Origin of the sequence: Clostridium sp. DFI.1.208 (assembly GCF_024463855.1) — a bacterium.
Lineage (GTDB): Bacteria > Bacillota_I > Bacilli_A > Erysipelotrichales > Erysipelotrichaceae > Clostridium_AQ.
The window spans coordinates 1-57,671 of record NZ_JANGCA010000019.1 but is presented as its reverse complement, the minus strand read 5'-3'; the positions used below and the strand labels follow the sequence as shown (position 1 = coordinate 57,671).

The following is a 57,671-nucleotide window of genomic DNA, read 5'->3' as shown; positions in this document are numbered from 1 at the left end:
CCGGTGCCAGCCCGAACACATTCCGGGAAAGGAAATCTCCGGTCACACTCGCACACATTACGGAAATCAATACCGACACACTAAAATTTTTATGGATTTCCTCCAGTGCAAACATGACGCCGGCAAGCGGTGCATTAAATGCCGCAGACAAACCTGCCGCAGCACCGCAGGTCAAAAGCAGACGCTCTTCCATCTTTACGCGGTGAAACAGCTTTGCAATCGCTTTTCCAGCCATTGCCCCCAGCTGAATGCTCGGTCCTTCCCGCCCCAAAGACAAGCCGCCGAAGGCACACAGCGTTCCGCCAATCACCTTTGCCGGCAGCACCCGTGTCCACTGCTGATCGATAAAGGACATGATTTCTCCTTCCACCTGTGGAATCCCACTACCGGAAATCAACGGCTCCGCCTTCAAAAGCTGTGCCACCAGAAAGCCCAGCACGAGCAGAAAAGCAAACCAGAGTACAATATGTGTCCAGTCGGTACGGATAAAGGCAACCGCCGCCGCAACAAAATCCTCCGCGTAGCCCAGAACAATACGATACAGCACAGCAATCAGCCCGGCACAAAGACCGGCCGCAAGCCCTTCTGCAATCAATACATATTTAAAATTTCCTGCACTATGCAGAATATGAAGCGTACTTCCATGTTTTCTCTCTTTCACAACTCTCATCCTTCTTTCCCTAAAATTATAGCATTCGTATTTCTCTTTTACAAATGACTTCCTGCTTACACACACAATTCTTATACCGCGTGGAGCCGCTGCGTTTGTTTCCCTGTACATCCCACAGCTTTTCAAGCAGCTTGTACAAAGATGTGGCAGGTAGTGTTGAAAGCGAAGAAAAACAGGCATCGTGCCTGTTCATCCTGCAAGGGATATCCCTAAACGCTGTATCATCCAACTTTTCACCCATCAAACTGCGATCGCTTAAAAGGAAAATAACGACATTTGATTTTCGTCCTGCATTCCCTCCAGAACCCCCATGCTTTCCATCTTCTTCACCAGTGTTCCGCTCAATGCCGTACGCCGCTGCAAATCCTCCTTGGACAGGAAGGCTCCCTGTTTTCGTGCCTCCACAACCGTATCCGCAACATTCTCCCCAAGTCCGTCAATGCTGGTAAACGGCGGTATGATATAGTTCGCATTATCCGGATCGACGATAAATTCACGGGATGCCGAGCGCATGATATCAATATTGGTAAAGTAATAACCCCGCAGATTCATTTCCAGAGCAAGCTCCAGCGTATTGAAGGTATCCTTATCCTTTTTGGAAACATCCTTTTTCGTTTCATTATTTTTCAGCATATCGCTGATTTCCTGCATTCTGCGACGGATTGCCTGTTCTCCCTTGATCATCGTTTCAATATCATAGGCATCACAGCGAATCGAGAAGAACATGCAGTAATATACCTGTGGGCGATGCACCTTGAACCATGCGATACGAATCGCCATCATAACGTAAGCCGTTGCATGTGCCTTCGGGAACATATACTTGATTTTCAGACAGGAATCGATATACCAGTCCTCCACACCGTTGGCCTTCATTTCCGGAATCCATTCATCCTTTAAGCCCTTTCCCTTACGCACACTCTCCATGATGGTAAAGGCAAGCTTCGGCCGCAGCCCCTTGTGCAGCAGATACACCATGATGTCATCACGACATCCGATCACACTCTTCAAGGTACATGTGCCGTTATCGATCAAATCCTTTGCATTTCCCAGCCAGACATCGGTTCCATGGCTCAGACCGGAAATTTTCAGAAGCTCATCAAAGGTGGTCGGACGTGTCAGCTCCAGTATACCACGCACAAACGGCGTTCCAAATTCCGGTAATCCGGCGGCACCGGTTTCATCGCAGGACTTGCTGGTATCGATTTTCAATGCATCAACCTTGGAGAATACGCTCATCGTTTCCGGGTCATTCATCGGTATCGTAGTCGGATCGATGCCGCTCATACGCTCCAGCATTTTCATTGCGGTCGGATCAACATGACCCAGGATATCAAATTTCAAGACATTATCATGAATATCGTGGAATTCAAAGTGGGTTGTCTTCCACTCCGCATACGGGTTGTTGGCCGGGTACTGTACCGGTGTAAAATCATGAACATCCAGATCCAGCGGAATTACGATAATACCGCCCGGATGCTGTCCGGTTGTACGCTTCACACCCTCACAGCCCTTCGCCAGATGCAGGACCTGCGCATTTCGCATACTGCCCTCAATGCCCATTTCCTCCTCATAGCCCTTCACATATCCGAATGCTGTCTGCGTCGCAACGGTACCGATGGTTCCTGCACGATACACATGATCGTCCCCAAACACCTCTTTTGTATAGGCATGGGCATTGGGCTGATAATCACCGGAAAAGTTCAAATCAATATCGGGAACCTTGTCCCCTTCAAAGCCAAGGAAGGTTTCAAACGGAATATCGTGTCCATCCCCTCGTATGGTTTCTCCACAGTTTGGACAGATGATATCCGGCAGATCAAAGCCATCCGCAACACTTCCATCGGTATAAAACTTCACATAATGGCACTTGGGACATACATAATGCGGTGCGAGTGGATTTACCTCGGTAATCTCCGACATCGTCGCAACAAAGCTGGAGCCGACCGAGCCACGTGAACCTACCAGATATCCGTCATTCAGACTCTTTTTCACCAGCAGATGGGAAATGTAGTAAACAACGTAGAAGCCGTGTCCGATAATACTTGCTAGCTCCTTTTCCAAACGCTTTTCCACAATTTCAGGAAGCACTGGTCCGTATTTTTTATGGGCATTTTCATAACAGATATCCGTAAGCTTCTGGTCAGAGCCTTCAATATCCGGCGGATACAGGCGATCCTTGACAGGCTTCACTTCCCCGATCATATCCGCAATCTGTCTGGTATTTTTGATAACCATATCATAGGCACGCTGCTCTCCCAGCCACGCAAACTCCTTCAGCATCTCCGTCGTTGTGCGGAAGTGCTGATCCGGCGCTTTAAATTTACGCCGTTTTTCCTGATTGTATATATAGAGAGGATGGCGTACACCGCCAATCGCCTGAGAGGAGATATAAATGTCACGAATCATTTTTTCTCCGGGCTGCACATAGTGGCAGTCTCCGCTGGCAACCAGAAGCTTATCCAGCTTATCCGCTGCCTTTACGATGGAGGTCAGAATTTCCTTTAACCGGTCCATGCTGGAAATGGAATCACGTTCCACCAGATGGCGGTAATTTTCCAGCGGCTGCAGTTCGATGTAATCATAAAACTGCATAACCTCCTCCAGTGTCTGTTCGTTGCGGGTCTGTGCCATATCAAACACTTCTCCGTTTAAACAGCTGGAGCCGATCAGCAAATTGCCGTTGATACGCCGCTTTTCAATCTCACTTCGCAAAATTCTTGGCTCCGCTACGATATTGTTTGTACTTTTGCTGCTGTAGGCAAGATAGCGGGTATGCGAAAGCGTCACCAGCTCAAACAGCTCTTTCAGCCCGGCCATATTTTTCGCCAGTATCGTCACATGCTTGACACGCACCTTACGAAAGCTCTCCGCTGTCTGCATATCCTGAAGCTCCTGCAGGTTTTTGATATGCTTTAAATCATTCAGCATATTCATATAGGTCTGTGCCAGAACCTCCGCATCATAATCGGCACGGTGCGCAACATCCTCATCATATCGGATGCCATAGGAGCGGGCAATCTGTCCCAGTCGATAGCCCTTACGATCCGCCTGCATGCTGCGGGCAAGATCCAGTGTATCAATCACGGGATTCATAATTGGCGGACGTCCGATTCTTGCCAGTTCATCATTTAGAAAGTTATAGTCGAAGGTCGCATTATGTGCTACCAGAATACTGTCTCCGATAAATTCGAGAATTTCATCAATGCTGTCCGCAAACGATTTCGCATTCTTCATATGCTCTTCCGTAATACCGGTCAGCTCTGTGGTAAAGGCACTCAGCGCCACCGGAGGCTTGATAAACAGCTGCAGACTCTTTATGCAGGCACGATCCTTTACAATCTGTCCGCCAAATTCAATAATATGATCAAAACGGCTGGATAAGCCGGTTGTCTCAAGGTCAAATACACAATAGGTCCCCTTTTCCAGTTCAATGTCACGGATATTGCGGACAATCTGCAATGCAGGGTCAACCATATTCATTTCCAGACCGTAAATCATTTTAAACGGTGTTTCTCTGCCCTTATTGATGGCATCCACCTTGTGCTGTGCCTTTGGAAAGGCCTGTACGACAAGATGATCGGTAATCGCGATAGCATCCATCCCCCATGCATTTGCCTGATCGATGTATTCCTCAATATTGCAGACTCCGTCCATTTCCGAAAGCTTGGTATGCACATGCAGCTCCACACGTTTTTCCTGCGCCTCATCCAATCGCTTCACTTCCGCTACCTTTTCAATCACATCCGGCATAAAGACAAGCTCTCGTGTATAGGCATCATACTCCGCCTTACCATAAGCTACAACGCAGTCTCCGTTCTTTATTTCCGCCAGCACTTCCTTTGTGATGGCACCGCGTTCAAACCGCTTCATGATAATGGCATCGTCATCATCCCCGATCCACAGCATCTGAATATCACGTCCGTTCCGCAGCGTACGTGTTTCCGTTTCAAAGATTTTCCCATGGATACGGATACCATGGCATTCCTCTGTAATATCATGAATGGAAAACGGCACATACTGGTCCAGACCCTTTTTTCCCTTCGGCTTAAAATTATAGCTCTTCTTTTCCTCATACACCTTCACCGGCTTCGCTGCGGTCTCATTTTTCACCGTAACCGTCGGAATCGGTGCGGATTTTTTCATTTCCTCGACATGAATTTCCAGCTGAAAGCCGCATCGTCCCAGAAATTCCTGTAGCAAATGCTTATTCTGGATTGCCCGCTCACGCTCCTGTTCATCCAGAATTTGATAGACAAGATATTTCTGTTCATTGATGGTCGGCAGTGATTCATGAAATATTTTCAGCTGCATGTGCCGGGAGACAAAGCGTTCGATATAGCTGGAAACCTCCAGCAGCTCTGCTTCCGCCTTTTCAGCTGTGATATGCAAATCCACACTGCAGCGCGTCAGCTTTGTTAAACGCATACAGAAAACGTCCCATACCTGAAACGGCAGTGGCTTCGGCAGAGAGATTTCCATTTTGATAACATTGGACTTCTTCATATATACCGGCTTCATGGTAAAGGTACCCTGTTCAAAATACTCCAGATCCGGATTGTTCTGTTCCATTTTTTTCACTAAATCAATCAGTTTCAGTTCCATTGAATCCCTCTTTTCCGCTCCTTATATGATAGCATATTTCACTCCTTTGAAAAAGTAAAATTATTGCTCATTTTCCATATGCGGCTATTGCGATGCACACCCCCTCCATCAGGGTCACCTCATCGGTGAGATTTGCTCATGTCGCTTGTCCTGTGTATCAGCCTGCCCAACCTTCACACACTCCAATTCTTCTTCCCTGCACAAAGCGATTCCCCCAAGTCCTGTGAACACGATGGAGGCATGTATTTCATTTCACAAAAAAAAGATACATCCAGTCATTCCCGATGTATCCCGAAATAGAAAGGAAGAGACACAGTGCAATCCGCCGGTGTCTACGCTGCCTCCTCTTTATTTTCATTATCACCTGTTTGCAAAACCAGCTGCTTCACTGCGGCTGTTCTGCTTTTTTCAGGGCATTTTGTGCAGCCATCCGAATGGCTCTGCTGGATATGGTGGCAGAGGATACATCATCGACAGCAATGCTGTTTTGTTTCCGGATATCTTCAAGAATACGCTCAGCGGCTTTTCCCATGCCATTGTCATGCTGAAGCAGCTCAATGCGCTGTATGGCAGTATCCTGAATCTGCAGCCGCAGCCGTACCTGAACCAGTCCAACATGACATTCTCCCTCATAGCTGCCATCACGCAGACTGCCCATATCCACAGCTTCAAAAGCGAGAGCATCGCTTTGCTGCTTTGTCTGATAGAACTGATAAGCAATCACTCCTGCGCCAAGAAGTATCAGTACCGCCAGCACCTTGATCACCTTACGCTTCATGGATCAGCTGGGCAACTACACGATCAATCGTATCCCAGCGCAGGCGATCTACGACTACAGCTGCATTATCCTCATACAGCTGCTCCTGCTTATTCACCATACGTATTATAGTTCTTTCCAGAAAGCCAAGCTTATGAAAATCCAGTTTGCCGCCGATATGCACAGAAAAGGCAAGCTGTTGATAAAACGCCTCTCCCAGATTCTCTGTAATGATTTTTTCCGGTGCAGCATCGCTCATACCGCACAGCAGCATACAGACGCTTTTCCCTTGCCAACTCCTGCGTGTTTGCATGAATGCAGGCAATCAGCTGCTTTGCCAATCTGCCGGCATAGATGCTTCCCACACATACGATACGCTCATAGCCTTCCCATGACAGTGCAGAATCTGCCTCCCGTAAATCCGCGGAAAGCTTTTGCTGCACATACTGTGCAACCTCTTTTCCGGCACCGTGCTTGCTCTTATAGATAATCAGTGTTTTCATATATTCTCCATTCTCCTGCAGCATGCAGGCTGTCGCATAAACGCTGCTGTTTCCATGCATTCCTGTACCACACTTTCCTTTGCTTACTTTTCATGCGTCTGTAAGGATGCCATAATCAAATCCAGCATTTCCTCAATAACCTTATCCCGGTATGCCAAAGACGGCTGCTCGATGAGGATACGCTCCAATAGACCATATACACAGCACCAGATACTTTGTGCACGCAGCTCCACCTGCTCTACACGGAACTCTCCACAGGCGACACCTTCCTCCAGACAGGTACACAGCATAGCGATACTTTTTCGATGCTGTCGCAGATTCTCCTGCAAAATCGCTGTTTGCTTTTGTACAGCAGGAAGCTTGCTTTGCAGGATGACCTGATAAAGCAAAGGATCCTCCAGCATACCGCAAATATAACCATACAGGGTAGCACGCAGCTGGGCTGCCGGCGTTTTTTCAGAGGCCATGGTCTGCTGTATAATACGCAGGATATTGTAATAGCCCTCCTGTACAACCGCAAGCATCAGCTCCTCCTTGCTGGAAAAATAATGATAGATGATACCGGGGGTCTGCTGCAGCATCGCCGCAATCTTACGAATGCTCAAAGCCTCCAGTCCCTGTGTCTCCATAATTTCTCTCGCCGCACGCAATATAAGCGCTCTGCGTGCCGCGATCTGTTCCTCATCCTTTACGCGCATGCTTCTCCTCCTTTGCATAAAAGCAGGTATGCCGGTCTGCTTTGATTTTCTTCTGCTGCTTGTGAATCGTATGATTCATCTTCAAACACAGCAGACGGGCGACAAAGCCTGGAATCTTCATTTCCGCCTGCCTTGAAAGCAAGCTGTCAACTGCTGTTTTATGCTGTATACAGGCAATCATCTTCTGCAGGCAGTGCTCTACCTGTACCGCATTGGGAAGACGCTTCAAGGAAACTCCGTCAATGATTGCCCCTCCTCCAATCAGTAAGCCGCCCATCCAGCGCAGCTGCATAGCCCTTGCAAACAGCTCGATATTGCCGATACAGCAGTGGTGCGTATGAGCGTATGGCATACCGCCCTGTGCGATTGCATATACATATTTGTTCTTCTCCATACCTGTCTGCTGCAGCTTAACCAGTATCCTGAGCGCATCCCCCGGGATAGCGTTCACATAACAGGGAGCGATACAAATCCATGTCTCTGCCAGCCTTGCAGTTTCCAGAAAGCTATCCCATGCAGACTCAATATCTAAACAGTTCCACACCTGTGTCTGCTCACCGAGCTGCTCCTGCAACAGTCTGCCCAGCAGGGCACTGGTACCAAGCCTGCGCGGACTCAGATTCAAAATCATTGCGGACATACAACTGCCTCCCCACCGATATACTGTACACGCATACGCGTTCCGGCAGTAATACGGTGTACCTCATCCAGCCATTTCTCAAACAATGCCAGCTCTTGCGGCGTCGCTTCTCCATATAGAAGAAATTCGATTTCGCGAAGCGGGATTTTCCACCCTTTTTTGGAAAGCTCCTTGTTTTTCACTGTATACTCCGAATAGCCAAGCACCGCCATGCGATCAAGAATGCACTTGCATATCGGACTGCAGCACCCAAAGCTCTGTCGGCATATGAAAACCAGCTTTTCACATTGCGCAATCTTGGGATACAGCATTTGCATATCATCCGCTACAGCACACGCACCATATCGATTTCTGTCCCTTTCGCAGGCTCCGCAACCCATACAGCCCTGCAGCTTCAGCTCCCTGACATCCACCGTCTGTATTCCTGGTTCATCGCAAAACACATGCTCTGTATCGTTCAATCGTAATGTTCTCACTGCAATCACCTCTCTATAAATTAAACACTGTTTAATTTATATTCATCTTATCGTATCCCACTCATTCTGTCAAGGCGGTTTGAAACAAATTTACTAAGCTATTCCTCTATCACTTCTGTTTCGATATTGAAAAACTGCTATGCTGTACCATAACAGCTGCCTGCAAGGCCTGCAGTGCAGCACGATAAAAACGGCAAACAAAAGCTCATATGCAAGAGATTCGTGCTGTAAAAGCAGAAACAGAAAAAAAGGATTCGGAGCCCTAGAAAGATGAACCAAATCCTCTTCATGATATTTTTGATGACCTCCAATCAGAAAGAAGTCATTTACAGCCTTTTATTACAAAATTTATCTCAGACACCGGTTGATTCCTACCGTGTTTGCAGCCTATACCAAAAGCGATTACATAGACAGCAAAATGCTGGTGACATAAGAGCCAAGAATGGCCACACTTGCCAGCAGAACCAGAGCACGATGCTTTTTTCCATATATAACTGCCAGCGTACAAACCATGGAAAACGCACCGAAGCCCAGCAGATTCATAACCTGCGGTTCATTGACATAGATGCTTCCCTGTGTAAACAGCACGTCCGCAAAGCAGAGGATGATAAAATTGAACAGATTGCTGCCGACAATGTTCCCAAAGGATGCATTGAAATTTCCAATACGCACCAGATTGACCGAAGCACTCAGCTCCGGCAGTGAGGTAGCCACGCCCAAGAAAATTGCCCCGGCTACCGTAGCCCCCAGCTGCAGCTCCTCGGCCAGACGGTCGGTTACCGTTGTCAGCAGGATACTTACCATTACCAGTCCAACACTGTAACAGATAAAACGAATAGCAATCTGCTTCACGCTCAACGAGATATAGACTTCCTCCTCTACATCACCGCTGTCATCATTCCCCATGAACTTCACATTCACCGCATACACGACCAGAATCAGAACAGACATCAGATTGACCTTCAGAAAGCTGAATCCAACCTCCTTTGGCATCATGATTGCCACAAAAACAAGAGCATACATGACCAGCCCGAACCACAGCGTCTTGCTGTGTGACTTTGACAGCGTAGCGCTTTGATAGCGGCGGGATGTAAACAGCATCAGTCCGCCAATCACACAGAGGTTGAAGATATTGCTTCCCAACACATTTCCCTGTACCAGATCCGGCTGATCCAGAGCCAGTACAGCTGTCAGAGAAGTAAATAATTCAGGCAGAGAGGTCACAGCCGCAAGCATGACACCTCCTATAAACGCACCGGACAGATTTGTTTTCTTATCCAGACAATCAACGTAATACGACAGACGTACTGACAAAAACACCACCAGTGCCGCCAATACGATATATTCAAGATACAGCATACCATTTTCCTTTCTTTTTTCAATAGCTCCGCTTTCTTCTCATAAAGCAGTCGCTCTTTCTCTATTCATTCCCAGAAACCGCCCTGACAAAACGACGCATGCATTCCTCTATCAGAGAACGCGGTGCAGCCATATTGATACGCTCAAAGCCCTTTCCTTGCTCACCAAACAGATAGCCCTCATCCAGAATCAGAGACTGCTCGAGCATCCGCTTCTCCAGCTGCAGTTCATCGGGGCAATACGCACGCACATCCACCCACAGCAGGTAGGTTCCCTCGCAGGGGGAAATCACAGCCTGCGGCAGCTCTTTTTCCAGATAGTCACATGCATAGCGGATATTCTGATCGATATAGGAATTCACCTGATTCAGCCAGTCTTCACTTTCATTATATGCCGCCTTCGTTGCGGCTAATGCAAAGGAATTACAGCTGTTCAGGGATAACCGGTTGCCAACAAACTCCTTCCAGCGCTGCTGGTACTCCGGCTTCGTAATGATGATATTGCTGTTTTGCAGACCTGCCAGATTAAAGCTCTTGCTGGGGGCCGTGCAGACAATGATTTCATCCTTATACTCCGGCACTAGCGTATGCAGTGGGATGTGACGCTTTTCCTCCCGTATCAAATCACAGTGAATTTCATCACTGATGATCCATTTTCCATAGGTATGCGCAAGTGCTGCCACCCGCTGTAGCTCTTCGCTTGTCCATACCCTGCCTACCGGATTATGCGGGGAGCATACAATCATTCCCTTCACCTCATCCGCAGACAGCTTCTTCTCTAAATCCGCAAAATCAATGGTGTAGACACCGTTTGTATTGCGCAAAGGGCTTTCCACAACACAGCGCTTGGTAGCCAGTATCTTATTGCGAAACGGATAATATACCGGCGGCTGAATCAATATGCTGTCACCCTCCTCACTCAGAATTTCCAGAAGATAGGCAATAGCCGGAACTACACCTCCTGCATAAAAGATGGAGTCTGCCGCAATCGTCCAATGGAAACGGCGTTGAAACCATCCGGTCACACTGTTTTTATACGCAGCATCAAACCCGCAGGAGTATCCGTAAATCTGTTCCTCCACACGACGATGCAATGCCTCCTGTATTTCCCTGCTGCATGGAAAATCCATGTCTGCCACCCAGAGCGGCAGCACCGCTTGTTCATCACTGCAGGCAAAGGGTTTATCCCATTTGATACATCCGGTTCCCGTTCTTGACAGCACCGTATCGAAATCATATTTCATATGTACCTCCCAAACCAGTTTTGTTTCTATACTCTCATACTGCATTATTATATCGTGTTTAAAAGCCCTTGAACAGAGAAAATGAAGTGTATTTTCCCTCTTTTTGTAGCAGCAGCTGCATTGGACGCAGATGCATATGAAAAGAAAGGCAGAACTGATAACCAGATTTACTGTCCATCGTTCTCATCCTGCCATATACCGCAATGCAGAGCATCCTATATGTTGGGTGCAGATTCCCTCGCCTTGTGTATAGTGATTGAGCAAGTCATACACACGTACAGCCTGTATGCAATCCAGTAAAGGCATCCGCATGTACGGCGATTATATGTCAGGCATAGAAAGCTTTTGACTATGCACAAGCATCGTGTACATACATGCTGCAAAAAAAAGACTTCCATCACACTGCCATGCATGTGTGAATGGAAATCCTTTTCAATATCGTATGAAAAACAACAGCTATTTAATAACGGAATTCTTCTCGGAACAGCTCATCTATGGATTTTCCTGTTTCCTGACGAACATCCTCAACCTCTCTGTTCAATACGATCTGACCGTTTTTGATAAAGACAACCGTACTGAAGATACGTTCGATATCCGCAATCAGATGCGTTGCGATAAGAATCGTCTGATCCGGAGAATAATTTTCCAGAATCGTATCCAGAATCACTTCTCTTGCGGCCGGATCCACTCCGCCAATTGGCTCATCCAGTACGATGATTTTTGCCTTGCGGCTCATCACCAGTGCCAGCTGAAACTTTTCCTTTGTCCCCTTCGACATCGTCTTGATGCGCATTCCTTCATCAATTTGAAAACGGCGCATGATAGTCAGACACTTATCCAGATCAAAATCCGCATACATATCAACAAAAATTGCCAGTGCGTCCTTCACCTTCATCCAGTCTGAGAAATAAGGCTCATCTGGCAGAAAGGAGACCATCGCCTTTGTCTCTGCCCCGATGCTCTTTCCATCGATTTTCACGACACCGTCATAATCCTTCAACAGCCCGGTCATAATCTTTAAAAGCGTTGTCTTTCCACTTCCGTTAGGACCAAGCAGACCGATGATCTGCCCTCCCTCAAAAACCATATCCACATTATGCAGGGCCTGCTTTTTCCCATAGGCTTTGCTAAGCCCGCATATTTCAATCAGCTTTTCCATTGTGCAACCTCTCTTCCACTGTAGCGATGATGGCTTCATCATCACATCCGTACTGACGGATTTCCTCAATAAACATATCTGTTTTCTTACAGATGACATCTTCCTTTAATTTTTGAATCATTTCTGTATCATTGCAGATAAATCTGCCAGTCGTGCGTTCACTCGCCACAAGATGACTGCGCTCCAGTTCACTCAGCGCGCGCTGTACCGTATTTGGATTGACGCCAAATTCCACAGCCAGTTCACGAACAGACGGAATTTTCTGAGAAGGCTGATAGACGTCTGTAACGATCCATCGCTTTATTTCATCCATAATCTGCAGATAAATCGGCATATTAGAATCAAAATTCATGCAGGTTCACTTCCTTCCTAATACTCTCCGTTTTTCATTCGCTTCACTGTTTGCAGTACCGCTATGATAATGATTCCCAGCAGCACTGCCCCTACGATATAGATTGGCCATCCGATTCTGAAATAATCCAGCAGCAGATATCCGGTAAATACATACCAGAATGAGAACAGCAGAATGATCAGAATAATCAGTGCCCTCTCTTTCAGGTCGTTCATCATTCAATTTCCAGTTTATGATCCAGGATATATTTGCTTCCAAAGAAGAACAGGCTGAGAAGCAGTAAAGATTTTACAATCATAATGCCCACACCTGCCATGAACTGGTATTCCACCTGCAATCCCATGAACAGCCGCATAATCGTGCCGGTAAAATCATCGGAGGCAAGATGGAACGGAGCAAGTAATACCTGATCAAACACAAAGCTGATAATCCATGAAATCAGAATAAACAGCAGAATGCCAACAGCTGTACGATACCGCGGTACATAGGTTGTATGCGTTAGGTTCATAACCAGATAAATCAAAGCAACAGATTCTGCCGTAGCGACAATCATATAGAACAGATACAGCAGGGAATCTACCGCAATCACGGTACTGAAGAATTCCTGCAGTGCCTCTGCAATCGCAGCAAAATCAAAGCCTGTGACACGCAGTCCGATAATCAGCATGGACAGAAACAGGACAAATACGGAAACAAGAATCCAGAATACCGCACTTATAATTTTTGTCAGCAGCAGCTGTGTGCTTGTGACCGGTAGCGTATGTGTCAGATACGAATTCCTGGAAAACATGGAATTACTGTAATTTTTAATAACGACAACAACACACATGATAAACATAACCACACTCATAATCGTATAGATGACGGCTGCGATGTTGGTAATCATTCCCGTACTCCTCGGATTTATCAGCAGTGCCGCCACCATGACAATGGCATACAAAACAAGAAAGCTTCGGTATGAGCATTTCAGCTCATGCTTGCATAATTTCCAAAACATAAAATTCCTCCCTCGTAAATGGTTCATGTATTACTGTATTAACCATCTAATACAATAGTACATGAAGGAGAAAGCATTGTCAAGCAATTCTAAAAAATATCAATAAACTATAAAACCGTATGGTATTTTATTGGACAAAGAATGGCATAGAAGCCAGCACCTTGCGCAATGTATGTATATATTTTATATCAGGAAAAGATTCAACTCCTATAGGTATTTATATGCTGTATCCCTGCAAATATAAGAAAACAGTTTAGGCTATACAGACGCTTGTGTGTTTGGATTACCTGAAAAAAATAGAAAGGAGCAGGCACATCGCTTTATATAGGCTTTTCCTTCTGCCCTTCATCATGCAGTATTCTTCCCGTTTTGAAGCAGGAATTGCAGAAGGATACCTGTGACTTTTCTTCCTGTATAAAGATGTACAATCCGGCAAATCAAATCGCCAGCAAGCGATAAAAAAATGTCCTAGCGGACATGTTAACTGACGAATGCGAAAACACTGCCAATATTGTATAATAGAATCATATGATTGGTGGTGTTTTTTTTGGCTTCTGAAATGATGATGAAAAAGCTCGGGTTGCTTTGTGCTGATGACTTTGTTGATCTTGATAAAAATATTATCCAAAACATCTTTACAAATCATTTTCAAGAGTTACTTGAAGACCCTGAAATCATTCAAAAACCTCTTCGTTCTTGTGTCTTCTCCAATGTAGAACGTATGGTCAAATGCAGAACGCCTGAGGCTGGTTTTTCTCTTTTCGAATGTCCGCATTGCCATGACTTTAAGATCGTTCCTCATTCTTGTAAGTCTAAGTTTTGTAATTCTTGTGGTGTCAAATATGCTGCTCAACGTGCAGACACCATTAAATCAATTGTTCTAGATTGTCCGCATCGGCATGTTGTTCTCACGATTGCTGAAAAGCTTCGCCAGTTTTTTCAATACGACAGAAAGCTGCTGAATCTTTTGTTTTCTGCCGCTGCGGATACTCTCAATCATATTTTTGATTCCTTTGGTAAGAAAGATGACCATTTTAAGCCTGCCTTCATCATCACCCTCCATACATTCGGTCGTGATCTAAAATGGAATCCACATGTCCACATTCTTCTTGCAGATGGCTATGTTGACGAAGCCAATGTTTTTCATCGCTTGAAATTTATTTCTTATACTGCTCTGCGCAAACGTTGGATGACTACTCTTTTATATGCCTTAAGAGATAATATTGGGGATAAATATAAATTGATGCTAAAAAAGATTACCAATATCCTTTATAAAAAGTATGATAATGGTTTTTATGTTTATGCTCCTCCCACAAAGTATAAAAATGTTGATGATACCGTTGATTATGTTGTAAGATATGTAGGTAGACCTGTAATGGCTCAATCTCGCATAACGGATTATGATCCCGTCAATAAGACAGTATCCTATTGGTATGAGCGTCATGAGGATGGTGTAAGAGTAGATATCTGCGAATCTGTCATCGATTTTATGAAGAAGCTCATTCTTCATGTTCCTGATGATCAATTTAAAATGATTCGCTATTATGGCGTATATGCTTCGGTAAAGAAAAAAGCCAGAGCACTTGTTAAAGTTATGACGCAGCGACTTTTTCGTGCTTCTCTTTTCAAAAAAAATTGGCGAGATTTTCTTATACATACTTTTCATCATGATCCCTTATTATGTAAGTGTGGACATTACATGGAATTTTTGGAATGTTATGTTCCCTAGGAGAAAAACAATGTTGATGGAAACGGAATATATTAAAATGAAATGCAAAAGGTGTGGATATGAAGAATGGGCGGAAGAAGAAATCGCAGACGAACTGGCAACCTATAATCGCAAAACAAAAAAATACGAAATACTGCTTGAATGTCCAAAATGCCATGGTGTAATGATTTGGCATAATAAAGAAAAGAAAGTTGAACAATGGGAATCAGGATTTGATCCTGAAGATTTACCCTTTTGATCATCATTTTTTATAATGTCTTCTAAGCCAAAATGTTCTTCTTAAATAACTTTTTGGCTTTTTTCTTTAGTTTTTCTTGTGAAAGAACTTTCCTATCAAACAAGAAAAAACCACTCATTTCTGAGTGGTTACATTTCGTCAAATGGTGGTCCCGGTCGGAATCGAACCAACGACACATGGATTTTCAGTCCATTGCTCTACCGACTGAGCTACGGGACCATTTGGTTGCGGGGGAAGGATTTGAACCAACGACCTCCGGGTTATGAGCCCGACGAGCTACCAGGCTGCTCTACCCCGCGATGTTTAATGAGCAATTCTTTTTTTGTTGAAGATTTAAATGGCGGAGGAACTGGGATTCGAACCCAGGCGCCAGTTTCCCGACCTACCGGTTTTCAAGACCGGACCCTTCAACCACTTGGGTATTCCTCCAGATGTTCGGTAACATAATGGTGGACCCTGTAGGACTCGAACCTACGACCCACCGGTTATGAGCCGGATGCTCTGACCAACTGAGCTAAGGGTCCAATTAGCAAAATTGGTGGCGGGGGCGAGACTCGAACTCGCGACCTTCCGGGTATGAACCGGATGCTCTAGCCAACTAAGCTACCCAGCCGTCTTTACAATTTTACAATGGTCGGGATGACAGGATTTGAACCTGCGACCCCTTGATCCCAAATCAAGTGCACTACCAAGCTGTGCTACATCCCGAAATAAATGGCGCGCCCAGCAGGAATCGAACCCACAACCTTTTGATCCGTAGTCAAACGCTCTATCCAGTTGAGCTATGGGCGCATCGTTTTTCGTTTTCTATCTTTACGCTGTTCTCATCAGCGCTCATATATAATACAACAGAAAGACCATTTATGCAAGACTTTTTTTGAATTTTTTTCGTTTTTTTTATCTTTTTTCAGGCAGATGCAAAATAGCCTTATAAATAAAGGCCTTGTGCCCTTTTCTTCGATTGTTTTCACTCCTCTTTTGCAGAATTATGCATGTGTCTCATTATATTCTTTACAAAAAATCAGTATTCTGCGAATCAGAGCAAGCGGCATTTTTTCATGCAGGGGCAGATGAATTGCCGTCTTTGTACATTTATAGGAAGCAAGCTCCTCCTGAAATGCCCGAATAGCATCATTTCCCGGATAGAAGCCAATATAGCCCTTACACTGTCCCACCTGCACCAGATACCCATGATACAGAAATGTTGGCAATCCCCAGCTGATTTTTTCCTCTGCATCCGGTACCAGCTCTCTGCATATTGCAAGTATGTCCTGTATCCTTGCACGATACTCCTCATCACATCCCTGTACATATTCCTGTATTGTCCGATCCGTAGCCTTTGCCATATATTCCTCTCCTTTACATGACCACATGTTTCCTTATATCTCTATACATCTCTATCTCTAGTATAGCACAGCATTGAAAAAAAGAGCCGCTATGTTGCGGACTCTTCAGCTTTTCTTCGATCCTTGGTTGCCTTGATGACCTTCTGACGGGAAAACTCCTCCCGCTCCTTTTCCTCAAGTGCATCCGTTATGAATTTGATATTGTGTTCAAAATCCGGAATTACGATGTTCTTCAGGGCATTGGCACGCTTCTGCGCCTTGCGGATTGCATTCGCAAGCCGATAGACACTGTTCTCCACCTCAGCCAGAATCACTGTCATTTCCTTAACCTTATAAAAACAGCGGTAAGCATAATCCAGCTTGGAATTCGCATGATCCAAGCCGTATGTCAGCTTATACTCCTGCTTATCATATTGAATCTTTGGAATCTCCACACCCATGACACTTCGATAGCTGATATGAATTCCGGTATCCACCGGCACCGCCTCCACCAGATCACTGATGACTCCCAGGGACATATTCGCCTGCTGCAAGGCATAATAAGCCTTCTGATACGTAATGGTGATCTTATCACGCAGCAGCTTAACATCATCCAGCAGCGACATCATTTCACGCGTCAGGATATTCCGTTTCCGATCCATCAATTCATAGCCCATATGAGCCAGATCATTTGATTTCTTTGTCGCAATCAGATTTCCTTTGGTTGGAAACACCTGTTTATTGGCCATAATCAGTTACCCTGAGATGCCAGTTCCTTGATGATAGGTCCACTCTTCAGACCAAAGCGTTTCACCGCACGTTCATGATCGTAGTACACTTCAAGAACCTCATTATCCACACGGTCAAGCTCCGCACGCGGCAGGACACTGAGCAAATCCCAGCCCAGATCCAGCGTTTCTTCAATACTACGGTTATCATCAAATCCCTGATTCAGGAAATGCTCCTCAAATAAGGTACCAAAGGACATATACTGCTTGTCGACATCACTCAGCTCATCCTCACCGATAACAGAAGCCAGACTTCTGGCATCCTGCACCTTCGCATAGGCTGCAAACAGCTGATTGGATACATCTGAGTGATCCTTTCTTGTAAAGCCTTCACCGATGCCATCCTTCATCAGACGTGACAAGGAAGGCAGAACACCAACCGGCGGATATACTCCCATCTGATTCAGATTACGATCCAGTACGATCTGCCCCTCGGTAATATAACCGGTAAGGTCAGGAATCGGGTGTGTGATATCATCATTGGGCATGGTCAGAATCGGAATCTGTGTTACAGACCCTCCGGCACCCTTCACAATACCTGCTCTTTCATACAGCGAAGCCAAATCAGAATACAAATATCCTGGATACCCTTTACGTCCCGGTATTTCTCCCTTACTGCTGGAGAACTCACGCAGCGCCTCACAATAGGAGGTGATATCAGTCAGAATAACCAGTACATGCATATCCTGCTCATACGCCAGATACTCCGCAGCGGTTAAGGCACAGCGCGGTGTCAGCGTACGCTCAATGATTGGGTCATTGGATAGATTGATGAACATAACAACCTTTTCCATAACACCAGCTTCCTCAAAGGAACGCTTGAAATAATCCGCAACGTCATTTTTGACCCCCATGGCCGCAAAGACGATACAGAAATTCTTGCCGTCCCCCTCCGATATCTTCGCCTGCTTAACAAGCTGAACTGCCAGCTCATTGTGCGGCATACCGGAACCGGAGAAAATCGGCAGCTTCTGTCCACGAATCAGTGTCGTTAAGGCATCGATACTGGAGATACCGGTATTGATATAGTTACGCGGATACACACGGGAAACCGGATTCAATGGCTGTCCATTGATATCCGCACTTTTCTCGGCATAGATTTCTCCCAGCCCGTCGATTGGCTGTCCGCTTCCGTTAAAGGTACGCCCCAGCATCTCGCGTGATAACGCCAGCTCCATCGGCTTCCCTGTAAATTTTGTTTTTGTGTTTTTCAGGGAGATTCCATTGGTTCCCTCAAACACCTGAATGGCAGCTTTCTTGCCCTCCAGCTGAACCACTCTTCCCAGACGTGTCGTTCCATCTCCGCATTTGATTTCCACCATCTCTTCATAGCTGGCGTTTTCCACGTTATCCAGGAAGACAAGAGGTCCGTTAATTTCACTCAATCCTACATATTGAAGACTCATGTACTTTCCTCCTTACGCAACCTGTGAGACAGCCGCATCAATCTGTCGGAAGTAATCATCCAGCAGCTCGATGTGGTCATTCGGCACATCGTATTTCATTTTGGTAACCTTGTCGAAAATACCGGAGGCCACAGCCTGACTCATCGGTTTTCCCTGTGCTACCAGATCTTTGCATTTCTTATATAAATATAGAATTACATCCATCATTTTCAGCTGCTTTTGCAGCGGTACATACGTATCATCCTTATGGAACGCATTCTGCTGCAGATATCCTACCCGGATGACCTTGCAGATTTCAATAACCAGCTTCTGATCCTCCGGCAGTACGTCGCTGCCGATCAGCTTCACGATTTCCATCAGCTTCGCTTCCTCTGCCAACAGACTCATGATTTCCTGACGGCTGCGCAGAAAGCGCATATCCACATTTTTATTGTACCATTTCGTTAAGTCCGTCACATATTCGGAATAGCTTTCCGTCCAGTTAATGGCAAAATAGTGACGCGCATAGGCAAGCTGCTTGTCCAGCGCCCAGAAGCAGCGCACAAATCGCTTGGTGTTCTGGGTGACAGGCTCGGAGAAATCAGAGCCTTGCGGGGATACGGCACCGATGATGGATACCGAACCCACCTGATCATTCAGTGTCTTCATATAGCCGGCACGCTCATAGAACTGTGAAATCCGGCTAGGCAGATATGCCGGGAAGCCTTCCTCGGCCGGCATTTCCTCCAGACGTCCACTGATTTCACGAAGCGCCTCCGCCCAGCGTGATGTGGAGTCCGCCATGATGGCAACATGATATCCCATGTCACGATAATACTCTGCCAGTGTCAAACCGGTATAAATACTCGCTTCACGTGCCGCAACCGGCATGTTGGACGTGTTGGCAATCAGCACAGTACGATCCGTCAGCGGACGATTGGATTTCGGGTCAATCAGCTCGGAAAATTCCTCCAGAACCTGCGTCATCTCATTTCCACGCTCACCACAGCCAACATAGACGATGATATCGGCATCACACCACTTCGCCAGCTGATGCTGCGTCATGGTCTTTCCGGTACCAAAGCCGCCCGGAATTGCTGCCGTACCACCCTTGGCAATCGGGAACAGGGTATCAAAAATACGCTGTCCGGTAATCAAAGGCACACTGATCGGCAGACGCTCCGCTACAGGACGTGCCGTTTTGATCGGCCATTTCTGTACCAGTGTCAGCTCGTGAAGCTTATCCTTTTCATCCTTTACCTTCAGGATGCATTGATTGATGCCGTATTTCCCGTTCTCTGCCGCTTCCACAACCGTTCCATACAGGGTTGGCGGAATCATGCAGCGATGCTCGATCAGATCTGTTTCCGGAAGCGTCGCAAAAATCTGTCCGGGAACAACCTCATCCCCTACAGAAACCTTTACGGTTACATCCCATAAGACCTCTTCATCCAGCGGTGCCACATCGCTTCCGGTCGCAATGAAGGCACCGGATTCCTTTGCAATTTCCTTTAACGGACGTTCGATACCGTCAAAGATATTACGCAGGATACCGGGCCCCAGTGTTACAGAAATCGGACTGCCCGTAGGCTCGACTGGTTCTCCCGGCTTTAATCCTGTTGTGGATTCATACACCTGAATCGTCGTTGCCTCTTTGCTGATGGAAATCACCTCTCCCATCAGACGTTTATGACCGACATATACTTTCTCCAGCATGGAGAAGTCGACTGCATTTTGGACCTTTACGACTGGACCGTTGATGGAATATATAACATTTTCACTCACATTATCACCTCAATCATACGGTTTCGTATGCAATTTATTTTATAAACAATCCGGAGTTCGTATAGAACCAGTCTTTCTGTTCATCGATGCCGGTGTCAAAGGTTTCATCTACAACGATTCCTTTTTCCTCACATTCCATGCGAAATCCTCCAAGCAGAATATCTGCATCGCATTTCCCCTCACAGGGCTTACCATACGCCTCACAAATATCCTTCAAAACAGCCTGATCTCTGTCTGCGACATAAAACACAACATGCGCATAGCCCAGCTGTGTGAGGTCGGTAGCTTTTTTCTTTAAAAGCTCTACATAATCCTTACAGATGGCAAATTCTTTCAGCTGCTGTTTTGCGGCCTTGAATACCGCATCGGTAAGCTCACGGCGTTTTTTCATAAGTCTGCGATTCGTTTCCTCATGTGCCTTGCTTAGACGAATGGCATGCTCGCTGGCCATTTCCTTCAGTTCCTGGTCTCTGGTAAGTCCAGCCTCACGTTGTGCTTCCAGCTCCAGGCCCTCCATGGATTTTTTTCGGATTTCATCTATTTCCTGTTCAATACCGGCAATCTCGATGTCGCTAACTCGTTTTATCTCTTCCTCAAAGTACTGCTCCAATTTAATTTTGTCATCTAGCATAGCAAACACCTCATAGTTTCACACCGATTGCCTCGGATACATAACGGTCAATGGTCTCTCCGATCTTTGCGGAGCCATGACGGTCGGGTATCTCAACAATCAGTGGTTTCTTTTGTTTCAGTTTTAATTCAGAAATAACCTCGGGGCAGGTTTCAATCAGCTTTGTCGTCATCAAAACGATTGCTATATCCTCCATATGCATCACACGCTCCAGCTCCTCCAGAACCTCATGACGCTCATGGACGACCACCCCTTCGATCCCTGCCAGACGCATCCCCATCTGGGTATCGATGTTATCACTGAGCAGGTAGAATTTCACGAATGATCACCACCCGTATTACAGCTTCATGAAGATAATGAAGATAGAGATCAAAAGACCGTAGATAGCAACACCTTCACCCAGGGCAACAAAGATCATGGATTTACCGAAGTTCTTCTCATTTTCAGAGAATGCTCCGATTGCGGCAGGTGCAGCGGCAGCAACGGCAATACCTGCACCCAGTGCGGAAAGTCCGGTCGCAAGTGCAGCGGCGATAAAGCCAAGACCCTGACCGATGGAGCCGGCCATTTTCATTGTGACATCATCAGCACCTGCAGCATAAGCCTTCGTTGCACTGAAGAATACTGTTCCCAATACGATAGCAAAGAAGAAGCAGACGTGCGTAATCATACGGCGTTTTGCTACAGATACACTCTTCTTTCCACGGAATACATTCACCAGTGGTAAAGAAATCAGCGCGATCAGAATAAGCGGCAATAAAAGTTCAAACATGTTTAACATGATAGTTCCTCCTTTTAATCATTCAGTGATTTAAACATAATTCCGTTCCCCGTGAAATAACGGGAGAACATTTCATAGAATTCCAGACGAAGCACCTGGATTCCGACAATCATACCCTCCAGACACATGACGAAGATATTACCGAGAATCATCACGATCCATCCGGCACCTCCGGCCATGTCCATAATCAGCATAACTGCCATCATCATACCGGCATGTGACAGGACGAAGCCGCCGACACGCAGATAGGAGATGGTATTGGTAATAAAGGACAGACAGATTTCAAACAGCTCGAAGAAGCTTTCCACAAAGAAGCCTCCAAAGCCATCCGGAAACATCTCCTTTTTCTCCATTTTTCTTTCCAGTGCCTCTTTCAGGAAAATCAGTACCAGCGGTACAAGCAGAAAGACAATGGCAAAGAGCGGATTGGTGATGACGCTGGTTTGGCTCATCAGCTGATAAGCGCCTCCTCCAACCAAAGAAATATAGAAGACAAGTCCGGCGATTCCGTTCTGGGAAAAGAACAGCTCGCCATAGTTTTTGTTTTTAATCTGCAGATACAGATTGATGCCGATGCTGATGACGATCAAAACAGCTCCCAGACCCACTGCCATGACAAGCAGTACGGGAATGAAGTTGCTGGTCATAACCTCAACCGGCTTCTCAGATAGACCAAACACAGTTTTATACAACGGATTCAGCAGCTCCTCGTTGCCGAATACAGAACCGTATACAACGCCGAAGATACTGGAGAAGATACCGATACGCATACCGATTTCCCCAAGCCGCATTCCTTTCCATTTATAAAACAGATATCCAACCAGGATCAGTACAAGACCCTGTCCCAGATCTCCAAACATGATACCGAACAGAAGAGAATACGTGAACGCTACAAAGGGCGTTGGATCGATTCCCTCATACTCGGGGGTGCCATACATTTCTACAAACATCGAGAAGGGCCTGGCAAACCACCCATTCTTTAATTTGGTCGGAGGCGAAAGTCGCTTGTCGCTATGGGCAGGCCTGACTTCGATTTCCACCTCCTTCAAATTTGAGAATGATTCCTTCAATTTTGGCACATCTTCTTCAACCACAAAACCTGTAATGGAGAATCTTTCTCCTAGACCCAGTACATATTTTCTGGCTTCAAAGGTATGGTTTATAAACTCCAGTTCCGCCTTGATGTCAGCGAAATTGTCAATGCATTCTGCCTTCAGAGCTTCAATAACTTCATTGACATGCTGCAGCTGCTTGAGATCGTTGTCGATTTCCTCCTGCAGATTCTCTTTGGCCTGAATCGGATTTCCATGGACGAATTCCGGAATACGAATACGTTCAAAGTACAGAGAGGAGAAAATATTGTCCACATCTCCCTCGTATTTCGCGGTCGTGAAATATACACACCAGCTATACGTATCATCCGTACTGAATGACTTGAATACAAACGGGCGGTTGCGGTAATACTGCAGCTTCTCGACACTGTCGATCGGCAGTCTTCCGAAACGAATCTTGATATACTTGCATTCAAACAGATCATCCAGATTCAAATCAATGCTTTCTATATTGCGGACCTGCGTCAGCGCATCGCGGTTTTCCTGGATAACAGTCTCCAGCTCGCGGCGTATTGCAGCCCCGTTTTCAAAGCGCTCGTGGATAGAATCAATATACTTGCGGATGCCTTCCAGATCATACGCACCATTTTTTACGTCCTTCACCGGAAGCGTCATATCCATGTCCTGCAGCACCTCATTGAAATGCGTCAGTACATCGGTAATCGGGTTTTCATCACTCAGCGTGGTAAGTCCGTGTACACTGTCCACAAACTTACTGGCCGGTTCCGGATGAAAGTAATCCAGTTCCACGAATTTCAAAAGTACATCGTTGAGATATTCATTATCCGCAAGGATGTTGACCAGTTTCATTTTTGAAATTGCCATGAACATTCTCCTTTCTAGTAGATCAGCATGCGCTCCATATCCTCAATGGATACATGATAACGCACACCTTCAATAATATTGATGATATTTTCCAGCTCACGCTCTGCGGTATACAGATAGCTGGAATATACCAGGGGGGCATCAAGAGAATAATAGATATTCTTCTTTGCCAATGCATACAGAAAGGAATCGGTATAGTGTTCGATATATACATAATCCTTCTCCATATCCTCAATTCCCAGACGATACGTGCTGCTTTGTAACAGCTTGATAAATGCACGCGCATTCGGCTGCGCAATCAGCTCTTCCACAAATGCGGCGGACAGATGCTCATGCACCGGTACCAGGGATTCCCGTATGACATCCTCACGGGCATTGAAGTATTTTTTGTAGCGGTAAATCTTTTCAATGTTGCTCAGCTCGATTTGTGTCGCAAAATACTGCTTGACTGCTTTTCTGCTTTTTCCCTTCAGCGTTTTGTCAATCACCTGAAAGGTATGGGTGTAATGCTGCACCTGCAGCTGTGTTTCAATCTTTGTATAGTCAATATCATTTTCCTCACCCTTTTTCACACGGTAAGGAAGCAGAATTGCATAATACATCGTATGTTTCAATACATCCAGCAGCTCATCATAGCTATGAACATTTCCCAGCCGCAGCAGATCAAAGCTGGTGTACGGCTTTAAAAAGATAGGAAATTCCGCAATGGCCGCTTCGTACTCCTGGGAAATCAGTACCCGGATTCGAGAAAGAATCAAATCGATTTCAATCTGCTGCATATGCAGCCGGTAATACGGCTTCATGGCCGCATCCGCATAGCGGTACAATTTCATGGTTTTCTTGAAAATCTCCTGTCGCAGGATACTTTCCAGCTGACCTCGGTGAATATTGTTCTCACGCACATCCTTCAGGGCAGGAGCGTAGGAGGTCTCATGCTTCAGGTAACCGGCGATTTCCGCCACGCTTTTCTTATGCAGCAGTTCCTGATACATTTCTTCACTCAGCGCTTCCCCATGCATGCTTCTGGCCTTCGCCACAATAACACCCTCTGCCATACTCATATACACATCACCTCCCAACGTGTACAGGCGAACACACGGCTACATCGCCAGCGTTCGTTTTACAATCTGTGAAACCCACTCCTCCTTATGCTCCTCATATTTTTGCTGGAGAGCATTGAGCGATTCCTCATAGACGGTTTCTTCCTGCTGCATAGCGTTTTGTAAATCCGCGTCCATCTGTTCGCGCTTCTTTGCTATACAGTCTTCTGTTTCCTTTCGATACTTTTCTCTGATTTCCATACTCTGGTCCTGTATCAGATTCTGGATATTGTGGCGTTCCTGCTGTTTCTGCTCAACACGCGCTCTTGCCTGCTTGTCGGCATCTACGATTTTACGAATGATTTCTTCCAAAAAACGACACCTCCTTTATCCTTATTATATCACCGATTTGTTTGGCCGTTCACCAAACTTCTAGAAGTATACACCTTTTTATTTTGGTGTGCAAGCAAAGAATTCACTCCTTTTTATTATGAAATCGGTTCCGCAAAACCCCTGTAAAAATTGCGGTTTTCCACCCTTTTTTCGTGTATTTTTTACCTTATGAAAAATTTGTAAACAAAGCGATACTGAAACCCCTTTTTCTGTACACAGCTGTTGCATGTTGTTTCTGTTTTAAAATGCTGTTTAAAAGCTGCTGTCATACATGCTGTTCCATAATCCACAGTTGAAAATTTCAATTATGTAAAATATAAACAAAACATAAATTATCTTAATTTTTCAGCGATTGTAAAAAGAATACCCCACAGCGTATATGGCAAAGCTGTTTGCGGACCATGAAAGAGGCGCACACAGGCAGAACGGCTCAAGAGATTCCTGCTTTTATCCTGCCCACATAGCAGACATTTCATTCGCAATGCAGGAAAGCATCCCCTTGCAAAAAAGCATTCCGTTGCCTCACGGCTGATTATTTCCATGAAGAAAGCACGCTGTCTGTACAGGGATATCTTACAGAGGATACATAAGATTTCCTATATGGCTTCCTGCAATCACCCTGCTGTATCAAACTCATACAGCTGTAAAAAAAAGCAGGCCTCATCCGAATGGATAAAGCCTGCCACGTTGAAGTTTTCGTGGATATTACTTTATATCTATATAGATAAGGCTGCTAATTTGAATTTGCGTGGATCTTCTCTCCTATATTTATAACCGTGGGTATCCTCTTCTATATTTATATAGGAAAGCAGTATCGCATGTAAGGTATTCGATGATTGTCCGGCTTCCTGCTCTTTGCACAGCTTGCGAAAGCTATCAGCTCTGCTCCAGCACCTTCTGTGCCAGCTTTTCGTTCTGCTCGATCTTCTCATAATCTTCAATCAGCTCTGAGGATGCATAAACATCCGGGTCATTTTCACGATCCTTAAAGACAATTTTCAGCAATATCGGTGTTACCACGGTCGTCAGTACGACCATAATGATAATCGGGCCGAAAAATGCCTCATTCATCAAGCCAACCTTCATGCCCTTGCTGGCAACGATCAGAGCTACCTCCCCACGGGATACCATGCCGATTCCGATGCGAAGACTCTGTATGTTCTCATACCGGCAAAGCTTCGCTCCCAGACCGCAGCCGACGATCTTTGTCAGAATTGCCAGAACCAGAAGCAGTACAGAGAATATCATAATGCTGGTACTCATTTCCGGCAGCACAACCTTCAATCCGATGCTGGCAAAGAACACCGGTGAAATCAATAGATAGGACAGTGTTTCAATACGCATCTGCACATAGTTGCAGCGACTCGTACCGCTGATAATCAGCCCGGCAATAAATGCACCGGTGATATCCGCAACTCCGAAGTAGGCTTCCGCAACATAGGCAAACAGCAGACAGAAGGCAAAGCTTAGAATAGAAAAACGGCGATGTACCTTCTGATAACGGTCAAATAGCTTTTCGATTCCCTTACGTGCAAAAATACCAACAATAACAGCCAGTACGAAGAAGGCAACGATTTTCAGCATAACCTCTGTAAGCTGTACACTCGTATCCGCCATACCGGTAATAATGGTCAAGGCGACAATTCCCAAAATATCATCAATCAATGCTGCACCAAGGATGGCATTTCCACTCGGTGTGGACAGCTTTCCCATTTCCTTCAGCGTTTCTACCGAGATGCTGACGGAGGTCGCTGTCAATATGACACCGATGAACATATTCTGCAGGAATGCCTCCGGCTCCGTATTGAAGAAGGATGCCAGCACATAGCCGGCAAGCAGCGGAACCAGTACACCGATGACAGCAATGACAAAGCTGTTTCTTCCGCTTTTCTTCAGCTCTGATATATCCGTTTCCAGACCTGCGGAAAACATCAGTACGATAACGCCGATTTCCGCGATATGATCCAGGAATTCCGATTCCTGTACAATATTAAAGCATGCCGGCCCCAGCAGCAGTCCTGCAACCAGTGCCCCAACGACCTGCGGCATTTCAATTCTTCTTGTCAGCAGTCCGAACACCTTCGTACTGAGCAGAATCAGCGCCACGTCCAGCAGGTAACGATAAGATTCCATAAACTCTCTCCTTTTATTTTCAACTTAACTGATTATACACCTCTTTTTTATAAAAGCAAACGATTTCATGTAATTTTTAGCTGGCATTTATTTCCTGTCAGTGATCCCTTCACCACCTGCATTCAGAGGATTGTAGTAATTATCTGCATTTTTTCAGACATCCCTTCCCCACTCTGGCAAACTGCTGTTCCACATCCGTGTCATGAAGCTCAAATGTCCGGTTGTTCAGATACTGCAAACAGCAGGCATCGCCCTGAAACCGAAATGCCACATGATATGCACATAGCGCCTGATATGTCTTCTCCTTTGTCTTATTCGCCCCGTACTTCACATCCCCCAACAGCGGATGTCCCAGCCAGCTCATAAGGGCGCGAATCTGATGACTTTTTCCACTGTGCAGCTCCACCTCGACCAGCGAACAGCCCGCGGCCTCCTGCAGTGTGCGATAGCTTGTTTCCATACGGGTATAGCCTTCCTGCTCATGGTCGATGACCTCTGCTGTATTCTGTTCATTTTTGCGATGATACAGCACGATGCGATCCTGCTTTTTCTGCAGTACCCCCTGCACGATGCACAGATATTTCTTTTCCACCTGACGAAGGGCGATCTTCTCATTCATACAGCGAAGCGCCGCCGCTGTTTTCGCCGCAATCACCAGTCCCTGTGTATTGCGGTCAATGCGATGACACAAGGCAGGCGTAAAGCTCTGTTCAACGGCTGGATCATATTCATTCTTGCGATACAGATAATGCAATACACGGTCTGCCAGATTATCCTGCACCTCACTGGTATCGCTGTGCGCACGTAAGCCCTTCGGCTTATTGAGCAGCAAAATGGATGCATCCTCATAAACCACATCCAGTGCATACGGCACCTGTAGAAAGCTGCGGGCGGTAGCTGTTTCATAAAATTCTTCAGGAATGTAGCACTGCATGCTGTCTCCTGCCTGCAGACGCTGGGAAATTTCACAGCGCTTCCTGTTCACCTTGATTTTCTTATTCCTTATATATTTATACATCAGGCTCTTCGGCATGGTTTTCATCGTTTTCTGAATGAATTTATCCACGCGCTGATCCGCATCATTTTCATTGATTATGAATTCTTTCATACACATTCCTCACTTTTTCCTGTAACCATTCACGCCTACATATCGGCAGATACTGCAGGTAGCTGAAAGCAGATGCGATGCAGCACTGCATACAGTGACGGCATTTTACGGTGAATTGTTATCTTTTCCCTGTATATTATACCGTACTTGCATTGCATAATCATAGAAAAACGACTAAAATTACAGTACAGAAGTGAAACAGGAGGAGGGATGCGTGTGTATCGATGCAAAATGTCCGTACGCGCTCTGGTAGAATCGGTATGGATCGGCGGCGATCTGGTGAGCACAGCACCATCCATCGAGCGTGCGAATCTGGGCAGCCGGATTCATCGCATGCTGCAGGGCAGGGCACAGGGAGATTATGAAAGTGAAGTATTCCTGAAGCTGACTACGCAGCTGGAGGATATCCTGTTTGAAATTGAAGGACGTGCAGATGGTGTGCGAAAGGAAGCGGACGCTGTGATCATTGAGGAGATCAAAACCACTGCCATCCCCTTGTCTGAGCTGACGAATCCCATTCAGGTACATCAGGCACAGGCCTACTGCTATGGGCATATGTATCTGCAGGAGCACGATGCCCCCTTTATCCGTATTCAGATGACCTATTATCAGATCGATACCGAGGAGATAAAAAAATTCGAGGAGGAGAAGACCCGGGAGGAGCTGGAGGAATTCTATATGGATACCCTGCGGCGCTATGTGAAATGGGCGGCTCTCAGCATAGATTTAAAAATCAGTGCTTCCACAACCCTGAAGAAGCTGCAGTTTCCATTTGCGGAATACCGCAGTGGACAGCGTGATTTTGCAATCGCCGTATACAAAACCATTCTGGACCGGGAAAAGCTGTTCGCCTCGGCGCCTACCGGAATCGGAAAGACGATTTCCACACTGTTTCCGTCTTTGAAAGCAATCGGTGAGGGAAAAGCGGAAAAGGTATTTTATCTGTGTGCGAAGAATGTAACCGCCTCGGTTGCTTACGATACCCTGCGGTTGCTTTACCAGCAGGAGGTCGCCTTCAAAAGTGTAGCAATTACCGCGAAGGACAAAATCTGCTTTCAGGATGTGCGTAACTGTGATCCTGAGGTATGCCCCTATGCAAAGGGCTATTATGACCGCTGTCAGGATGCCCTGTATGAGCTGCTGCAAGAAACACAGTTCATGGAGCGTGCTGCCATTGAGAAAAAAGCACAGGAGCATTGCATCTGCCCCTTTGAGCTGAGCCTTGATGCAAGCCTGTACAGTGATGTGATCGTCTGTGATTATAATTATGTATTTGATCCACGGGTATATCTGAAACGGTTTTTTATGGAAAAGGGAGAGTATGTCTTTTTGGTAGATGAAGCCCACAATCTGGTGGACCGCGCCAGAAGCATGTACAGCACAGAGCTGAACAAGGCGGCATTTCTCATGGCTGCCCGCAATATTCCGAAGCAGCGAAAACCACTGCATGCTGCATTGCGCGCTGTCAATCGTGAGTTTCTGCGATTGAAAAAGGAATGTGAGGAGGAAGGCAGGGATTTCATGCATCAGAAGGAGCCGATTCTCTCCATCAGACAGCGGCTGGCAGAGGTCATTGAACAGATGGACATCTATCTGCAGAGTGAGCATGAGGATACCCATGATGAGGAGCTGCGTGACCTGTATTTCTCCTGTATCAACTACAATCGGATCTCTGAGTTTTATGATGAGGATTTTATCACCTGCGTTGAACGGCAGGGCACGGATGTCATCGTAAAGCAGCTTTGCCTGAACCCGGCACATCCATTGAAGGAAAGCTGTGCGCTGGGGCGCAGCACCGTCTTCTTTTCAGCTACGCTTTCTCCCATCGATTACTATCTTGATTTGCTGGGTGGAACCAGGGAAAACAGAAAGCTGTTTCTTCCCTCTCCGTTTTCCGCAGAGAAACGCAGGATCATATTATGTGACGCCATCTCCACCAGATATCGAAACCGCAGTGCTAGTTTGGTGCCGATTGCCGCGATGATTCATGCGACAGTTTGTGCCAGAGCAGGAAATTACATCGTCTTTCTTCCCAGCTACGCCTATATGAAGCAGGTGGCAGAGACCTTCTGCGAACAGTTTCCCGATATTCATGTGACGGTTCAGGAAAGCGGCATGGGAGAAGAGGAAAAGCAGGAATTCCTCTCACATTTTGATACAACAGACGAGCTTCATGTGCTTTTCTGTGTACTGGGCGGTATGTTTTCGGAGGGCATTGATTTGAAGGGCGAAAAGCTGATTGGCACCATCATCATCGGTGTTGGACTGCCACAGGTCAATCCCCAGCAGGATTTACTGCGTGACCATTTTGAAGAGGTGAACGAAATGGGATATGCCTATGCCTATCAGGTTCCCGGCATGAACAAGGTACTGCAGGCGGCAGGACGCGTCATTCGCTCACACAGTGACGTCGGTATTGTATTGCTGATCGATGAGCGTTTTACCACCCCGTTTTACCAGCGGCTGTTACCTCCGCACATGCGCCCGTTTGAAGTCATTAACGATCCTAACCGTCTGCATGAGGCTGTAAAACAATTCTGGCAGCAAAACTGCTGATGTATCTCAGCCTGCATCAACCCTTTCAGAATCCCATTGCTTCAAATATCTACGTACATGCCTTCTTATTTTCAAGCTGTATCATAACTATAAGCATCTTCTGCAGTTTGGAGTGCATGATCAGCCTGATATACAAATTCCCATTTCAGAAAATAACCGGTACCCCTGCGCCAATGCTCAATGAGCTTCTTCCTTTATTATCTTTTCCTGGTTTAAAAACAGTCCTGTAGGTATAGATGCCATCCTGATTCGCAGCTGCACTAAGCCTGTTACCTCTCAAAAATTCCCTGTTGAAACCGTAAGCAGGCTAAATACACACAATATCGTTGCTATAAAAAAGAAAAAAGCTAACATGGCGCCTGTTCCAACAGCATATAGCATCATCATGATGATACCATGCAACACAAACGGTAGTCGCATATACTTCAGATATCGCTTTATCCCTTTTTTCGCTTGATGTTGGACGATAATCAAGATAAAAGCCAGCATGAAGTCCTGCTTTTATCGTATCTTTGCAATCCTCATGCGGTAGCTTTTCCCTTATACATTCTCATGTACTGACATCCATTCGATTCCTGCAGGTTCCCCTGTATTTATCATTCCTATATATTTCTTCAGACAATGCTCTCCTTATCCTCATTTATGGTATTGCGACAGGCATTGTTTTTTTATCGTGCACTACGATTGCAATTTCTATTTTTCTTTTAAAAATTTATTTGCCCCCTTAACAAATAACGCATATCGTTTTTGTGTTAATGCAGGTTCTTCCTTATCCCAGACAGTATATATGTACTCTTTCTTTTCAAGAATTATCGAACAAAGCTGCACTGCTGTATATTTTTCACGTGTTAAATTATACAGTCTGATAATTTTTTCATCCAAGGTTCTATTATAAGCGTCCTTACCTGTATATCCGCAAATTGATGTCAGCTCATCAACACACCTGCCGTTATATTTTTTACACGGCCTACAGATATCATCACCATAGACGGTTAATTTTACATTGATTGTCGGATGATCGATAAGCTCATTTGCGACTTTATAAAAATCATGCCCCATGGCTACATCCGGTATGAATCTTTCAATACCGGCGCCATACAGCTTTAGGATGTCTATAAAATGATGCGGTTTGATGGTAATTTCATCCATCCTGCTTCCCTCCTTCTCCATCTCAGATTCTTATGTTTCTAAAAAGCATTATATCACAACGGGATATGAAAATCTTTACCCTTTTAGAAACCAGCAGCAGTCCTAAGAAAATCATGGTATCCGTGTTTGCAGCAGCTAAATCCCTGCCATTTGATTGTCTGCTTATTTCCTACCATACATAAAAAAGGTATCAGCAGCAGAATCCTTGGCTTCATTCCTTCGATCCTTCTCTGCAGATACCTTTCAGCAGTTTCATCAGTACCTTATTTCAATTGTTTCAGACAGCTTGCTCCTATCGTGTTCTCCGGCATGGCTACCTTAAAATTATCCGCAATTGTAGCCCCGATCATCGCAAACGTATCACTCACCGGCAGCAGTCCGTGTCCTTCCATACGCGGGCTGTAAGCCAGAAACGGAACCATTTCCTTTGTATGATCCGTTCCCTTATAGGTTGGATCATTTCCGTGATCCGCAGTGATGATCAGCAGATCATCCTTTTGCAGCTGATCGAGAACGACACCCAGCAGCTCATCGAAGCGCTCCAGTTCTTCTCCATACCCAACCGGATTTCTGCGATGACCCCAAAGTGCATCAAAGTCAACAAGATTCACAAAGCATAACCCGTGGAAATCCTGCTCCATGACCTCGATTGTCTGTTCCATACCATGCACACTGCTCTTGGATTTATGCGCCTGTGTAATGCCCTCTCCATCGAAAATATCCTTGATTTTTCCAATGCTGATGACATCCATTCCAGCATCCTTCAATGCGTCCAGAGCTGTTTTTCCATACGGCTTCAATGCATAGTCATGACGATTGCTGGTACGCTTGAATTCGCCCTTTTTACTTCCGGTGTATGGACGGGCGATGACTCTTCCCACCATCCATTCCGGACGCATGGTCAGCTCTCTTGCGATTTCACAGTAATGATACAGCGTTTCCACACCCATTGTTTCCTCATTTCCGCAAATCTGCAGAACGGAATCCGCAGAGGTGTAAACAATCAAATCCCCGTTTTTAATTTCCTGCTCTGCCAGCTCATCCAAAATCTCGGTTCCGCTGGCTGATTTGTTTCCGATGATATGACGCCCTGTGCGTTTTTCCAGCTCTTCAATCAAATTTTGTGGAAAGCCGGTTTCCGTGAAGGTTTTAAACGGCGTCGTGATGTGCAGTCCCATCATTTCCCAATGACCGGTCATCGTATCCTTGCCAACACTGGCTTCCAGCAGCTTCGTGTAGTAGCCCATCGGCTCGGATACCGGCGCAACATGCTGGAGCGGATGAAGGTTCGCCAGACCCAGCCGTGCCAGATTCGGAATGTGAAATGTCGGCATATGCGCATCGATATGTCCCAGTGTATCACAGCCCTCATCATCATATTCAGCCGCATTCGGCATTGCACCGACACCGAGTGAATCAATGACGATTGTAAAAATTCTCTTATATGGTTTCATGTAAACCTCCTTGTTTTCAGATCCCTGCGGGATGCTATCTCAAGATATGTTATAGTGCTGCAGCGGTTTCCAGTGCAACCAGCATCATATCATGAAAGGATGTCTGACGCTGTTCTGCGGTTGTCTCTGCATGTGTTACCAGAGAATCGCTGATGGTCAGAATGCAGGCAGCACGTTTATTCAGGATTCTGGCATTGTGAAACAAAGCAAAGCTTTCCATTTCGACACAAACACAGCCGTGCTTTTCAAAAAATTCATTGTGCCCGTCCACATTGTCTTCATGATAGAATACATCACTGGAATGGATTCTTGCCTTAGTCAGCGACTTGTTCACGCTTGCAGCCGCTGCCTCGATGGTAGCATTCAGCTCAGCACTTGGCTTCTGTATATCACCATCGACATCCGCCTGTGCCTTTGCAAAGGTGGACTCACTCCATGCACTGTCTGCCAGTACGAGATCAAACAGCTTGAGTGTATCGGTATAGGCACCTGCACTTCCGATACGGATAATATTTTCTACCTCATAAAATTTATACAGCTCATAGGAATAAATACCGATGCTCGGCATTCCCATCCCGCTGCCCATAACCGATATTTTCTTTCCCTTGTAGGTTCCGGTATAGCCGAACATATTGCGGACGGTATTGAACTGCACCGGATGTTCCAGATAGGTCTCTGCAATGAATTTGGCACGCAGGGGATCTCCCGGCATTAAAACAGTCTTGGCGATGTCGCCGTTAGCGGCAGCGTTATGTGGTGTTGACATAAATGATTCCTCCTTTAGTTAGGTTTTACGCAAAGCAGACGTTTCATACATCGTGCTTGCTTTTTTTACAGTATTATCATACTATAGGAACAGAGGATAAAAAAAGGACATCTGTCCTCTTTTTTGAAAAGAAGGTGAATTTAATGACAACGCTTAACGATCTGTTAAAGGAAACAAAGGAAACCCACCATAGTCTGCTGAAGCAGCTGTTCGCAAGCTGTCCCGATGAGGTGATGCAGCAGCTGCAGCTGATCCGTCTGCGCAAAAATCAGAATCTGATTTCCACTTACCAGACCAGCAGCCCGGTATTTGTGCTGCTGGATGGTCGTCTGCAGGCAATCGAAGAGCGTGTTGTGGATATCCCTTACAGCTTTACCGAGCTGCAGCCGGTGGATATCGTTGGTGATTATGAGCTGTTTACCGGTATGGAGGGACACTATGTGACACTGAAAACGATGGAAGCCTCGCTCTGTGCAAGGCTGAGTGCCGCCTCCTATCTGCAATGGATGAAAACAGATGCAAATGCCCTGTTTCTGCGCACACAGATGCTGATGAAAGAACTGTCTGTACAGACACAGCTGCAGCGGCAGTATCTGTTTATGGATAATCGTACCCGCCTACTTCTGTTTTTGCTGCGCTCTCTTAAAGAACAGGGAGGAAGACTTCATGCGACCAGAGAACGGATTGCGGCCTCCATCGGCTGTAGTGTTCGTACCTGTAACCGCATTATTCTCGCCTTGTCACAGGAAGGTCTTGTGGATTGTATTCACGGCAAGCTACAAATCAGTGAGCTGCAGCGCATTGCAATAAAAAAAGAACTGGAGACCTCCAGTTTCTCTTCCTGATTAAGCCATGAGAGATTCACATTGGCGAATGTTGTCGACAACGACACAGCCTGTTTTCTCCAGCTTGCTCTTATCCTCATGTCCGTTGGCAATCAAAATACAATGACAGCCAGCACCATGAGCAACCTCACTGTCATGTACACTGTCTCCGATAAAGACCACTTCCTGCGGATTCAGACCGCTTTCCTGTACAAAGCGCTTCGCCAGCTCTGCCTTGGATGCCGCGTGGATATTATCCAGACCACGTACCTGTTCAAAATACTGCTCGATATCATAGTTATCCAGCTGTTCATGCAGGAAATGCAAATCACTGGCACTCAGCAGATACTGATGCATGCCCTTCTGCTTCAGCTGCGCCAGCATCTCTGTTACACCATCATGCAGGGAGCAATCCATACTATGCGGCTGATAATATCGCATATACTCCTTCGCAAGCATGGGAAACGGTGTTTTTTCAAAATCAAAACCGACCTTTTTGTAATATTCAATAACCGGAAACCGAAAATATTTCCGATACTCGCCTTTATCCAGAACCAGAGGCAGCTGTGCCTTTTTCAGAATAGTGTTTAAAGCATCCATACTGACATCAATATCATCCAGCAGTGTACCATTCCAATCCCAGACGACATGCTTTACATTGTTCATAGGAAACCTCCTTCGTATTATTCTATTATATTGCCCCTTATTATATACAAAAGAATATCGCAGTGCAACCATTGTGCTGTGATTATTTTTGCTGTTTACTGCTGTCAGGAACATAAATGTTGCCCGCATGAGAAGAATTTGCGATATTTATTGCATAAGCAGTCAGCCTTTCTGTGATCATCCTGCCAGATGCTTTTTTGTTTACAAAGAAAAAGAAGGACCCCTGCAGCACATGCAGGAGTCTGTTTGTTATATGAATCGCCTGAAAAAGGAATCAGCTGTTAATCGTCGTATTCTTCAAATTCTTCGTATTTTCTATCTGTTTCATCATAGTCGAATGCTTCCGCATAATCCTCACGCAGATCATCATCACGCAGTCGGCAGTTTCTCATGCAGCGGCGATACTGCTCACGGCAGCGATCCTCACAGCTTGGACGCGGCGGACATGGTCTTGGCGGACATGGTTTCGGCGGACACGGTCTAGGTGGACACGGTCTTGGCGGACACGGTTTCGGCGGACATGGTCTAGGTGGACACGGTCTTGGCGGACATGGGCGGTGATTACCACAGCCACAGCCATGAGAATTACCGTTGTTGCCACAGCCACAGTCGCTGTCATGGTGATTGCAGCCGCAGCTGCCATGATTACCACCGCATCCCGGACGGTAGGTGTTGACACAGGAGCAGCGGGAACGGCTTTCCGTATTGCAGCCTGACTGGTTTACCAGAATTCTTTCTCCATTGCGTGCACAGGAAGACCCGCGACCGCTGTTGGAAGAACAATTGCATCTTGAGTTATACATGTAAGATTTCCTCCTTTATATGAGATTTCATCCATCTCAATCCACTATATGCAAATGTCCGATGCCCAACATAGGCGTATCACAATGGTGGAGGAAAAATCTGTGTTTTTTTCTTACCTGCTTTCCAGCATGGCACGAAATACATCAAGTCTGGTATAGGCGTTTACATTAAAACGCGGCAATGCATAGGAATCATCACTGCGTTTAGCCTTGCGATTCTCATTGTATCCAAAGGCAAGAAGCGTCCCCTTATCCTTCAGAATATTCTGTATCCTTTTATTATATTTCCCATACGGATATGCGTAAAAGGTGATAGAGCCCTGCTTTGCGGCCTGCTCTGTGTCCCTGATCAGCTGCTCATCATTCAGCTGATCGATGCGAAAGCCATCCGCATTCTTATGATGGAGATTGTAGGAATGTGAATAATACTGCAATACACGTTCATCCTGCATATCCGCATGGGAAGCATGCTGGCGTATTTCCGGATTATAGGGCCCGTGATGTTCATCGATTGCCGATCCTATCACAAATACCGAACCGGTAAAGCCGTAGCGCTTCAATACCGGCAGTGCAAATTTCGTCGTGGAATAAAATCCGTCATCAAAGGTGATGGCAATGCTTTTCTCATCCAGCTCTTTCTTCCCCATCTTCCATGCATACACATCCTCCAGTGTCACACTGTGGTAGCCCTCCTCCTTTAACAGCTTCATCTGCTGTTCAAATTCAGAAAGGGAGACGACCCACATATTGTTCGGAAAGAAGGCCTGCTTATCCCTATCCGGTACGATATGATGATAGCCGATGATCGGTATGCTGTCCTCGCGGTCAAAGGCCTGCACAAGCGCATTTCCCGCATACAGCAGAAGCAGAATGCACAGCAGGATGATCGTTAGTTTCTTCTGACGCATTCCGGCACCTACCTCAGAAATAGGCGCACCAGGCGCTGCTTGCAGTTGGTATAAGGATGGTAGCGGAAGGGCAGATCGATCCAGTTCGCTTTTTTTACGATGCTCTTGCGATGGGAAAAGGTTTGAAAGCTGTCATAGCCGTGATAGCTTCCCATCCCGCTTTGACCGACACCGCCAAAGCCCATCGCACTCGTTGCCAGATGAATGATGGTATCGTTGACACAGCCTCCCCCATAGCTCAGAGTAGACAATACCTTGTGCTGATTCCTCTTCTGCTCGCTGAACAGATATAATGCCAGCGGTTTTTCCTGATCCAGCAGTGTCTGTACCACCGCATCCAGATCTGTAAAGGTCAGAACCGGAAGCAGCGGGCCGAAGATTTCCTCCTGCATGATGGCATTATCCCATGTGATATCCTCAAATACCGTAGGTTCGATTTGGCAGGTATCCGCTCGTACAGCACCACCCATACAAATCGTCCCCTCTTTCATCAGCGCACAAAGGCGGTCAAAATGCTTTTGATTTATGATTTTCGGATAGGCTGCACAATCCAGAGCACTTCCCTGAAAAAAAGTGTGCAGACTATCCTGCAGATAGGCAAGGAATTCATGTTTCACCGATGCCTCCACGTACACATAATCCGGAGCAACACAGGTCTGTCCCGCATTCAGGAACTTTCCAAACGCAATACGGCGGGCAGCCAGCTTCAAATTAGCACTCTTATCTACAATGCAGGGACTTTTGCCGCCAAGCTCCAGCGTGACCGGAGTCAGATAGCGGCTGGCCTTTGCCATGACCAAACGTCCAACCTCTACTCCACCGGTAAAAAAGATATAATCAAAGCGCTGCTCCAGAAGCTCTGTATTTTCACGGCGCCCCCCTTCAACCACAGCCACATACTCGCTGGAAAAGCAGCGGCGGATCAGCTTTGCGATGATAGCCGAGGTTGCGCTAGCATAGGCGCTCGGCTTGATGATGACCGTATTCCCTGCCGCTATCGCACCAATCGCCGGCTCCAGTGAAAGCTGAAACGGATAATTCCATGGTGCCATAACAAGAACCACCCCATATGGCTCACACTGCGTCCAGCTTTTTGCTGAAAACTGTGCAAGTGGTGTGTGTACACGCTTTGGCTTTGCCCACTGCTCCATGTGGCGAAGCTGATTGGTCAGCTCACTCAGCACCAGTCCGGTTTCGCTCATATACGCTTCCATATCCGATTTATTGAGGTCTGCGCGCAGAGCCGCATGAATTTCTTCTTCCATGTCGCGAATTGCGGAACGCAGCTTTTTTAATGCATTTCGGCGTATTTCCAAATCCTTTGTTGCCTGCGTGCGAAAATATGCACGCTGTTTCGTTACCAATCCTTTGATTTCCATACCATCACCTGTTTCCTTTGTTTCTGAAATTATAGCAGAATTCCGCCTGCTTGTGTACCTTGGGCTGAAAAACCTCCACTGCTTTTCATAACCAGATTTCCATGCAAATCAAAACATAATCGCGATGCATATCGCCTCCTGTTTCCTTTTACAGCCTTTTATAGCGGTCCCCTGCATGGATATCGCTTTATCTGCTTACCTGCAAATTACAATACGAACCATTTCCCCGACAAATTCAGGCTTCACAAATGCCATATATAAATGAGGGAACGGTATACAGACTGTGAAGGAAAGGATGAATGCTGTACGAGCATCTGAAAAAAAGTAGAAATATTTAAAAATTGTGGATTTTTTAGGAATTTCATACATTTTTTACGTATAGAAGTATGTAAGTGATGAACTTACAGAAGGAGGTTTTCGTCATGGTAAAAACGAAAGCAAATAATGTATTGAATTACTGTAATGATTTATTTTTTAAGTACACACTTTCCCGTGAGGATACGGAATCCGTGTATGCACGTAACACCATCATACAACGTGTTACCGGAATCAGGGTCAAGGAAAGCAGGGTGTTGAATCCAAATCTCGATCCAGGCGTTATCGGCAAGAAGAGAATTATTCTCGATGTTCATGTGAAGGATGAGGCAGGTCGTTTCTATAATCTCGAGATGCAGACCACGTACGCAGGAATTGCGGAAATGATGCGTTTTGAATTTTACGGAGCACGTGCTTTAAACAATCAGCTGAAAAGCAGTGAGAAATACAGGGATTTGAAGCCGGTATATCAGATAATTTTTATTGAAAAATACGCTTGGAATAATAAAAATCTGATCAATCACTATCAAATGCGCAATGAACAGGGGGAAGCGGAGAGTGAATATCCGCTGATCAGAAGAACCTTCGTTCATCTACCGGTCATCAATGACATCGCAAAGAAAAAGGAAATCCAGCAAATGGATGACTTCGAGCAGCTCTGCTTTTTATTTAAAAATAACGCAAAAAATGATATACTGAAATCAAAGGAAAGGCTGGTGAAAGTATTCATGGACAAGTACGAGGAAATGCAGAAGGATGAGGAGCTGTGGTCAACGGCAATGGCCATTCAGATGGGAGAAGCACGTTATCGCTATGGTCTGGAGGACAGCTTTGAAGAGGGGATGAAGGAGGGAATCATAAAAGGGAAAGCAGAGGGAGAACGATTATTTTTAAACCGCATGATGGAAAGCAAGTATCATGAAGACTGCTCAGCATGGTTGTGTACCTTGTCAACAGCACAGATGGAACAGATTTTCAATCTGATTTTAACCTGTGATACGCTGGGGGAAGTAAAAACGCAGCTGGTAACCCCCGAATAATACATAAGATTCATCGAACCGTTTTCGAATACCGTTAAAACGGTTCTATTATTTTTCTATAAATGGAAGAAACAGAAAACAGCCTCTCAGACATGAAAGGATGCTTTGTCTTTCATGATTAGTGATGAATACACATGCAGTATCCTATCCGGGTACCATATTAAAATTCTTTCTCTCTGTGAGTATTTACAATATAAGCGATGCTTACCGCAGACGTCCCTAGCAGGAGTACAATGCTTACAATCCTGCTGTTGAAAAGATTGTCTGCCACGTGCCCTTTTCTCTTTTTCTTTCCCTCATTGCCGATCGCTGTAAATCACTCGAAAAGCTATGCTGCGCTTATAGATTATGAAGGTAACGAAAAATTTCACAAATTTACATTTCCTACTTACAAATAGAAATAAATACAGTATAATGGAGTCGAGGTGAAACGTTATGAGAGGAATTTACAATTCAGTAACTGATATAAGAAGAAATGTTTTTACAGAAATCGCCCGCCTAGCCTACGAAGGTGGAGATTATGCAAGCAGTATTGAAAAGCTGCCATTCAAAATCATTCCGGGAGAGCGTGCTACTTACCGTGATTCCATCTTTTTGGAGCGTGCTATCGTAGGTGAGCGGCTGCGTCTTGGTATCGGTCTACCAGTAAGAAAAATGGATGAGCATTCATCCTTAAGTGATGGCATTGAAGAGAGTGCCATTGCCGAGAAATACTACGATGATCCACTGGTAAATGTCATCAAGTTTGCCTGCAATGCATGTCCGGAAAAGACGGTTGTCGTAACGGATACGTGTCAGGGCTGTCTGGCACACCCGTGCAAGGAGGTATGTCCTAAGGATGCTATCTCCATGGTAAACGGAAAATCCTACATCGATCAGGAAAAATGCATCAAATGCGGACGCTGTATGGATGTGTGTCCTTATGGCGCCATCAATAAGCTGGAGCGTCCATGCGCAAGAAGCTGCGGGATGGATGCCATTACCTCAGATGAGCTGGGGCGTGCGGAAATCGATTATGACAAGTGTGTTTCCTGCGGTATGTGCCTGGTAAATTGTCCATTCGGTGCCATTGTCGATAAGGGACAGATATTCCAAACCATTCATGCGATGAAATCCGGTAAAGAGGTGATCGCCGCGATTGCCCCTGCCTTCGTCGGTCAGTTCGGACCTACCGTCACACCGGAAAAGGTGAAGGGTGCATTGAAAGAGCTTGGCTTTGCGGATGTCGTTGAAGTTGCAATCGGCGCAGACCTCTGTACAGTGGAGGAAGCTGAGGATTTCCTGAGCAAGGTACCGGCAGAGCAGCCGTTTATGGCAACCTCCTGCTGTCCAGCATGGTCTGTCATGGCAAAGAAGCTGTTCCCAGATTTTAAGCCGTATATCTCCATGGCATTGACTCCTATGGTACTGACCGGACGTCTGATCAAAAAACAGAAGCCGGACGCAAAGGTTGTCTTCATCGGGCCATGCGCCGCAAAGAAGCTGGAAGCCAGCCGGAAAAGCGTAAGAAGTGATGTGGATTTTGTCTTAACCTTTGAAGAGGTAATGGGAATGTTTGAAGCAAAGGGTATCAACCTGCCGCAGGTCGAAGCAGATGCTCCATTTGAGGAAGGCACTGCCAATGGTCGTGGTTTCGCTGTCAGCGGCGGCGTTGCCAATGCGGTAAAACAGTGTATACAGAAAGAGCATCCGGAACAGGAGGTTCTGATTGATTCCGCAGAGGGCCTGAAAAACTGCCGTACCATGCTGATGATGGCAAAGGCAGGAAAACGAAACGGCTATCTGTTGGAGGGGATGGCATGTCCGGGGGGCTGTGTAGCCGGTGCCGGAACATTGCAGCCGGTAATCAAATCCAGTGCTCTGGTCAAGAAATATACAAGCGATGCAGAAAAGAAGCTCGCATTTGAAAGTGAATATCTGGATAATCTAGATTTACTGACAAAAGAATAAACATAATAGAAAAAAGGAAGCGGCATTCGATATACAAGGCTTCAAATACAGGATGTCGGTTATAGAAAAAGGAAGTCCAAGTGTGATCAATATACACGGACTTCCTTTATATATCCATAATTTCAGGATACGTCGGAAAGGGGGAACTACCTGCAAGCTTACTTCATATCATCGCAACTGCAAGGAATCTTAAATCGTTCCTTAATGCATACGATGAAGCCTGCATTACGGCATTTTCAGCGTATCACCACGATAGCCTACACATATCTTTGCCAGCATGTCCTTAAAACATCCAGTTTACTTCCATTTTTATACTCCGCCTGCTGCTTCCTTAATATCTGGTGTGATTTCCACATACACATCATCGTAAATATCCTGCAGGGAACTGCTGAGCTGCTTCTGTATGGCCGCAAGCTGTGCCACATTGATCATATTCGTGTCGTTGCGGATATAAATTTCCACCCAGAGCTTTCGCCCTGTCTGTATGATATTGTAAAAGGTTGGTTCATAGGAATAGCGTTCAAATTCATGATCTGCAAGCTTACGGATTCGCTGTGTGACCGCCTCCTCGGGCGCAAACAGAATCAGACTGCGAAACGCATCCTTCATCATACGCCATGGCTGTGGCAGCATGATCATCGCTATAACAATAGCAATGATCTGATCCACATAGGGGGACAGCCATGCAAACGGGGTATCACTCAAAAAACTGGCGCATAAAAATGCTGCGGCTACCCCGATACTGCTGCAAACATCAATTTTCCAGCCGAGCAGCTCTGCTTGTATCAAAGGAGAATCCACCCGGCGATTCATGATCAGCAAAGCGATGAGTATGACTGCGGACAGTCCTGCCAGAAACAGCTCAAACCAGCCGATCAGTCCCTGATTTACATGATTTCCGCCATTGACAATCATCTGTATATTACCAACGATCAAGCCAATGGTTACAGCTGCCAGAAAGCCGCCCTTCCCTAAAAGAAAGAAGGACTCCAGCTGAGCGTAGCCGTATGGCTTGCGCTCCGAGTACGGGCGATACAGCAGCGGCACAAGGAAGACCATCAATGCAAGGACCACTGCCTCCGCACCGTCATAGATACTATCCATCAGCACTGCCTGTGAATTTGTATAGATTGCCATCATAACCTCGATCACGGAAAAGAGAATTCCCGCAGCGACCGTTAGATGCAGAAGACGCTGTTCATGATTCATTTTTTCTTTATTCATTGTTTCTTCAGCCTCACTTTTCTATAAAGAAATACCATTCTCTACAGAAATGGGCCCGGCTGTATGTATTGTTTGGATGTACGCTTTTTTCTTTTGTCCGAGTGGACAAGCATAGTTTCACAATCCTTTCTTAATCCCATTGTATCGCTTTTCGTGTCGATTGACAAGGTGCGGATTTCCCATCCATGCACGAAATCATTGTAATTTGCTACTATTATGCTTATACTAAACAGGAAAGTGAGGTCAGATATTATGGAAAACTATGGATACTTCAAGGTAGCGTGTATTACGCCTGCTGTTCAGATTGCGGATGTAAAGGCCAATCGAAAGACAATGCAGAAACTGCTGCACTCCCTGCCCCCCGATGTACGCCTTGCCGTGTTTCCCGAATTGTCGCTGTGCGCTTATACCTGTCAGGATCTGCTGTATCAAAATCTTCTGCTGGATGAATGTCTGGCAGCTTTGAAAACGCTACGGGATGAGAATGATAGTGAGGCCATACTTGCGGTGGGTCTTCCCATTCAACAGGGAAATCATTTGTTTAACTGTGCGGCATTTTTATATAAGCATGACATTCTCGGTATTGTCCCGAAAACCTATGTTCCCAATTACAATGAATTTTATGAGAAGCGCTGGTTTGCGGACAGTCAACAGCGCATGGGAGATACCATCCTTCTATTTGGAAAGCCTGTCCCCTTCACTGCGAATCTTCTGATCCGCGATGAAACAAGTGAAGCCGTGATTGCGGCTGATCTATGCGAGGACCTCTGGGTTCCCATTCCCCCATCTACCAGACACGCTGCGCATGGAGCCAATGTAATCGTCAATTTATCTGCCAGTAATGAAACAATCGGAAAAAGCGAATACCGCAAGGCACTGATAACCACACACAGCGCAAAAAACATGTGCGGCTATGTCTACACCTCAGCAGGCATCAGTGAAAGCACGAGTGATCTGGTATTCAGCGGACATGACATCATCGCAGATAACGGTACCATTATTTCGGAATCAAGGATTCTTGAAGAGGAGCACATTCTCTATGGGGAAATCGATCTGGAGAAATGCCGCAGTGAACGCCTGAAGTTTCAAACTGCCTTACAGGTAGCGGATAGCTGTACCTATACAGAGGTTGTTGTACGAACGGCCCCGATTACACAGCCACTGCAGCTGACACGCAATATCTCCCCGTATCCGTTTGTGCCAAGAGAGGAAGCACAGCGCAGCAAACGTTGTATGCAGATTTTACAAATGCAGGCAGCCGGCCTTGCACAGCGATTGAAAAAAATCAACTGTACCCAGCTGATCATCGGGATATCCGGAGGTCTGGATTCCACACTGGCTCTGCTTGTTGCCCATATGGCATTTGAAACGCTCAGCCTGCCCAGTCAGGGCATTCTTGGGGTTACCATGCCGGGATTTGGTACTACGAAGCGAACACGCGGCAATTCTCATAAGCTGATGGCTGCCCTGCATACCAGTGTAAAGGAAATTTTTATACACGATGCGTGCGAACAGCATTTCAAGGATATCGGACATGATTTTAGGCAGCACGATATCACCTATGAGAACACGCAGGCAAGAGAAAGGACACAGATTCTGATGGATTTGGCCAATGCATACAACGGCATTGTTCTGGGAACCGGGGATTTGAGTGAGCTTGCACTGGGATGGTGTACCTATAACGGGGACCATATGTCCATGTATGGTGTCAACGCCTCCATTCCCAAAACACTGGTTCGCTATCTTGTAAAAACATATGCGCAGGATATGCGGGAAAAAGGAAGATTGGACATAGCGGATGTGCTGGATGATATCTGTGCAACACCGGTATCACCGGAGCTTCTACCGCCCACAGAGAATGATGAAATCGCACAGATTACAGAGGATGCCATCGGCTCCTATGCATATCACGACTTCTTTCTCTATCATATGCTGAGAAATCATTATGCGCCTGCCAAGATATACAAGCTTGCACAGCTCGCCTTTCCACAGGAGGAACGAAAGAAGATTCTTGCTACCATGCGGATATTTTACCACCGCTTCTTCACGCAGCAATTCAAGCGAAACGCAATGCCGGATGGTGTTAAGGTAGGCTCCATCTGTCTTTCCCCGCGCGGTGACTGGAGAATGCCAAGCGATGCCTGTGCTGCTGCATGGATCAGGCAGGTGGATGCCCTGCAATAGATCGCAGCTGTCAGACACTTATCCTTAGCGAACCAGTGGAGGTAAGCTTGGTAAACCGCCCCGTAACATAAAAGGTTCAACCCCATCCAGTAACCGGATAGCCTTGAACCTTTTTTTCTTATGAACGACATTATGCTCCTGCATTTTGTTTGCGGATATATGCTTCAAAATCCTCCACACACAGCGGCTTTGAATAATAATAGCCCTGGATTTCATCACAGCCGTGCTCCTTCAGGAACACAACCTCATCCGCCTCCTCGATTCCCTCCGCTACACTGTGAATAGCAAGCGTCTTTGCAAGGCTCAAAACACCGCCGACAATGTCTCTGGCACGCTGTGTATTGCCGTGATTTGTCTGAAAGAACACCTGATCCAGCTTGATGGTATCAATTGGAATATCCTTCAGCATATTCAACGAGGAATAGCCGCTGCCAAAATCATCCATGGAAATGCGGAAGCCATAGGAACGCAGCTCCTGAATGATGGCAAACAGCTCCATACTGCGGTCAAAGATTACACTTTCCGTTATTTCGATTTCCAGCTGCTCTGCTGAAACGCCGTTGCGCTCAACGATATCCAGAACACGGCGGGCAAAGCCGGGGCGGAAAATATACATTCTGGAAACATTGATGGAAATACGCAAGGAGGGATACGTTCGCTCCCATTTCTTTAAGAGCTGACAGACTGCATCCATCATATACATATCCAGCTGCTCCAGAAATCCGTTTTTTTCAAACAGCGGTATAAAGGCCTTTGGCGGTATCATGCCGAATACCGGAGAATCCCAGCGCACCAGTGCCTCTGCACTGTGGACAATATCGTCGCTCAGCGTGACCTTCGGCTGCAGATAGACCTTAAATTCCCTGTTTTTCAACGCCTGCTCCATCTGACCCTCCAGCCGCTTCTGATACAGCATCGTGTCGTACATCTTTTCACTGAAGAAGGTACAGCGCTGCTTCTTTTCTGCCTTGCCCAGCAGCTTTGCATGCATACAGCGATCATGACACGGAGAAAATTCACGATCCGTATTCTGCAGCAGATAGACACCGGCATAAAAATCAGCCTTAAACTGCTCGCGCTGCTTGCGCATCTCCTCCTGAACAGCCTCCATCAGTGTATCATAACGTATGGCGATACTATCCGCAGCCCGCATTTTCCACAAGACGATAAAACGGTCTGCGGAAATACGCGCACAGCGTTCATCCGCACTGCAGTTTTCCTCGCACAGCCGCATCGTGGTAATCAGCAGCTGATCGCCGCCCTGATAGCCGTACAATTCATTCAGCAGCTTGAAGTCGCTGACATCAAATTCAATCAGAGCATAGCTGTCTGCCTGTCCCCTGTCCAGCAACATCTGAACATCCATGCGAAACTTATTGTAATTGTAATGGGATGTCAGCTCATCATAGAATACCACCTTATCAATCTTTTTCTCATTGCGCACCCGGGACATATACAGATAGCATATGATGCCGCTGAGAACCAGCGCTACCAAAAACCAGGTGGCTGCCGCTATGAGAATGACATTATTGATCTGGCTGGTCACCACACTTACCGGAACGACAGAAAACACATACCAGTTGTTATAGCCCAGCGGTTCATAGGCAAGATAGCGGTCTTCTCCATTCATCGACTTGAATTTCACAATACCGCTTTCCTGCTTTTTCAGTTTTTCCATATCGAATTCATCATAGAAGCTCAGCTGGTTGAGATTGTGCACCGCCTTGCTGGCGGTTTCGCTGTTGGAATTGAGGACGATATTTCCATCCTCATCCCCGATGGCACTGAAGCCCTTGCCGTCATAGATTTCCATCAGCAGCTTATCTGCCAAGTCCTTTGTCCGGCTTGCCGCAAACAAAACATTGCGAATGCTGCCATCCTCGGTGCGAACCGGAGTGGCAAATACATTGAGATCATACCCGCCGATTTTATCATGCAGAGTATTGGAAAAGGAAGACCTTCCCTTCAGAGCTTGCTTAAAATATTCCCGATCCCCTACATAAAACTGCATTCCATCCGTTGTCAGGCAGTTCCCTTTTTCATCGGTAATGCCATACCGCATGAATTCACTATTTCCACTGGCACTCATCAGGGCATGAAGCAGCTGTTCCGTATCCGTGGTATGCTCATTCTGCAGCATATAGGAGATATTCTCCAGTGTTGACATATGATCATGAATCCGTATTTCAACAGCAGTCGTAGTAGAAGCGGAAATTTCCTGAACGTTATGCTTCAGATCCTTGATCAGACTGCCTCGTATGCGGTCAATATAAAAACCTGCGATGCAGGCAAAAAATAGAAGACTGACTGCCGCAAGTACAATCGCCTGTTTGATAGATCCATGCTTTTTCATATTCCAGCTGCCTCCCTTCTTCTACTAAGTTTATGTATATTATACTTTTATGAAAAGGATAAATTCCCTTTTTTTGTTACATCCTTATTATAAAGTCATTTTCCGGCATATACAACTGAATTTTATGAAAGGAAATCTCATTTTTATCAAAACTGGTAAATCTTGAATTTTACAGACAGAACCGCATGAAGAAAAGGTAACTTATTCCTTTTTGAATCTTCTTCGTTAACAGGGTCTGTAAAGCAAAAGAAGAAGGAATATCGTTTCTAACATTCATAGAAACGATATTCCTTCCTGTATTGTTATACTTATATCCTAATCTGTAAGAATTTCTGTTTGAACGGCTGTTATTTCCATACCCAGACTTATACAAGCTCTCTTCAGGACAGGTCCGTGTTGTTATCTACAGGCTGCGCTATATAAAGGATTGACTATCTGTATATATTTAATACGATACTTTTTTCTCTCATAAATTTACGGATGCATACCACCTCCCTGCGGTATACCTGCATTACCATAAGTTGTCACTGCTTCAATAAGTGTCATTGATGTCAGCTTCATACCGCCCTTTGCATTTGTAATGATACCATTTTTTACGGAAGAAGCACTGCCGCCGACATAGATATCATAGGTACTCCCTGTATTCAATGTACCTGTACTGATGACTACATTCTGCCATGCTTTTACAGAAGACACGCCCAGTATGGTTTTGCCGGCTTCATCCTGTACATAAAGGATCGTTTCAGCATTCTGTGTACTGTCTGTACGAATCATAAGAGAGGGCTGCTTACTGGAAGCAGATGGTGCCATCGCCATATCGCTGCTTCCCACTGCAACCAGCGTTCCCCCATTCATCGCAAAACTGCCATCATAATCCAGTGCTCCATTGCCGCCGTTTTCAGGACCCATGACAATCAAGGTACCATCATTCATCACGATATCCTGATTGCTGTCCACACCATCTCCATCAGCGTCAACATAAATTGTTCCTCCATCTATAGTAAGCAATGGATTTCCCAGATTACCGGCTGCATTGATACCATCATCACTCGCTTTCACCTGAATCTTTCCTCCCTTGATTTGGATGGTATTTGCCTCCAGTCCCTCATAGGACTGTTTTATCTGTACTTAGCCTTTACGGATCGTCAAAGTAACATCCGCATGCATACCGTCATCATCACTTGACAGGGTATAGGTGCCGTCTTTGATATCCATACTTCCATTGGTATGCAGGGCATCATCATGTGAGCTGATGGTATAGCTTCCCTTATACAGCACCATATTCTTAGCTGCCTTAATTCCCTTCTGGCTCTTTTCCGCGGTTTCATCATGATCGTCAAATTCTCCCCATGGCTGCGGGGAGGAGCTGGCGCTAATCTTATTTACACTTCCCCCGCCGCTGGTAACCGTAAAGACCCCATCGTAAATCGTGAGATCGCCGGCACTCTGTAAACCATCCTGCTGTGCTTCAATAGCAAAGGTTCCCTGATCAATGCTCAGATTCCCCTGTTCCTTCTCATTGGTTGTCACAATGCCGTCCCCCTGTGCCTTTACCATGTAGCTGCCTTTGTAAATAAGCAGAGCATCCTTGGCCTTGATTCCATCGTTTTCTGCCGTGATATTCAGATTTGTATTCACCAGCTTCAGCGTATCCTTACACTGGATTCCGTTTTTATAAGAAGCCGTGATGTCCAATGTACCGCTGCCGTTGATCGTTAAATCATCCTTGGAAAACAATGCCGCACTCGGCTCTTCCTTCTCATCCACCGTATAGATGGCTGTATCCTTCAGGGAGCTGCTGGTACCCTTTGGCAATGTAATAATCACCTTATTCGCATGCTTCACATATACCGGTGCACTGTTTTTGCTCTCGATATGAGCATTATTCAATACAATACGAACAACGGCATCCTTGGCATCCACAATAACAGAACCGTTCTTCAGGGTACCGCTCAGCTGATACGTACCGGCCTTCGTTATCTTCACATCACCGCTTTGCGCATCCAGTGAAATTTTTTGTGCGTCGCAGATTTCCGTAATGTAATCCGCTGCCTCCAGTGACAGCGTGCTGCTTTGTTTCACCACAGAAGCATTTGTAGCTTCTGCGGATGAGGTATCTGCTGTATCCTGATCACTCTGACAGCCTGCCAGTATCAGTGCAACAGCCAGAAAAGCAGACATCCATGCGGCTTTTTTATAATTCATTCTGCATCGCCTGCCTTTTCGCTACGATTACATTCAGATTGCCATTGCGGCAACGAATGTCATCCACCATATTCTTTTCCTGTTTCACTTCTCTCAATTCTGCATGATAGGTCAGCTCCAGCATGGCGCCAAGCTGAATTGTTTTGACGCGGACAAGCTCTGCACTTTTACAATAGCACTGCAGGATATCGTCAAACACCTCCGTATAATCCAAATCCTCGGGAATCACGATTTTCAGTTCCTTATACAGCTGCAGATTCTTCGGCTGCAAAAGTGTAAACAGCAACCATGCACTGACGCTGACAACAATCGTCATAAATGCCGCAAAGCTGACATAGCCCATGCCGATTGCCAGTCCGATCGCCATGGAGAAAAAGATAAACAGTATCTCCTTACTGCTGCCAGGAAGCGAGCGAAACCGAACAAGACTGAAAGCCCCAACAACGGCAATTCCAGTTCCCAGATTACCATTGACCATCATGATGACGAACTGCACAAGAGAGGGCAGCAATGCCAGTGTGACAGTAAAGCTGTGGGAACAATACCCAAGCCTTCGATAAAACCATGCAATGCCCAGTCCCAGGACAAGTGCACTTATGCAGCAAAACACACCATCCAGGATTGTCAGACCCTGTTCCAGATTTAAGATGCTAGTAAACATAACAGTTCTCCTTTTTCTTTTTTATAAAATACCTGTCCCACCTTGGAAAAAGATGTGGGATACAGCCGCATATCCGAAAGCACGCTGCTCAGCCATAGCGGATAACTTCTTCCAGCCTTGATTTCCAGCAGGATCATATCTCTGTGAAACAACTCTTCATTGCTGTCGTGGTCGCTTAAGGATAGATGGTCAAACCTGCTGCGGATATGGCTGTCCATTGTGATGCGCAGCTGCTGTTCCTGTTTTCCGACATAGGATACACGATCATATGCCAGAAAGATTCTCGGCTGCACCTGATAATGGTACAGCGTATAGGATAGTTCCTTTTCAATCTGGCTGGCACACAGATTGGGATTGTTCAGGAACCTGCGGCATTCACCATAGCTCAGCTGCATTCTGCGTTTGCAGACCGTCTGTGCATATTTGCGTTTGATTTCCAGATATATCGTATCCTCTTCACAGCATACCGGTTTATAACTGCGAATGCGCAGCTTTTCTTTGAAGGGCGGCTTTTCAATGGAACGGTGGATGAGATCAAACTGTTCCGTATCCAGATAAAGATTGTATATGGTGCTTGTCGGATAAATGTCCTCTGTGATATATGGACGAATGCTATTCACAAATATTCGACACTGATCTGCTTCCAGCAGATACTTTTTTTCAATTCTCTGTATGACCTGTGTCATAAGTATCACCTCAGCGATAGTTTACCGGATTTGAAAGGATTTCCAATGATGGTAGCTTGAAAAATGTGTGAAGTTTTTAGATGCTTTTTTCAAAGAACCTGTTACAATGATAGCAAAGAATAAAAGGAGAAGATTATGGACGTATTTCAACAGACAACAAAAATTCTGCAGTATGCAGCAGTGCAGGAATTTCTGCAGGAATTTTCTTTCCGTGAGAATGATTACATTTTAGCAAGCCGCAGTATTTACGAAGCCTTCTTTACGGATGCCATCGGGAAGGCCTCAATTGCCTTTCACAGTGATTACGGCAGAGGAGAACCGGATGATCGCATGTTGGATGCCATGCTGAAGGATATGCGAAAAATACAGCCCGATCGCATCATCGCTATCGGCGGCGGCAGTGTGATTGACTGTGCCAAGCTGTTTGTTTTTGAGGGGAATGCCAGTGCAGAGGAGATGTTTCTACAAACCTGTGAGCTGGTAAAGACAAGAGAGCTGATTGCCATACCGACAACCTGCGGCTCGGGCTCGGAGGTCAGCCGGATTTCCATCTGTGAGCTGACATCACTGCATACCAAGCTGGGACTGGCCATCGACGAACTGTTTCCTGATCAGGCCATTCTGATTCCGGAGCTGCTTTCCAAATTGCCGTTTTTCTACTTTGTGACAAGCGGTATCGACGCTTTGATCCATGCAAGTGAATCCTTTGTATCTCCCAAAGCCAATGCCTATACCCGCATGTTCAGCAAAGAAGCGATTCGCCTTCTGCTTCATGGATTTCAGGTGATTGCAAGGAAGGGGGAAGCGGCACGCATGCAGCTGCTAGAGGATTTCATGCAGGCCAGCAACTTCGCCGGCATCGCATTTGGCAATACCGGTACAGGAGCTGTGCATGCCCTCAGCTATCCGTTATCCGGAATCTACCATGTTACACACGGGGAAGCCAATTATCAGTTTTTTACAGCCGTATTCCAGACATATGAAAAGCTGGATCCAAGCTGTGTAGCTGCTATAAAAGAACTGTTTTCAAACGCTCTCTCCTGCCCCATCGAGGACGCCTTTCCCTGTATAGAAGCATTGTTTTCCTCGCTTCTTGCACGAAAGCCGCTGCACGAATACGGGATGCAGGAAAGCGAAATCGAGGCCTTTACAGACAGTGTGATCAAAACCCAGCAGCGTCTGCTTACCAACAGTGCAATACCGCTGGAAAGACAAGATATTTTATCGATATATCAGACCTTATATGAACAGCGCTTGCCGAAGCGTGCAGATGCGGCAGGCTAAGTGGTGTATGGAAATCTCGATAAATCCACAGAAAGGAGATGCATATCATGGCTAGCATTATCACCATTTCAAGAGAATTTGGAAGTGGGGGAAGAACCATTGGAAAAGAGGTCGCAAGACGCCTGCAAATTCCCTGCTATGATCGAAAGCTGATTGAAACGGCAGCCCAAGAGAGCGGGCTGGCGCAGGACTACATCGCACAGGAGGGAGAATATGCCCCTGGCAAGCGCTTGTTTTCCTATGCCTTTCTCGGACGCGATGCAAAAGGAGAAAGCATCAGTGATTATGTGTGGAAAATTCAGCGACAGATTATTCTGGAGCTGGCACAGCAGGGCCCCTGTGTTCTTGTCGGACGCTGTGCTGATTATATATTGAAAGATTATGCGGATGCGCTGCATGTCTTTCTGCATGCCGACACAGACTTCAAGGCGCAAAGAGTTATCGAGAAATATGGCGAAACTGATATCGACATTGAAAAACGCCTGCATGACAAGGATCACAGACGTGCTTTGAATTACCGTTATTATACCGAGCAGATTTGGGGAGCTGCCGAGCATTATGACCTGTCGCTCAGCACATCACATATCGGACTGGATACCTGTGTGGATCTTCTGGTGAGACTTGCGAAAAAGTAAGTCCTGTCTGCAAAAAGCCGAACTACAAAAACTGATTCCTATAACGGGCACGGCAAGCCGCGTATTAGGAATCAGTTTTTTGCTATTTGTTTATGTAGCTAAGCAGACGGTTTCAAAAGATGCCATGCTGCCCTTATATGTGGATCCGGCGCATTCATTGTTCCTGTGTGGCTTCCACCTTCATATTTTTCATGGTGATCACATCCACAAGCAGGGTGATTCCTCCGATTGCTAAGTATCCTGCGAGCACCGTTTGCAGCACCACAAGGGATACGAGTGGAAGAATCAAAAAGGCGGCAGCGGCAAGGATATTCAAAACACCGCCGGCAATTACCCAGCCGTAATCAAGAATACCGAAAAAATGCAGCTTATTGGCAAAGGTGATTTTATTGATACCGAAAATCAGCAGTACAAATCCAAACATATAGGCAAAGACAGATACCGTGATTCCCTCAGGCGAAAACATCAGCAGCATACCGATTACCGTATTCAGCACGGCATTGATCAGTGTTCCTGCATCCCGCAGTAAAATGGGCATGTAGTAGTAATCCACCAGCTGATACATTCCCAGTGCAATTATCACAAGTGCTGCGGCTATCTTCAAAGCCTTTTGCATCGGTGAAGGAGCTTGCATACACAAAACCGCACAAACCAGCATGCACACACCTACGGCGGCGCCCAACAGCCTTACCGATTTCAGCTTGCGGTTCCAGTTTTCACTGAACACGCGTACAAAATCTCTGGACTGCTTCAGCATTTACAAGCATCCCGATTCCCGGCATCCCCCCGCAAGACATGTCTGCACACACGCAGACGCTCAAGCATTGGCATATCCTTCGGTATTGTGATAACGGTTTTTTCCTTTTCCTGCTGTATATCGGAAAGCCTTTCCTTCAGCTGATGCAGCGGCAGAGAATTCAGACGCTTCTCCATTTTCTTCATATTGCGATAATCCTTCACAAAGGAGGCTCCGGCATACAGAGCAGCACCTCCGGCAACTGTACAGAAACATTTCCATCCCTTTTTCATTTGGCATTCCTCCTATCTTTACTTCATTTTAACGCTGACCTTTATCCACTTCCATATACAGAATCCCGTATCTGTCAAAAGTACGGCATGTTTCCCGATACGACAGCAATTACAGACATACAACAAGATTTTTTTGCTGGAACCGATAAGAATGGCAGCGGTTACAAAAGGTGCACGATGCAGGAAGCGGTTTTTCTACCGTTAAGGTGTTTATGAAAAAGAGGATTCCATTTCTATAGATGAACGCGATCATTTTCATTCTCTATTTCAGGTTATAGTCATAAGCGAGTAAGAGGCCATGAAGATATCCAAGCCTCCTGTATTTTACAAAATAATAGCCAAGCAAATTCTCACAGCATAATTATTGACATATGCAAATAATAGGCGTATGATAACAGGGAAGGAGCTGATCATATGCCACGACCCTGCAAGAAGAAATGCGTATCCTCCATACCGGCCTATACTGCTTTCATCCGTACAGACGAGCCTATTCCCGCAAGCCATATCCAGATGAGTGTAGAGGAATATGAAACGATTCGTCTGATTGATTATCTCGGATGGAATCAACAGGAATGTGCCAGACAGATGCAAACCAGCAGAGGCAGCGTACAATCCCTGTATAATGAGGCAAGACGCAAGCTTTCCCGCTTTCTCATGGAAGGCAGTGCCATGGTGATATCCGGTGGCAATTATCAGCTGGACCTTGAACAGCAACCAACAGGAGATGATAGTATGAAAATAGCAGTTACGTATGATAACGGACAGGTGTTCCAGCATTTTGGACACACACAGATGTTTAAGCTTTATGAGGTTACAAATCAAAAAATCACGGCAACCACACTGCTGGATACCAATGGAAACGGACACAGTGCGCTGGTTACCCTGCTGAAAGCAAATCAGGTGGATACGCTGATCTGCGGCGGTATCGGAGGCGGTGCGAAGAATGCTCTTGCGGAAGCCGGTATACAGCTGTATGGCGGTGCCTGCGGAGATGCAGATGCACAGGTTACCTCTTTTCTGAACGGCAACCTGCAATACAATCCGAATATTCAGTGCTCTCACCACGGTGAGGGACATACCTGTGGAAGCCATGAGGGACACGGCCATTCCTGCGGTTCTTCCCATTTATAGACCTTACCATAGAAAAATTAGATAAAAAAGACTGTGCTTCGCAACATGATTGAATATCTGTGAAATTGATAATCGATCAAATGCGGGCACAGTTTTTTTCTGTTCAACTGCATAGCGACTTATTTATGCAACGATCATCGTCCCTATGGCGCATCCTGAAACACAATCCAAAATCGCTGTCCTTATTAAGCATATTTACAGTTCGCTGTACGCTTCCCCTGCACAAGCCTTTGAGGTTGCAAATGACTTACACTGCCGCTTTCTTATCCGATATACTTACGAGCCATACACCAAAACCACAGGCTGCCATCCGGATTGTAGGTATATGCGATATACGGGCAATCCAATTCGTCCTTCTCTGTTTCTGAAACGATTACAACATAAATTCCGGAATCCCGCTGACATAAATCCATGATCTGATAATCATCCTGAAAAAACTTTCCATCCCTATCATAAACTGCAAAATATCCCGGTACACTGAACGCCTCATAGCGTATTTGATTTACATCATACTGCGCCACGGCCTCCTTCAGCACGTCCACTTCCTCCTGAGGAATTGTTTCTTTTACGGAAAATGCATAAACCTTGTATGTAAAAGAGCCATGCTCTGCCTCCCTTAACAATACACTGTCGGCGATTCCCTTCTGTAAGGCATTGTTCCATGTTTCCAGGGCTTCTTTCCGTTTTCCGGATTTAAACATCCCCGGATATACCTTTTTGTAAAAATCTGCTGTTGCCAGTTGTTGTTCCAGTTCCTGCTTCGTTACCATTTGAATTTTCCTCCTTGACGTACACAGTCCTTATGTTTTGGAAATGCAAACACCCATTTCCCACTTCTCTGTTCTGTTTCAAATTAAGCTGCATCTGCTATACGGATTCTGTAAAAAATCACACGGAAACCTTTCATTTGGTACAAACAGTTCAATCCCTGCACCAGAAAGCTCCGTAATATCAGTAGGATGATGCAAGTTTATGAGTATCGTTCAGATTCTCCTTCCTCATCCTCCTTTACCAGCGCTTCATGTTTTTATGAAACTTTTCACGATAGGCCTGTTTTAATTCCTCTGCGCTGATATCATAGCATAACAGGATATCGTTGTAATACATGAGCACATCCGCTAATTCTTCAACCAGCTCCTTTCTTATATGGCGCTCTTCAACAGCCCTTTGTCCTCCGTTTTTTTTCACGATATCAATAACCTCACCGATTTCGCCAAGCATCCACAGCAGCTTGTTTTTCCCTGTATCCGGACAGATCGGTTCCCATTGATCCCGGTATGTATCCTGCAAGGCCTTCTGCATTTCCTGCATTTCCTGTATTCCAAAATCCTCCATACATCATCCTCCTGTTATTTTATTCCCTTATAAACGCTGCTTTTTATAATTACTACCTCTATTTTATCATAATATAGCTACATTTCAGCACCAAATATGTAACGTAAACGCAAATATTTAGATAAGCGGAGAAATTTATGACAGCGTAAGCTTTTTCACTGCCGAATGTGCACATCGATATCAACAATGCAGCCACCTCGGCAGTACCCTCATGCTTTCTACAGTGTATTATCATGCAGCGATTTTGCGTAAAAAAACGTCTTTTTAGAAAAGACGCTGCAGACTGTTGACAAAGTGACTGTCGACAGTCTTTTTAAAATCTGATAGAATATCTGTGGCAGAAACGTACTTCATAAACCCAAAAATAGTCGACGTTTCTGCCATTTATTATGCCAAAAATGATAT

At 45.8% G+C, this 57,671-nt stretch carries 53 protein-coding genes and 7 tRNA genes (1 of these 60 running past the window's edge); 10 read left to right on the top strand and 50 right to left on the bottom strand.

The features are described from left to right. From NE665_RS11540 to NE665_RS11480, 13 genes are all read right to left on the bottom strand, one after another. Positions 1-670, bottom strand: the start of a protein-coding gene (locus tag NE665_RS11540) for a ClC family H(+)/Cl(-) exchange transporter (protein ID WP_117443872.1). The gene continues 914 nt to the left of window position 1, outside the view; 670 of the gene's 1,584 nt are visible here — the first part of the coding sequence; it begins with the start codon at positions 668-670; its stop codon lies beyond the left edge, outside the window. A 255-nt stretch (positions 671-925) separates the two neighbouring features. Then, positions 926-5,272: a PolC-type DNA polymerase III gene (locus NE665_RS11535; protein ID WP_117443847.1), complete on the bottom strand. Its 4,347-nt coding sequence runs from the start codon at positions 5,270-5,272 to the stop codon at positions 926-928. A 385-nt stretch (positions 5,273-5,657) separates the two neighbouring features. Continuing rightward, positions 5,658-6,050 (bottom strand): FMN-binding protein, encoded by a 393-nt coding sequence (locus NE665_RS11530; protein ID WP_117443846.1) that lies wholly within the window; start codon positions 6,048-6,050, stop codon positions 5,658-5,660. A 131-nt stretch (positions 6,051-6,181) separates the two neighbouring features. Beyond that, positions 6,182-6,592 (bottom strand): flavodoxin domain-containing protein, encoded by a 411-nt coding sequence (locus NE665_RS11525; RefSeq protein WP_233104683.1) that lies wholly within the window; start codon positions 6,590-6,592, stop codon positions 6,182-6,184. A 23-nt stretch (positions 6,593-6,615) separates the two neighbouring features. Further along, a complete protein-coding gene (locus NE665_RS11520; protein ID WP_117443845.1) occupies positions 6,616-7,230 on the bottom strand; it encodes a TetR/AcrR family transcriptional regulator in 615 nt (204 codons plus the stop codon). Next, positions 7,214-7,870 carry a hypothetical protein gene (locus NE665_RS11515; protein WP_117443871.1) on the bottom strand — a complete coding sequence of 219 codons (657 nt, stop codon included), beginning with the start codon at positions 7,868-7,870 and terminating at the stop codon, positions 7,214-7,216. The genes NE665_RS11520 and NE665_RS11515 overlap by 17 nt, the downstream gene beginning before the upstream one ends. Further along, positions 7,858-8,346, bottom strand: a complete 489-nt coding sequence (locus NE665_RS11510; RefSeq protein WP_117443844.1) for a flavodoxin family protein — start codon at positions 8,344-8,346, stop codon at positions 7,858-7,860. The genes NE665_RS11515 and NE665_RS11510 overlap by 13 nt, the downstream gene beginning before the upstream one ends. 402 nt (positions 8,347-8,748) lie before the next feature. Next, positions 8,749-9,705: a sodium:calcium antiporter gene (locus tag NE665_RS11505; RefSeq protein ID WP_117443843.1), complete on the bottom strand. Its 957-nt coding sequence runs from the start codon at positions 9,703-9,705 to the stop codon at positions 8,749-8,751. A gap of 61 nt (positions 9,706-9,766) precedes the next feature. After that, positions 9,767-10,948, bottom strand: a complete 1,182-nt coding sequence (locus NE665_RS11500) for a MalY/PatB family protein (protein ID WP_118654748.1) — start codon at positions 10,946-10,948, stop codon at positions 9,767-9,769. Positions 10,949-11,408: 460 nt separating this feature from the next. Then, the gene (locus NE665_RS11495) at positions 11,409-12,107 is read right to left on the bottom strand and encodes an ABC transporter ATP-binding protein (protein WP_117443841.1); all 699 of its coding nucleotides are present in this window, start codon (positions 12,105-12,107) and stop codon (positions 11,409-11,411) included. After that, positions 12,091-12,459 (bottom strand): GntR family transcriptional regulator, encoded by a 369-nt coding sequence (locus tag NE665_RS11490; RefSeq protein ID WP_117443840.1) that lies wholly within the window; start codon positions 12,457-12,459, stop codon positions 12,091-12,093. Before NE665_RS11490 ends, NE665_RS11495 begins: the two co-directional genes overlap by 17 nt. A 17-nt stretch (positions 12,460-12,476) precedes the next feature. Beyond that, positions 12,477-12,674, bottom strand: coding sequence for a hypothetical protein (locus NE665_RS11485; RefSeq protein ID WP_117443839.1), 198 nt, complete (start codon positions 12,672-12,674; stop codon positions 12,477-12,479). Then, a complete protein-coding gene (locus NE665_RS11480; RefSeq protein ID WP_117443838.1) occupies positions 12,674-13,456 on the bottom strand; it encodes a hypothetical protein in 783 nt (260 codons plus the stop codon). The genes NE665_RS11485 and NE665_RS11480 overlap by 1 nt, the downstream gene beginning before the upstream one ends. 547 nt (positions 13,457-14,003) lie before the next feature. On the opposite strand from NE665_RS11480, the gene NE665_RS11475 reads away from it, so the two are divergent. Beyond that, positions 14,004-15,185 (top strand): transposase, encoded by a 1,182-nt coding sequence (locus NE665_RS11475; protein WP_117443837.1) that lies wholly within the window; start codon positions 14,004-14,006, stop codon positions 15,183-15,185. A gap of 10 nt (positions 15,186-15,195) precedes the next feature. Continuing rightward, positions 15,196-15,423 (top strand): hypothetical protein, encoded by a 228-nt coding sequence (locus NE665_RS11470; protein WP_117443836.1) that lies wholly within the window; start codon positions 15,196-15,198, stop codon positions 15,421-15,423. A 143-nt stretch (positions 15,424-15,566) separates the two neighbouring features. On the opposite strand, the gene NE665_RS11465 is transcribed toward NE665_RS11470, so the two are convergent. The 19 genes from NE665_RS11465 to NE665_RS11375 form a co-directional block, all read right to left on the bottom strand. Further along, positions 15,567-15,642, bottom strand: a tRNA-Phe gene (locus NE665_RS11465). 3 nt (positions 15,643-15,645) lie between these two features. Continuing rightward, a tRNA-Met gene (locus tag NE665_RS11460) sits at positions 15,646-15,722 on the bottom strand. Between the two features lie 39 nt (positions 15,723-15,761). Then, positions 15,762-15,852, bottom strand: a tRNA-Ser gene (locus NE665_RS11455). 18 nt (positions 15,853-15,870) lie between these two features. After that, positions 15,871-15,947: transfer RNA gene (locus NE665_RS11450), tRNA-Ile, on the bottom strand. 12 nt (positions 15,948-15,959) lie between these two features. Continuing rightward, positions 15,960-16,036 (bottom strand) — tRNA-Met (locus tag NE665_RS11445). An 18-nt stretch (positions 16,037-16,054) separates the two neighbouring features. Then, positions 16,055-16,131, bottom strand: a tRNA-Pro gene (locus NE665_RS11440). Positions 16,132-16,138: 7 nt separating this feature from the next. Next, positions 16,139-16,215, bottom strand: a tRNA-Arg gene (locus NE665_RS11435). A 194-nt stretch (positions 16,216-16,409) separates the two neighbouring features. After that, on the bottom strand, positions 16,410-16,769 hold the full coding sequence (locus tag NE665_RS11430; protein ID WP_117443835.1) for a DUF1801 domain-containing protein: 360 nt from the start codon (positions 16,767-16,769) through the stop codon (positions 16,410-16,412). 89 nt (positions 16,770-16,858) lie between these two features. Next, entirely contained in the window at positions 16,859-17,497 is a 639-nt protein-coding gene (locus NE665_RS11425) for a V-type ATP synthase subunit D (protein WP_044907915.1), read from the bottom strand. Positions 17,498-17,499: 2 nt separating this feature from the next. Next, a complete protein-coding gene (locus NE665_RS11420) occupies positions 17,500-18,942 on the bottom strand; it encodes a V-type ATP synthase subunit B (protein ID WP_009272470.1) in 1,443 nt (480 codons plus the stop codon). A gap of 12 nt (positions 18,943-18,954) precedes the next feature. Then, on the bottom strand, positions 18,955-20,706 hold the full coding sequence (locus NE665_RS11415; protein ID WP_117443834.1) for a V-type ATP synthase subunit A: 1,752 nt from the start codon (positions 20,704-20,706) through the stop codon (positions 18,955-18,957). A gap of 34 nt (positions 20,707-20,740) precedes the next feature. After that, a complete protein-coding gene (locus NE665_RS11410; protein ID WP_117443833.1) occupies positions 20,741-21,337 on the bottom strand; it encodes a V-type ATP synthase subunit E family protein in 597 nt (198 codons plus the stop codon). 10 nt (positions 21,338-21,347) lie between these two features. Further along, entirely contained in the window at positions 21,348-21,656 is a 309-nt protein-coding gene (locus tag NE665_RS11405; protein WP_008817718.1) for a V-type ATP synthase subunit F, read from the bottom strand. 18 nt (positions 21,657-21,674) lie between these two features. Continuing rightward, positions 21,675-22,118 (bottom strand): ATP synthase subunit C, encoded by a 444-nt coding sequence (locus NE665_RS11400; protein ID WP_002609959.1) that lies wholly within the window; start codon positions 22,116-22,118, stop codon positions 21,675-21,677. A gap of 14 nt (positions 22,119-22,132) precedes the next feature. Then, the gene (locus NE665_RS11395; protein WP_117443832.1) at positions 22,133-24,055 is read right to left on the bottom strand and encodes a V-type ATPase 116kDa subunit family protein; all 1,923 of its coding nucleotides are present in this window, start codon (positions 24,053-24,055) and stop codon (positions 22,133-22,135) included. A gap of 14 nt (positions 24,056-24,069) precedes the next feature. After that, complete coding sequence (locus NE665_RS11390) at positions 24,070-25,116, bottom strand: V-type ATPase subunit (RefSeq protein WP_117443831.1); 1,047 nt, start codon at positions 25,114-25,116, stop codon at positions 24,070-24,072. 39 nt (positions 25,117-25,155) lie between these two features. Further along, the gene (locus NE665_RS11385; RefSeq protein ID WP_117443830.1) at positions 25,156-25,467 is read right to left on the bottom strand and encodes a stress protein; all 312 of its coding nucleotides are present in this window, start codon (positions 25,465-25,467) and stop codon (positions 25,156-25,158) included. Positions 25,468-26,364: 897 nt separating this feature from the next. After that, the gene (locus NE665_RS11380; protein WP_117443829.1) at positions 26,365-27,621 is read right to left on the bottom strand and encodes a cation:proton antiporter; all 1,257 of its coding nucleotides are present in this window, start codon (positions 27,619-27,621) and stop codon (positions 26,365-26,367) included. A gap of 139 nt (positions 27,622-27,760) precedes the next feature. Beyond that, the gene (locus tag NE665_RS11375; RefSeq protein ID WP_117443870.1) at positions 27,761-28,729 is read right to left on the bottom strand and encodes an RluA family pseudouridine synthase; all 969 of its coding nucleotides are present in this window, start codon (positions 28,727-28,729) and stop codon (positions 27,761-27,763) included. 216 nt (positions 28,730-28,945) lie between these two features. On the opposite strand from NE665_RS11375, the gene NE665_RS11370 reads away from it, so the two are divergent. After that, positions 28,946-31,285 carry an ATP-dependent DNA helicase gene (locus tag NE665_RS11370; protein ID WP_256302544.1) on the top strand — a complete coding sequence of 780 codons (2,340 nt, stop codon included), beginning with the start codon at positions 28,946-28,948 and terminating at the stop codon, positions 31,283-31,285. Between the two features lie 276 nt (positions 31,286-31,561). Here NE665_RS11370 and NE665_RS11365 read toward each other — a convergent pair whose 3' ends face one another. The 4 genes from NE665_RS11365 to deoD all read right to left on the bottom strand — a co-directional run bounded on the left by NE665_RS11365 (position 31,562) and on the right by deoD (position 34,654). Further along, positions 31,562-31,774, bottom strand: coding sequence for a hypothetical protein (locus NE665_RS11365; protein ID WP_117443827.1), 213 nt, complete (start codon positions 31,772-31,774; stop codon positions 31,562-31,564). Between the two features lie 204 nt (positions 31,775-31,978). Next, positions 31,979-32,434 (bottom strand): hypothetical protein, encoded by a 456-nt coding sequence (locus NE665_RS11360; RefSeq protein WP_117443826.1) that lies wholly within the window; start codon positions 32,432-32,434, stop codon positions 31,979-31,981. 263 nt (positions 32,435-32,697) lie between these two features. Beyond that, positions 32,698-33,888: a phosphopentomutase gene (locus NE665_RS11355; protein WP_117443825.1), complete on the bottom strand. Its 1,191-nt coding sequence runs from the start codon at positions 33,886-33,888 to the stop codon at positions 32,698-32,700. Positions 33,889-33,937: 49 nt separating this feature from the next. Further along, positions 33,938-34,654, bottom strand: coding sequence for a purine-nucleoside phosphorylase (gene deoD, locus NE665_RS11350; RefSeq protein WP_117443824.1), 717 nt, complete (start codon positions 34,652-34,654; stop codon positions 33,938-33,940). Positions 34,655-34,797: 143 nt separating this feature from the next. Between deoD and NE665_RS11345 the strand changes: the two genes are divergently transcribed. Beyond that, positions 34,798-35,499, top strand: a complete 702-nt coding sequence (locus NE665_RS11345) for a helix-turn-helix domain-containing protein (protein ID WP_117443823.1) — start codon at positions 34,798-34,800, stop codon at positions 35,497-35,499. Here NE665_RS11345 and NE665_RS11340 read toward each other — a convergent pair whose 3' ends face one another. The 4 genes from NE665_RS11340 to NE665_RS11325 form a co-directional block, all read right to left on the bottom strand. Further along, positions 35,500-36,144 (bottom strand): HAD family hydrolase, encoded by a 645-nt coding sequence (locus NE665_RS11340; RefSeq protein WP_117443822.1) that lies wholly within the window; start codon positions 36,142-36,144, stop codon positions 35,500-35,502. 281 nt (positions 36,145-36,425) lie between these two features. Further along, positions 36,426-36,947, bottom strand: coding sequence for a hypothetical protein (locus NE665_RS11335; protein ID WP_117443821.1), 522 nt, complete (start codon positions 36,945-36,947; stop codon positions 36,426-36,428). 113 nt (positions 36,948-37,060) lie between these two features. Next, complete coding sequence (locus NE665_RS11330; RefSeq protein WP_117443820.1) at positions 37,061-37,855, bottom strand: polysaccharide deacetylase family protein; 795 nt, start codon at positions 37,853-37,855, stop codon at positions 37,061-37,063. Between the two features lie 8 nt (positions 37,856-37,863). Continuing rightward, positions 37,864-39,234 carry an aldehyde dehydrogenase gene (locus tag NE665_RS11325; protein ID WP_117443819.1) on the bottom strand — a complete coding sequence of 457 codons (1,371 nt, stop codon included), beginning with the start codon at positions 39,232-39,234 and terminating at the stop codon, positions 37,864-37,866. Positions 39,235-39,656: 422 nt separating this feature from the next. Between NE665_RS11325 and NE665_RS11320 the strand changes: the two genes are divergently transcribed. Both NE665_RS11320 and NE665_RS11315 read left to right on the top strand, forming a co-directional pair. Beyond that, a complete protein-coding gene (locus NE665_RS11320) occupies positions 39,657-40,589 on the top strand; it encodes an Rpn family recombination-promoting nuclease/putative transposase (protein ID WP_256302543.1) in 933 nt (310 codons plus the stop codon). A 435-nt stretch (positions 40,590-41,024) separates the two neighbouring features. Further along, the gene (locus NE665_RS11315) at positions 41,025-42,539 is read left to right on the top strand and encodes a 4Fe-4S dicluster domain-containing protein (protein ID WP_117442697.1); all 1,515 of its coding nucleotides are present in this window, start codon (positions 41,025-41,027) and stop codon (positions 42,537-42,539) included. 309 nt (positions 42,540-42,848) lie between these two features. On the opposite strand, the gene NE665_RS11310 is transcribed toward NE665_RS11315, so the two are convergent. Then, positions 42,849-43,763, bottom strand: a complete 915-nt coding sequence (locus NE665_RS11310; protein WP_117442698.1) for a cation diffusion facilitator family transporter — start codon at positions 43,761-43,763, stop codon at positions 42,849-42,851. A gap of 252 nt (positions 43,764-44,015) precedes the next feature. Here NE665_RS11310 and NE665_RS11305 point away from each other — a divergent pair, with 252 nt between their 5' ends. After that, positions 44,016-45,947, top strand: a complete 1,932-nt coding sequence (locus tag NE665_RS11305) for an NAD(+) synthase (protein ID WP_117442699.1) — start codon at positions 44,016-44,018, stop codon at positions 45,945-45,947. A gap of 130 nt (positions 45,948-46,077) precedes the next feature. Here NE665_RS11305 and NE665_RS11300 read toward each other — a convergent pair whose 3' ends face one another. From NE665_RS11300 to NE665_RS11280, 5 genes are all read right to left on the bottom strand, one after another. Continuing rightward, positions 46,078-48,300, bottom strand: a complete 2,223-nt coding sequence (locus NE665_RS11300; RefSeq protein WP_118654563.1) for a GGDEF domain-containing protein — start codon at positions 48,298-48,300, stop codon at positions 46,078-46,080. 474 nt (positions 48,301-48,774) lie between these two features. Beyond that, positions 48,775-49,359: a carbohydrate-binding domain-containing protein gene (locus NE665_RS11295; protein WP_233104809.1), complete on the bottom strand. Its 585-nt coding sequence runs from the start codon at positions 49,357-49,359 to the stop codon at positions 48,775-48,777. Positions 49,360-49,428: 69 nt separating this feature from the next. Beyond that, on the bottom strand, positions 49,429-50,505 hold the full coding sequence (locus NE665_RS11290; RefSeq protein ID WP_233104810.1) for a carbohydrate-binding domain-containing protein: 1,077 nt from the start codon (positions 50,503-50,505) through the stop codon (positions 49,429-49,431). Next, positions 50,495-51,166, bottom strand: coding sequence for a DUF4956 domain-containing protein (locus NE665_RS11285; RefSeq protein WP_117442702.1), 672 nt, complete (start codon positions 51,164-51,166; stop codon positions 50,495-50,497). Before NE665_RS11285 ends, NE665_RS11290 begins: the two co-directional genes overlap by 11 nt. After that, positions 51,148-51,852: a polyphosphate polymerase domain-containing protein gene (locus NE665_RS11280; RefSeq protein ID WP_117442703.1), complete on the bottom strand. Its 705-nt coding sequence runs from the start codon at positions 51,850-51,852 to the stop codon at positions 51,148-51,150. The genes NE665_RS11285 and NE665_RS11280 overlap by 19 nt, the downstream gene beginning before the upstream one ends. Before the next feature lie 135 nt (positions 51,853-51,987). Between NE665_RS11280 and NE665_RS11275 the strand changes: the two genes are divergently transcribed. Both NE665_RS11275 and NE665_RS11270 read left to right on the top strand, forming a co-directional pair. Then, positions 51,988-53,136 (top strand): 4-hydroxybutyrate dehydrogenase, encoded by a 1,149-nt coding sequence (locus tag NE665_RS11275; RefSeq protein ID WP_117442704.1) that lies wholly within the window; start codon positions 51,988-51,990, stop codon positions 53,134-53,136. A 47-nt stretch (positions 53,137-53,183) separates the two neighbouring features. After that, the gene (locus NE665_RS11270; RefSeq protein ID WP_178759925.1) at positions 53,184-53,771 is read left to right on the top strand and encodes a cytidylate kinase-like family protein; all 588 of its coding nucleotides are present in this window, start codon (positions 53,184-53,186) and stop codon (positions 53,769-53,771) included. 154 nt (positions 53,772-53,925) lie between these two features. Here the strand turns inward: NE665_RS11270 and NE665_RS11265 are convergent, their stop codons facing one another. Both NE665_RS11265 and NE665_RS11260 read right to left on the bottom strand, forming a co-directional pair. Next, positions 53,926-54,528, bottom strand: coding sequence for a DUF308 domain-containing protein (locus tag NE665_RS11265; protein ID WP_117442705.1), 603 nt, complete (start codon positions 54,526-54,528; stop codon positions 53,926-53,928). Further along, positions 54,522-54,800 carry a hypothetical protein gene (locus tag NE665_RS11260; protein ID WP_117442706.1) on the bottom strand — a complete coding sequence of 93 codons (279 nt, stop codon included), beginning with the start codon at positions 54,798-54,800 and terminating at the stop codon, positions 54,522-54,524. The genes NE665_RS11265 and NE665_RS11260 overlap by 7 nt, the downstream gene beginning before the upstream one ends. A 414-nt stretch (positions 54,801-55,214) precedes the next feature. On the opposite strand from NE665_RS11260, the gene NE665_RS11255 reads away from it, so the two are divergent. Next, entirely contained in the window at positions 55,215-55,931 is a 717-nt protein-coding gene (locus NE665_RS11255) for a NifB/NifX family molybdenum-iron cluster-binding protein (protein WP_117442707.1), read from the top strand. 263 nt (positions 55,932-56,194) lie between these two features. Here the strand turns inward: NE665_RS11255 and NE665_RS11250 are convergent, their stop codons facing one another. Further along, positions 56,195-56,701 (bottom strand): hypothetical protein, encoded by a 507-nt coding sequence (locus tag NE665_RS11250; protein WP_117442708.1) that lies wholly within the window; start codon positions 56,699-56,701, stop codon positions 56,195-56,197. Positions 56,702-56,939: 238 nt separating this feature from the next. Continuing rightward, positions 56,940-57,266, bottom strand: coding sequence for a MazG nucleotide pyrophosphohydrolase domain-containing protein (locus NE665_RS11245; RefSeq protein WP_117442709.1), 327 nt, complete (start codon positions 57,264-57,266; stop codon positions 56,940-56,942). Between the last annotated feature and the right edge of the window lie 405 nt (positions 57,267-57,671).

What these genes read in the sequence shown, in the direction of transcription:
- NE665_RS11395 (WP_117443832.1), bottom strand. Translation starts at nt 24,055, where the DNA reads ATGGCAATTTCAAAAATGAAACTGGTCAACATCCTTGCGGATAATGAA.
- NE665_RS11505 (WP_117443843.1), bottom strand. Translation starts at nt 9,705, where the DNA reads ATGCTGTATCTTGAATATATCGTATTGGCGGCACTGGTGGTGTTTTTG.
- NE665_RS11495 (WP_117443841.1), bottom strand. Translation starts at nt 12,107, where the DNA reads ATGGAAAAGCTGATTGAAATATGCGGGCTTAGCAAAGCCTATGGGAAA.
- NE665_RS11245 (WP_117442709.1), bottom strand. Translation starts at nt 57,266, where the DNA reads ATGGAGGATTTTGGAATACAGGAAATGCAGGAAATGCAGAAGGCCTTG.
- NE665_RS11425 (WP_044907915.1), bottom strand. Translation starts at nt 17,497, where the DNA reads ATGGCCAATAAACAGGTGTTTCCAACCAAAGGAAATCTGATTGCGACA.
- NE665_RS11275 (WP_117442704.1), top strand. Translation starts at nt 51,988, where the DNA reads ATGGACGTATTTCAACAGACAACAAAAATTCTGCAGTATGCAGCAGTG.
- NE665_RS11305 (WP_117442699.1), top strand. Translation starts at nt 44,016, where the DNA reads ATGGAAAACTATGGATACTTCAAGGTAGCGTGTATTACGCCTGCTGTT.
- NE665_RS11285 (WP_117442702.1), bottom strand. Translation starts at nt 51,166, where the DNA reads ATGTTTACTAGCATCTTAAATCTGGAACAGGGTCTGACAATCCTGGAT.
- NE665_RS11480 (WP_117443838.1), bottom strand. Translation starts at nt 13,456, where the DNA reads ATGTTTTGGAAATTATGCAAGCATGAGCTGAAATGCTCATACCGAAGC.
- NE665_RS11420 (WP_009272470.1), bottom strand. Translation starts at nt 18,942, where the DNA reads ATGAGTCTTCAATATGTAGGATTGAGTGAAATTAACGGACCTCTTGTC.
- NE665_RS11335 (WP_117443821.1), bottom strand. Translation starts at nt 36,947, where the DNA reads ATGTATAACTCAAGATGCAATTGTTCTTCCAACAGCGGTCGCGGGTCT.
- NE665_RS11430 (WP_117443835.1), bottom strand. Translation starts at nt 16,769, where the DNA reads ATGGCAAAGGCTACGGATCGGACAATACAGGAATATGTACAGGGATGT.
- NE665_RS11340 (WP_117443822.1), bottom strand. Translation starts at nt 36,144, where the DNA reads ATGAACAATGTAAAGCATGTCGTCTGGGATTGGAATGGTACACTGCTG.
- NE665_RS11380 (WP_117443829.1), bottom strand. Translation starts at nt 27,621, where the DNA reads ATGGAATCTTATCGTTACCTGCTGGACGTGGCGCTGATTCTGCTCAGT.
- NE665_RS11260 (WP_117442706.1), bottom strand. Translation starts at nt 54,800, where the DNA reads ATGAAAAAGGGATGGAAATGTTTCTGTACAGTTGCCGGAGGTGCTGCT.
- NE665_RS11515 (WP_117443871.1), bottom strand. Translation starts at nt 7,870, where the DNA reads ATGTCCGCAATGATTTTGAATCTGAGTCCGCGCAGGCTTGGTACCAGT.
- NE665_RS11500 (WP_118654748.1), bottom strand. Translation starts at nt 10,948, where the DNA reads ATGAAATATGATTTCGATACGGTGCTGTCAAGAACGGGAACCGGATGT.
- NE665_RS11365 (WP_117443827.1), bottom strand. Translation starts at nt 31,774, where the DNA reads ATGCTGGCTTTTATCTTGATTATCGTCCAACATCAAGCGAAAAAAGGG.
- NE665_RS11265 (WP_117442705.1), bottom strand. Translation starts at nt 54,528, where the DNA reads ATGCTGAAGCAGTCCAGAGATTTTGTACGCGTGTTCAGTGAAAACTGG.
- NE665_RS11470 (WP_117443836.1), top strand. Translation starts at nt 15,196, where the DNA reads ATGTTGATGGAAACGGAATATATTAAAATGAAATGCAAAAGGTGTGGA.
- NE665_RS11485 (WP_117443839.1), bottom strand. Translation starts at nt 12,674, where the DNA reads ATGAACGACCTGAAAGAGAGGGCACTGATTATTCTGATCATTCTGCTG.
- NE665_RS11355 (WP_117443825.1), bottom strand. Translation starts at nt 33,888, where the DNA reads ATGAAACCATATAAGAGAATTTTTACAATCGTCATTGATTCACTCGGT.
- NE665_RS11330 (WP_117443820.1), bottom strand. Translation starts at nt 37,855, where the DNA reads ATGCGTCAGAAGAAACTAACGATCATCCTGCTGTGCATTCTGCTTCTG.
- NE665_RS11300 (WP_118654563.1), bottom strand. Translation starts at nt 48,300, where the DNA reads ATGAAAAAGCATGGATCTATCAAACAGGCGATTGTACTTGCGGCAGTC.
- NE665_RS11390 (WP_117443831.1), bottom strand. Translation starts at nt 25,116, where the DNA reads ATGAGTATGGCAGAGGGTGTTATTGTGGCGAAGGCCAGAAGCATGCAT.
- NE665_RS11375 (WP_117443870.1), bottom strand. Translation starts at nt 28,729, where the DNA reads ATGAAAGAATTCATAATCAATGAAAATGATGCGGATCAGCGCGTGGAT.
- NE665_RS11410 (WP_117443833.1), bottom strand. Translation starts at nt 21,337, where the DNA reads ATGCTAGATGACAAAATTAAATTGGAGCAGTACTTTGAGGAAGAGATA.
- NE665_RS11315 (WP_117442697.1), top strand. Translation starts at nt 41,025, where the DNA reads ATGAGAGGAATTTACAATTCAGTAACTGATATAAGAAGAAATGTTTTT.
- deoD (WP_117443824.1), bottom strand. Translation starts at nt 34,654, where the DNA reads ATGTCAACACCACATAACGCTGCCGCTAACGGCGACATCGCCAAGACT.
- NE665_RS11400 (WP_002609959.1), bottom strand. Translation starts at nt 22,118, where the DNA reads ATGTTAAACATGTTTGAACTTTTATTGCCGCTTATTCTGATCGCGCTG.
- NE665_RS11535 (WP_117443847.1), bottom strand. Translation starts at nt 5,272, where the DNA reads ATGGAACTGAAACTGATTGATTTAGTGAAAAAAATGGAACAGAACAAT.
- NE665_RS11310 (WP_117442698.1), bottom strand. Translation starts at nt 43,763, where the DNA reads ATGAATAAAGAAAAAATGAATCATGAACAGCGTCTTCTGCATCTAACG.
- NE665_RS11325 (WP_117443819.1), bottom strand. Translation starts at nt 39,234, where the DNA reads ATGGAAATCAAAGGATTGGTAACGAAACAGCGTGCATATTTTCGCACG.
- NE665_RS11520 (WP_117443845.1), bottom strand. Translation starts at nt 7,230, where the DNA reads ATGCGCGTAAAGGATGAGGAACAGATCGCGGCACGCAGAGCGCTTATA.
- NE665_RS11360 (WP_117443826.1), bottom strand. Translation starts at nt 32,434, where the DNA reads ATGGATGAAATTACCATCAAACCGCATCATTTTATAGACATCCTAAAG.
- NE665_RS11345 (WP_117443823.1), top strand. Translation starts at nt 34,798, where the DNA reads ATGACAACGCTTAACGATCTGTTAAAGGAAACAAAGGAAACCCACCAT.
- NE665_RS11530 (WP_117443846.1), bottom strand. Translation starts at nt 6,050, where the DNA reads ATGAAGCGTAAGGTGATCAAGGTGCTGGCGGTACTGATACTTCTTGGC.
- NE665_RS11320 (WP_256302543.1), top strand. Translation starts at nt 39,657, where the DNA reads ATGGTAAAAACGAAAGCAAATAATGTATTGAATTACTGTAATGATTTA.
- NE665_RS11290 (WP_233104810.1), bottom strand. Translation starts at nt 50,505, where the DNA reads ATGAATTATAAAAAAGCCGCATGGATGTCTGCTTTTCTGGCTGTTGCA.
- NE665_RS11250 (WP_117442708.1), bottom strand. Translation starts at nt 56,701, where the DNA reads ATGGTAACGAAGCAGGAACTGGAACAACAACTGGCAACAGCAGATTTT.
- NE665_RS11255 (WP_117442707.1), top strand. Translation starts at nt 55,215, where the DNA reads ATGCCACGACCCTGCAAGAAGAAATGCGTATCCTCCATACCGGCCTAT.
- NE665_RS11270 (WP_178759925.1), top strand. Translation starts at nt 53,184, where the DNA reads ATGGCTAGCATTATCACCATTTCAAGAGAATTTGGAAGTGGGGGAAGA.
- NE665_RS11525 (WP_233104683.1), bottom strand. Translation starts at nt 6,592, where the DNA reads ATGCATGGAAACAGCAGCGTTTATGCGACAGCCTGCATGCTGCAGGAG.
- NE665_RS11490 (WP_117443840.1), bottom strand. Translation starts at nt 12,459, where the DNA reads ATGAATTTTGATTCTAATATGCCGATTTATCTGCAGATTATGGATGAA.
- NE665_RS11280 (WP_117442703.1), bottom strand. Translation starts at nt 51,852, where the DNA reads ATGACACAGGTCATACAGAGAATTGAAAAAAAGTATCTGCTGGAAGCA.